This window comes from Paraburkholderia sp. Ac-20347 (assembly GCF_017104805.1).
In the GTDB taxonomy this organism is placed as follows: domain Bacteria; phylum Pseudomonadota; class Gammaproteobacteria; order Burkholderiales; family Burkholderiaceae; genus Paraburkholderia; species Paraburkholderia tropica.
On sequence record NZ_JAAGPN010000005.1, the window covers coordinates 1 to 57,671 of the forward strand.

Here is a 57,671-nt window from a genome sequence, read left to right on the forward strand (position 1 = left end):
CAGATCGGGCCGCGTCCGGGCGCAACGGCGGCCAGGCGCTGCTTGGCTGGTCCTGCGACATGGGACCGCTCGAACACTCGCTCGGCGTCGAACGCGCGCGCGAACTGTGGGACAGCATGCGCTGGGCCGCGCGCGAAGTGCGCGAGTTGCCCGCGCGTCATGGTTTTGACATCGACTATCGGCCGGGCAGTTTGTGGACCGCCGTGAAGCGCAGCCGCGTTGCGCTGCTCGAAGCAGCGCGCGACGAAGCGCAGCAGAAGTGGGGCTACGACGCGCTGCGCGTGATTTCCGAAGCGGAGATGCCCGAGTGGGTGGGCAGCCGTCGCTATCGCGCGGCGCTCTACGATCCCGAGGCGGGGCATCTGAATCCGCTCAAGCTTGCGCTCGGTCTCGCGGCGGCGATCGAGCGCGCGGGCGGGCGCATTTTCGAGCTGACGCGCGTGCGCGAGTGGCGCGAAACGCCCGCCGGTTTCGTCGTCACGACGCCGCACGGTACGTTGCACGCCGGTACGCTCGTGCTCGCCTGCAATGCCTATATCGATCGCCTTGACCGCGATCTCGCGCGCCGCGTGCTGCCCGTCGGCACGTATCAGGTCGCCACCGCGCCGCTCGATCCGTCGCTGGCGCTGTCACTGCTGCCGCGCAATAGCTGCGTGATCGACAATCAGTTCGTGCCCGACTACTTCCGCCTGAGTCCCGATCATCGTCTGCTGTTCGGGGGCGCGTGCACCTATCTCGGCGGCATCCCGAAAGACATTCGCGCGGCGATCCGCCCGAGCCTCGAACGCGCGTTTCCGCAGCTGCGCGGCGTGGCGCTCGACTATGCGTGGGGCGGCCATATCGATATCAGCATCCGGCGCACGCCCGATGTCGGGCACGCGCGCGGGCGCTACTGGCTGCAAGGCTTTTCCGGTCACGGCGTATTGCCGACGCTGGCCGCCGCGCGCGCGGTGACCGACGCGATCCTCGGCGACACGCGCTTGCTCTCGCATTACGAGGCCATCCATAATCCGCGTTTCCCTGGCGGCGACGCGCTCGCCGCGCCGCTCGAGGCGCTCGGCAAGCTCTGGTACCGGCTGCGCGATGTCGTCTAGCGACGCGGCCCGCGCTTCAATTCCGCCCGATCCGATGGAATGCACATGGACAAGCAGGAAGAAATCGAAGGTCTCGCGATCCTGATTCGCGATCTGCGCAAGCACAAGAAGGTGACGCTGGCCGACCTCGCGCAGAAGATCGGGCGCTCGGTGGGCTTTCTCTCGCAGGTCGAGCGCGGTCTCTCGCGGCCCACGGTGGCGGATCTCACGGCGATCGGCGAAGCGCTGCAGACGCCCACCACGTACTTTTACAGCGTGAGCAAGCCGCGCGCGCTGCCGTGGGTGACCCGGCCCGGCGAGCGTCGCACGCTTTATTACGGCGGCGGCATCACCGACGTGCTGGTGTCGCCGACCATGTCGTCGGGCGGATTTTCGATGCTGGAGAGTCTGCTCGAGCCGGGCGCGACGAGCGGCGAGCGTCCCGTCGATGACAGCGACGAGCAGGGCGGTTTCGTGCTCGAAGGCGAACTGACGATCTGGGTCGATGGCGAAAACGAGGAAGTGACGCTGCGCGCCGGCGACAGCTTCCAGTTGCCGTCACGCTGTCGTTTCAGCTACGCGAACCGCTCGGAACAGAACTCACGCGTGCTCTGGGTGTTTGCATAATTACGCCTGTTTCTGGCGGCACTAGCTGCCGTGCGTCGCGTGGCGGCGTATTCATGGTTATTTGTACTCCGAACTAAATGTCGAAATAAGACCCGAAAAATATTGTCATTCTCGCGACACGAACAAGAGGAAATCGAAGTGACTGTCCATGAAACTGCCCACGAAACTGCGCATGAACCCGCCAACGCCGCCGATCTGCTGCGCGAAGTCCGCGCGTTTCGCGCCGCGCATCCCGACGTGCGTTACGTCGATCTGATCTGCCTCGATCTTCCAGGGCATTTCTACGGCAAGCGCTATCCGATCGACATGCTCGAAAAGGTCGCCGCGGGCGCGCTCCTCAAACTGCCGCAAAACTGCATCCTGCTAGGCACGCAGGGCGGCGTGTACCCGATCGGCGATTATTGCTTTCGCGACGGCGACCCCGACGCGCCGCGCCGTCTCGTGCCCGGCACGCTCAAGCGTGTACGCTGGGAATCGCAGCCGCTCGCGCAGATGCTCATCACCTCGGACGGCACGGCGGCGCCCATCGGCTTCGAGCCGCGCGAAGTGCTCGCGCGCGTGCTCGAACGTTTCCGGAGGCGCGGGCTCAAGCCGGTCGTCGCGTTCGAGCTGGAGTTCTATCTGTTCGATGCGAAGCTCAGCGAGGGCATGCCGCGTCACGCGCGCGATCCGCGCGTCGGCGACGAGGACGATCAACCGAACATGCATATCGAGCGCCTGTCGCGTTTCGCGCCGGTGCTGCACGAGATGGTCGACGCGGCGCGCGAGCAGGGCGTGGACGCGACCGTCATCACGGCGGAGCTCGGGCCGGGCCAGTTCGAGATCAACTTCGGCCATTGCGACGACGCCTTGCGTGCCGCCGACTGGTCGGCGCTCTTTTGCCGCAGCATGCGCGGCGTGGCCACGCAGCACGGTTATCGCGCGAGCTTCATGTCGAAGCCGTGGCTCGACGCGCCGGGCAGCGGCATGCACGTGCACGTGAGTCTCTACGACGAAGCCGGCCGCAACGCGCTCGCGGCGAACGGCCGGCGCGGGCTGCGTCACGCGGTGGCCGGTTGCCTCGCGCTGCTGCCGAATTGCATGCCGGTTTTTGCGCCGAATCACAACGCGTTTCGCCGCTACGGCGCGATGGTCAACGCGGCGAGCCGGGCGAGTTGGGGCTTCGAGGATCGCGACGCGTGCATTCGCATTCCGGAGTCGGACGAGGCGAATCTGCGGATCGAACACCGTCTCGCGGGCGCCGACGCGAACCCGTATCTGGTGCTCGCCGCGATCCTCGCGGGTATCGAATATGGCCTCGACGCGCAGCAGGAACCCATCGCGCCGCTCAACGAAAACCGTGCCAGCGGCGTCGATTTTCCCGGCGACATGCTCTCGGCGGTAGCCGCGATGCGCACGCATTCGGGCGTGCGGGAAGGGCTCGGCGAGGACTTCACGATGGTTTTTTGTGAAAATAAACGGCAAGACCATCTCGATTTCATGAACGCCCTCCAGGCGCGCGAATATCGGTGGTTTTTGTGAAATTACGCGAAATAGCCACAAAATAAGTGAGAAAATCGCTCTGCACGAATCGTTCCAGCTTGCGGAAAGACGGTGTAAGCCCCGTGTGCCGGAGGTTTCGATATGCAACGCGATTTGCCTGTTTCGCCCTTGTGCGGTAGGGTATGCAGGTTTTCTCAACTCAACACAGGAAGCAGATGAACAAACAGGAACTCATTGACGCAGTCGCCGCAAGCACGGGCGAGACCAAGGCAGCCACGGGAGCCGCAATCGACGCGATCCTCGAAGTGGTCACCAAGGCGGTCACGTCGGGCGATTCCGTGCAGCTCGTCGGCTTCGGTTCGTTCTCGACCGGCCAACGTGCCGCTCGCGTCGGCCGTAACCCGGCCACGGGCGCGGAAATCCAGATCGCTGCGGCGAAGACGGTGAAGTTCACGGCTGGCAAGGCCTTCAAGGACGCCGTCAACGCGTCGTGATGTCGTCTGCCGCCGGCTGACCGCCGCTGATTGGCTCGCTGATTAGTCCGGTTAGCCGCGTCGTCGAACCAGGCGGGCGCGGACGGCAACTTGCCGTCTGCCTCCGCCGCGTGGCACGCCTTCGGGCGGCAACGCATCTCAAGCCGGGAGCAGGGCGCGTCGCGTCTTGCTCCCGGTGTGCATTTCTGGCGTGGTTTTTTACGTCGCGCCGTTTGCGTTCCGGTTTTTTACGCCGGGTTCTTTACGCGCCGTTACGCGCCCGGTTACGCATCGTCCTTGCCCGCCGAGGCGCGCAAGTCGTCGTTCACCGCGCCGTTTCGGTACAGCTCGTAGCGCTGCCGTTTGGCCTCGTACATCGCGGCGTCGGCTTCGCGCAGCATGCCCTCCACGCTTTCGCCTTCCCCGCAGCTCGCCCAGCCGAGCGAAAAACTCAGACGCGGCCCGCCGTAGAACTGGTTATTCAGCTCGACGAGTTTCGTGATGCTGTCGGCGACGATTTCCGCATCGCGCGCGTCGGCGCCAGGCATCAGCACGGCAAATTCGTCGCCGCCGATCCGCGCCGCGTGATACGGCTTCTGGATCGCCTTCGCAAGCACTTCGCCCGCGCGACGCAGCAGCGCGTCGCCGGCGGCATGACCGAGCTGATCGTTGACGGTCTTCAGATTGTCCATGTCGACCACGATCGCGCTGACCGGGAACGGCCCCTTGCGCTGCAGCCGGTTCAGTTCATCGACGTAGAACGAGCGATTTTTGAGCTTCGTGAGCACGTCGTGTTTGCCGAGGAATTCGAGGTATGCCTCGGCTTTCTTGCGCGCGGTGATGTCGGTGAGCGCGAGCAGTACGAGATCCCACTTTTCTTCGTGGCCGGGAAACACCGAGAACTGCAGGTGCACATTCAGCTCGCTGCCGTCTAGCGCGTAATTGACAACTTCGCGCTGCTGAAACAGGCGGCCTTCCCAGAGATCGAGCAACTGCTCGCGAAAATGCGGCCGCATCTCGTCGCGGAACACGTCGGGCAGACGCGCGAGCAGCGTGGCCTTGTCGGGCGAGCGATACATGCCGAGCGTGTAGTGATTCACGTCGACCACCTGAATCTCGCTCATGCAACGCTCGACGAACTCGGGATGCACGTCGGTGAACGTGCGGAAATCGACGATGCCCTGCATGCGCGCTTCTTCCAGCAGTTCGCGGATCGCCGAGAAGTTTTCGACCCACAGCGAAACCGGCGCGTGCTCGAAAATGCCCTGCGCGTAGAGCTGGCTCGCGGCCGCGCGCTGACGCGCGTCCTCCAGCGCGGAGACGTCCTCGATCGCCACCAGCACGCGGCTCCAGTCCGCTTCATGGCCGGGCAGGATCACGCCGTTCAGCAGAATGTCCATGCGCCGGCCGCCGAGCGTGTAGTTCACGCTCTTGCTCTGGAAGCGCGGCTCGCCGGCCCACATCTGTTCGAGTTCGCCGACGTGGGCCTGAAACATGTCGTCGCGCAGCACGTCGGCGAGGCGCGCGGTGAGTTCCTCGTGACTGCTCGCGCCATAAAGCTTGAGCGTGTGCTGGTTCACCTTGAGCACGCGGATGCACGCCGAGCATTCGGCGACGCGGCGCGGATCTTCTTCGAGAAAGGCGCGAATATCGACGACACCCGCCGCCCGCCAGCGCTCGAACAGCGCACGCAGCTGGCTATAGTCCTCGAGCCACAACGAGGTGGGCGTGACGTCGAAGAAGTCGAGCAGGTCGACGCCCATATTGGCAAAGCTGGCGGCGGTGGCCGGAGTGCCTTGTTGCATAGCGGTGCAGTGTGGTGGCGAGGTTGGGGGCGCGCCCGGTCCCGCGCGCGGCGGCTGGGTGCGAGGGTTGTTGTAGTGCGAGGCGCGCGATATCCGGAATCCTACCCGAATACCGGCCGCATGAAACTGCGTTCATAACTCACGATGCAGCGGTTTTCACTGGCGTAGGCGAAGGCCGCCTGGCAGTCGGGATCGGCCGCCGAACGCTCGCGGTAGGTTTCGTAAGCCGCGAGACTCGGGAAGGAAAACAGCGCGAGCGCGATATTGTTCGCGCCTTCGGATGGCAGAAAGTAGCCGTGATGCTGGCCGCCGAAGCGCTCGACGAGCGGAATCCACATTCTGGCGTAAGTCTCGAATTCGGCCAGACGGTAAGGGTCGATGACGTAACGCAGGGTGCAGGTGATCACGGCGGTGGTCCTTGTTCGAATGCGGAGGGCTGGCCGCGAGACCCATCGGCGCGTGCCTCCTGTGACGGATCCGCACGATTGTAGCGATCCGGAGCGCGCGCCGGATATCCGGTTGATACCTGTCAACGCACGCTTTTCCTCGGCCTCTAAAGTCAAAAAGTGTAAAGGCAACGACTGCGGCACGAGAGGAGGGAACGCGATGTATGAAAGGATTCTGGTCGCCTACGACGGCAGCGCGATGTCGCGCGCCGCGCTCGCCCATGCGATCCGGCTCGCCGATATCTGCGGGGCGGAGTTGCGCGTGGTGCACGTGCTCGACGCCGTGTCGCCGTTCGGGCTGGGCGCGGGTTATGTGCCCGCCGATCTGCTGGACGCCATGCGCGGCGACGCGCGGCGCCTGCTGAGGGAGGCGTACGAACAGGCGCGCGTGGCGGGCGTGGCCTGCGAGACGGAGCTGGTGCAGCTCGCGAACCTGCGCGACGATATTGCTGGCGGCGTCGCGCGCGAGGCGGCGGCGTGCGGCGCGCGGCTCGTCGTCATCGGCACGCATGGACGGCGGGGTATGCGCCGTGCATTGCTCGGCAGTGTGGCCGAGCGTGTCGCGCGCCAGGCGCCGTGTCCGGTGCTATTGGTGCGTGCCGACGATGCCGACGCCGCCGCGCAAACCGGCAGCGCCGCCGAGGAATCGACGGAAGCCGGCGGCTAGGCTTGTTCGAGGTCGAAGCCTTCGTCGAGCCAACCGGTGATGCCGCCGATCATCAGCTTCACCGGGCGGCCGAGTTTTGCGAGCCGGATGGCGCCGCGTGTCGCGCCGTTGCAGTGCGGCCCCGCGCAATACGTCACGAACAGCGTGTCGAGCGCATACGCTTCAAGCTTCGATGCGACGATCTTGCCGTGCGGCAGGTTGATCGCGCCCGGTACGTGACCCTGCGCGTAGAGCGCGGGGCTGCGTACGTCGAGCAGTACGAAATCGGGCTGGCGGCTGCGATCGGCGAGGGCCGCATGCACGTCCCAGCAATCGGTTTCAAACGCCAGCGAGGCGCTGAAATGTGCCAGCGCATCCGCGCTCGCGGCGGCGGGAATCTCGCTGACGAAAGAAGTGCGCTGCGAGGAAATCTGCGTCTGAACGGTCATGGTTGCGCTCCATATTCGAGTGTCGATGCGAGGCATTGTCGCGTGCGCAGCCACTTTGCCGACAGTGGCGCGATCGTCATTTTCCGGTAACATCGCGCCATGTCCGATACCGCTCCTCATCTCGTCGTCGCGCTGGCTTATGACCGTCTCTGCACCTTTGAATTTGGCTGCGTGACGGAGCTGTTTGCGCTCGATCGTCCCGAACTCGACGTCGCGTGGTATCGCTTCGCCGTGTGCGCGGCGGAGCGCGGGCCGCTGCGTGCGGCGGGCGGCGTGACCGTGTCGGCGCCTTATACGCTGGCCATGCTCGATCGCGCGCAGACCATCGTGATTCCGGGCTGGCGCGACACCGACGAGCGTCCGCCCGAGGCGCTGCTGCGCAAATTGCGCGCCGCCCACGCACGCGGCGCGCGTTTGTGTTCGATCTGCTCGGGCGTGTTCGTGCTCGCGGCGGCGGGCGTGCTCGACGGCAAGCGCGTCACCACGCACTGGCGCTATGCGGAGGCGTTGCAGCAGCGCTATCCGCAGCTTCAGGTGGAAGCCGACGCGCTCTATATCGACGAAGGCCAGGTGCTGACCTCGGCCGGATCGGCGGCGGGCATCGACATGCTGCTGCATCTCGTGCGCCGCGATCATGGCGGCGAAGTGGCCAATCGCGTGGCGCAGCGGCTCGTCGTGCCGCCGCATCGCGAAGGCGGCCAGGCGCAGTTCGTCCCGCGTCCGATGCCGCGCGACGAAGGCAGTCCGCTCGCGCGGCTGATGGATTGGGTGCGCGCGAATCCGCGTCTCGAACATAGCGTAGCGTCGCTGGCCGCGCGCGCGGCGATGAGCCCGCGCACGCTGCAACGGCAATTTCTCGACGCCACCGGCATGGGCCCGTACGAATGGGTCGTGCGCGAGCGGGTGAGCGTCGCGCGCGATCTGCTGGAAGCGCGCCCGACGCTGAGCATGGAGCGCGTCGCGGAACTCGCGGGTTTCGGCTCGGAAGAGTCGTTGCGGCGGCATTTCCGGCGCATCGCGCTGACGAGTCCGGCGGCGTATCGCGAGCAATTCGCGCGTGGCGCGCGCCGCACGGGTTTGTCGGGTCGTCAGACTCGGTAATCGGCGTTTCGCTGCGATGCGTCGGATGCCGCGCACACGCGGATAACGCCCGAATCGACTTTCTCTTTTGCCCAGACGGGCCATTTCATTCACGTCGCTCAGACGCGTGCCTGCATGCCTCTGCGCATCGCATGGTCGTGGCGTTCGGCTGCGGATCGCGGCCCGCGCATCGTTCCTGCGCTTTCCGTCACCCATACCGCTCAAACCTTTCGCGTACTTGAGCGCCTACGCGTGAATCTGCTGCGAGTGCTTACGCCCTCGGAAAAGGAGCGCCGGGAGCTCACGCCGGATTCACCCTGACACGTCTCGGCGCAAAGCTGGTTGGCCGTGCTGAATCAAGCGCTCGAGCCATCCGCGACCAGACGCGCGGCGCTGGATTCCCGAGCATCGCCAGCGAGCCCCGGCGGCGCCCTGAATAGCTGGGGTGGCCGAGCGCATTTTTAGCCCTATACGCACGCTACATAAACGAACTGGTATTTGATGCAAATCAAATCTTTACATTTTTTGAAAGAATATTTCTCTTCCTTACGGGAGTATGGCCGCCATAGTTAATTCGTCATACAAAAATGAATCGGAATAAATACCGTCTCGTATTTAACAAGCTCCGGGGAATGTTAATCGCTGTGCAAGAGTCGGCGATGGGGCGCGGGACAGGATCGACGCGCAGTGATAGCCGCACGCCTGGAACCTTGCGTAGTTTTACCCTGTTTTCGATGGTCGCCTCGGCTTTCGCCGCGATTATCCTGTTTGGCGCAGCCTCTCCCGTATTCGCACAGCTTGTTCCGTCCGGTGCGCATCCGGCCAACGTGATTAATACGGCCAACGGGATTCAGCAGGCCAATATCACCAAACCGTCCGGTGCGGGCGTATCGGTGAATACCTGGTCGCAGTTTGATGTGCCGAAAGCGGGCGTCATCCTGAATAACTCGCCTGTGGTCGTGCAGACGCAGCAGGCCGGATATATCAACGGCAATCCGAATTTCGGCGCGAATGACGCCGCAAAAATCATTCTGAACCAGGTCAACAGTAACAGCCCCTCCCAATTGCGCGGTTACGTTGAAGTCGCTGGCCAGAAAGCGGACGTGGTCGTGGCGAATCCCTCGGGGATCGTCGTGGATGGCGGCGGCTTCATCAACACCGCGCGCGGCATCCTCACGACCGGCAATCCGCTGTTCGACGCGAGCGGCAACCTTACCGGCTTCAATGTCACGCAGGGCAGCATCACGGTTCAGGGCGACGGTTTCAATGCGTCGAACATTGATGAAGTCGATCTGATATCGCGTGCGGTGCAGGTCAATGCGGCGCTGCACGCCAACGCGCTGAACGTCGTGGCGGGCGCGAACAACGTCGATTACGCGAGCCTGAGCGCGACGCCGACGACCGGGACCGGCAGCGTGCCGACCGTCTCGATTGACGTTTCGCAGTTGGGCGGTATGTGGAGTAATCGCATCGTTCTCGTGGGCAACGAATACGGCGTCGGGGTCAATAACGCGGGCGTCATCGAGGCGCAGGCGGGCGACCTGACGCTAACCACGGCAGGCCAGCTTGTGCAGTCCGGCACGATGGGTGCGAGCGGCAACGTCGCCATCAACGCGGCCAGCGTTGTCAATTCCGGCAGCATCTACGCGCAGGGCGCGACGAGCGTGAGCACGGCGGGCGCGCTCTCGAATACGGGCACGCTTGCGGCGCAGTCGGATCTGAACGTGGATGCGGGCAGCGTGGCGTCATCCGGCGTACTCGGCGCGGGCCTGGACGACAACAGCAACCTCACCGGCAGCGGCAACCTGAGCGTGGTATCTGCCGGGGCGCTCGCCGCGACGGGTACGAATGTAGCGACGGGGCAGGTCACGCTTTATGGGGTATCGCTCGACCTGGCCGGTTCGCAGATTTCCGCCGGTACGGCCCTTGCGCTGACCGCTACGGGCGGCAATCTCGCGCTCACGGGCGCGACCGTAGGCGCGGGCACAGCCTTCACCGCCAGCGCGACGGGCGCGCTCGATACGAGCGGCGCGCAGATTGGCAGCGCTGGCAATGCGCAGCTCACAGGCGCGCAGGTCACGAATGATGGTGGTCAGGTCGCAGCCGGCAGCGCGCTCAATGTGCAGGCCTCGGGCGCACTCTCGAATGTGGGCGGCACGTTTGAGACGACCGCCGCGAGCGGTACGACCACGCTTTCCGGCGCATCCATCGACAATACGTCCGGACAGGTGGCGGGCGCGCAGGTCAGTGTGTCGACACCGGGCAACCTGACCAACCGTAACGGCGCCATTACGCAGACGGGGACCGCTGACCAGACGGTAAGCGCGGGCGGCACGCTCGACAACACGGGTGGCACGATTGCCACCAACGCACAGGACCTGACGATTACGGCGCAGACCGTGACGAATGACCGCGGTCATATTCAGCACGCAGGCACGGGTACGCTTGCCGTACAGACGAAGGGCGCGCTGTCGAATGCGGGCGGTAGCATTGCCACCAATGGCGCACTCACCGTAGCGGCGGTGTCGCTGGACAATACGGCCGGCGCGCTGAACGCACAGAAGGCGGCGAGCATTACCGCGAGCAGCGGCATCGTTAACGCCAATGGCGGTCAGATATACGGTGCCAGCGGCCTCGCGATATCCACGCAGGGCAATTTCGATAACACGGCAGGCTCGGCGCAGAGCGGCGGCGATGTTTCCCTGAGTGCGGAGGGCGCGCTGCTCAATGCCGGAGGGACGGTCGCGGCGAACGGCGCGACCAGTACGCTTGACGTGAGCGCCGCCAGCATCGACAGCACGGCAGGCTCCATCGTCAACGCCGGGAGCGGCCAGACGACGATCAGCGCCACCGGCACATTCAACAATACCGGTGGCGTGGCAGGTGGTAACGGCGACGTGAGCGTCGCCGCACAGACGCTCACAAACGATAACGGCGGCGAGATCGTTGGCAGCGGCGTGACCGGCCTGAACGTAACGCAGGCGATCAGCAATCGGGATGGCCTGCTTTACGGCGGCACGGCCCTGAGCCTGAACGCCCCCGGCGCGACGCTGGACAACACGGGCGGCACCATCGAGAGCGGGCAGGATGTGTCGCTGACGGTCGCGAGCATGGAAAACGCGGGCGGCGCGGTGCGCGCGAACCAGGATATCAGCGTGAGCAGCACGCTGTCCGACGCGGGCGAAATGACGGCAGGCCACGACCTGACGCTCGCGCTTCAGGGGGATTTCGCCAACGATGCAGCGAGCGCCCTGCACGCGGACAACAACCTGAACCTGAGCACCACGGGCACGTTCACGAGCACGGGCGACCTGCAGGCCGGAAATGCGCTGACGGTGACCGCCGCCAACGTCATCAATGCAGCCGGGGCGGACATGAATTCCGCCGCGACGACGGTCAGCGCGTCGAACGATATCGCCAACGCGGGCATCATTGAAGGCGATAGCGTCACGACGAGCAGCGCCACGCTGGAGAATACCGGTGCGGTGATGGGTAATAACGTCAACCTGCACGCGAACGCTGTGACCAACGACGGCGCACAGGCCGTCATCGCAGGGGCAACCTTCCTCGGTATCTATGCGGTCGATTCGCTGGTCAATGCAGACGGCGCGCTGATCTATAGCGGCGGGAACATGGAACTCGCGCGCGACAGTGCGCGTGATTCGAGCGGCCTGCTGGCGGACCAGACCACCAGCATCCTCAACAGCGGTTCGAGCATTGAGGCGGTTGGCAACATCGACGTGGCCGCGACGACGCTGACGAACGAGCGCACGGGCGTCGTCACGGGAGGCGGCGGCGCGTCCACAACCACAACCGGGCAGACCCTCACACTCTGGACCGGTGGTCTTACGCAGGATGAGCTTGGCAATTACATAAGCGAAACCTATCGGCAGTGGATGTTCACCGCTGGCGCTATCGGTGCCGCCGCTATCCAGGCGCTTGCCATTCCGCTTACCGTTACGCTGCCCGCTTCGCAGGTGACGAACATCAACACGGCCAGCCAGTCGTTTTCGCTGACGACCCCGCTGACTGACACTTACATCATCAACCAGTCCTGCTACGGGTGTGCACAGCCGACTCCGCAGACACGCACGATCACGAACAACGCCACGCAGTATTACCAGAGCCTGACGCAGAACGCAGACGGCACGGTGACGATCAGCTTTTATCCGGATTTCGATCCTGCGATCAATATCCTGCCTTCCTCTGTGCAGGTGCGTACCGATCTCGGCTCGGATAACCACGACTACGTCGAAATGAGCCGGACGGTTACGACCACGACGACGGCGGACCAGCTTGTGAGCGCGGGTACGCAGGCAACGATTCAGGCGCAGGGTTCGATTTCCGTCAATGCGGATGGCGGCGCGATCAACAACGAATCTTCCACGATGGCGGCAGGCGGCAATCTGGTGCGCCGCGCGGACGGCGGGACCGTCAACGACACCGGCACGTTGTTGCAGCAGACCACGACGGAAACCGATACGTCGGTATTCTACTGGCACCAGAAAACGGGCAGCAGTACCGATACGCAGACGGTCGAGGATGCAACCGTTCCTCTGGCGACAACCACGGTTGCGTCGCTGCCAGCGATCGCAACGGCAAATCAGGCGGTCGTGACGGACGCGCAGAACATCAACATCGCGAGCGTCAGCCGCGTGGGCGATACGGTCACAGGCGCGGGCGTTTCCGGCGGCGATGCGACCGGCCAGAAGATTGGTAGCGCCAGCGCGCAGACGCTGGCTGGTGGCGGTATTCCGGGCCTCACGTTGCCGACGAATGCGCTCTACAGCTACAACACAGCGCCGGGTGCGAGCTATCTGGTCGCAACCGATTCGCGCTTTACCAGCTACTCGAAATTCATCTCCAGCGATTACATGCTCGATCAGCTCGGGCTGAACCCGCAGGAGACGGAAAAGCGCCTCGGTGACGGGCTGTACGAGGAACAGCTTGTGATGAACCAGGTCACGCAGTTGACCGGTCGCACGTTCCTTGGCGCGTACACGGACAACCTGGACGAGTACACGGCGCTGATGAATAACGGCGTGCAATACGCGCAGGCGTTCAACCTGACCGTGGGCGTCGCGCTGACCGATGCGCAGATGGCTGAGCTGACCACCGACATGGTGTGGCTCGTCAACCAGACGGTCACGTTGCCGGATGGCACGACGGAAACGGTGCTGGTGCCAAAGCTCTATCTCGCGCAGTCGGATGCGGTAGACCTTCAGGACAGCGGCGCGCTTGTCGCGGGTAACAGCGTAACGCTGGCCGCCTCGGGCGATGTGACGAACAGCGCCCATGTTTCGGGCGACGTGGCGACGACGATCATCGGCAACAACGTGGTCAATCGGGGGGGGGCGTCGGCAGCGGTGGCGTCACGACGGTAGCGGCTGCTCAGGACGTAACGAACATCGGCGGGCGCGTCGGTGGCGTGGAAACGGTCGTAAGCGCGGGCCGCGATATCGTCAACGAGAGCGCGACCGCGCAGACGAGCGCGACGGTGCGCAATGGCGACTTCACGTCCAGCGCGTCGGGCATGGCCGTGCAGTCAGTCGGCACGATTTCCGCCTCGGATAGCGCGACGCTGACCGCGGGGCACGACGTGGATATCAACGGCGCTGCGGTGCAGAGCGGTGGCGACACGACGATTGCGGCAGGCCGCGATATTAACGTGGGTACGACCACGCTGACTGCGACGCAGGATGTCGGCACCAGCGACGGACTGAACGGTGGCCATGCTGTGCAGACCACGAACGCGGGCAGCACGCTCACCACGGGCGGCAACCTGACGACTGTGTCCGGTGGGAATACAACACTCGCCGATGCGAAAGTACAGACCACAGGCGACGCAACGATGATCGCTGGGGGTGATCTGACCGTCACGGCAGCGAAGGACACCGCGACATATACCGGCCAGTCGATGGGCGGCAGCATCGCGCATCACAAGACCACCACTTACGATGAGACAGCCCAGGGCAGCAACATCAACGCGGGCGGCGATGTCACGCTCGCGGCGGGGCAAGCTGTCACGGGCGTATCGGGGCAGTCCTCGGGGAGCACGCTCGCGATTACCGGCTCATCGGTGACGACGGGCGGCGTCAACGGCGCAACGGGCGGTGCGGTCAACCTCGCGTCTACGGGCGATATCAATATCGGCGCGGTGTCGGAAGAGCACGATGCGAGCAACTGGAGCGAGAAAAATACCGGCGGTTTTATCTCCAGCGACCGGATCACGGATAGCTCGACCTCGACGGCGACAAACGCGGTCGGCTCGACCGTTTCGGGTAATACCGTCAGCGCGAATGCGGCGCACGATCTGACCATCGCGGGTTCGACGGTCGCATCCACGGGCGACATGAGCCTGGCGGCGGGCCATGACCTGACGATTACGACGACGCAGGACACCAGCCAGAGCAGCACGTTCCACGAAGAACAGACGACGGGCCTGTTTGCGATGAACAATGCGGGCGCGATGGGTAGCTTCGGCAAGGAAGATCAGAAGGAGTGGACGAACAGCAGCAGTGTCACGAATAACGGCAGTCTGGTCGGGAGCACGAACGGCAGCGTGAGCCTGTCGGCGGGCAACAATTTGCATGTCACCGGCAGCGACGTCATCGCCGCGAAGAACATTACGGGCACGGGGGCGAACGTCACGATTGATTCAGCCACGGACACCGCGCATTACGACGACCGGCAGGAGACGCGCGACACGGGGCTGACGTTCGGGCTGGGCGGCAGCGTGGGCGACGCCATCAATAGCGCTGCCAGTCAAGCGATTGCGGCGCACGACGACGCGGGTACCGACTCGCGCGCGACGGCGCTGCATTCGATGGCGGGGGTGGGGGATCTTGGGATTGCCGGGGCGAGCGTTGCAGGCGTTGGACAGTCCAAGGGTTCGACTCCCGACATCGGCGTACAGGTGAATTTCGGCTCGTCCAAGTCAACGAGTACCTATACGGAGGACTCCACGACGAGCGTCGGTTCGACTGCCACGGCGGGCGGTACTGCCGCGTTTGTTGCCAAGGGTGATGGTACGGCGGGTTCTGGCAATGTGAACATTGCGGGTTCGGGTGTGAGCGCGAACGATGTTGTGCTTGCCGCTGCGAATCAGGTGAACCTCACGAACACGGCCGACACGTTCTCCAGCGCGAGCACGAATTCATCCAGCGGGTACAGCGTCGGCGGCTCGTATGGGACGAGTGGATGGGGCGGTCAGGCGTCGATATCGAATTCGCACGGCGACGCGAACGACGCGGAAACGACCGTCAACAACACGCATGTGACCGGCACGAACAGCGTGTCGATCGTGAGCGGCGGCGATACGAATATCATCGGATCGGATGTGAGCGGCGGTACGGTGTCGGCGGTCGTCGGCGGCAACCTCAACATTGAGAGCGTGCAGGATGCGGCATCGAGCGCTGCGCACCAGTCCAACTTCAGCGCGGGATTCTCCGCGAGCCAGCGCAGTTTCAGCGCGAGCGTCTCGGCGCAGAACGGCCACGCGGATTCGAACTATGCGCAGGTGAACGAGCAGGCAGGCATTCAGGCTGGAAACGGCGGCTTCGATATCAACGTCAACGGCAATACGAACCTGACCGGAGGCGTGATATCCAGCACTGCCGACGCGTCGCAGAACAGCCTGACCACGGGCACGCTCACGTTCAGCAACATCGACAATTCGTCGCATTACAGCGCCGCAACCAATGGTATTTCGGTCGGCGTAGGGACGAGCAGCACATCAGGAGGCAGTACGGGCAAGTCAGTCGGACCCGGCTCAGTGTCGGGTAGTCCCGGCGTGCTGCCGATGATTTCGCAGGATTCAAATGGCGACGACAGTGCGACCACGCGCAGCGCGATCAGCGCAGGCACGATCAACATCACGGACCAGTCCGCCCAGACGCAGGACATTTCTACACTCAGCCGCGATACCACGGATACGAACGGCACCGTGTCGAAAACGCCGGACGTGAACGCGATGTTGTCGGATCAGGCAGACCTCATGCAAGCCGCTCAGGCGGCTGGACAGGTCGTCGCGCAGGGCGTCGGCCTGTATGCCGATATGAAGGAGGCAGAAGCCCAAAAGAACGCCATTGATGCGGCTAAAGCGGGTGATGCGGACCTTGCCGCACAATACAACGCGGAGGCGAAAGCCTGGGGCGAGGGCGGTGCGTATCGCATTGGCCTGCACATCGCGGGCGGCGCACTGATAGGTGGACTCGGAGCCAGTTCAGCGTTAGACGGTGCAATCGGCGGCGCGGCGGGCGCGGGTCTTTCGGCAGCGATGGCTGAAGAGCTTGACGATATTTCGAAGGGCGTAACATCCGGCACCGGTTCTGAGGTGCTCGGAAACCTTGCATCGAATATCGTCGCAGACCTCGGCGGGGCATTGGTTGGCGGTGCCGCAGGCGCAAGCGTCGCCGGGAACGTAGAGTTGTACAACCAGCAGAAGCGAAAAAACATGCTTTCGCAGGTCTGCGACGGTTCTGCTCCGTGCGATCCAAAATTGGTTATGGCGGCCGTCAATGCAGACGGTGCTAACGCGGCTGCATCGCCAATTAATGCGATTGGTCCCGATTATGTGACCTTTAACCTCGGAGCAGCGAATCTCAATCTGGGGGCAGCTCTGAATATCCACGATGGAACGACATACGGATCGTTCGGTGTCAGTCAGTCGTTTAGGCCTTCGTCGTTTGCGCCAGGTGCATCCAGTACGATAGGGTGGGTGTTCGGTGGGTCAGTTGCCGATTTTGTGAACAACTATATGGACGGAGACGGGAATCAAATTGCAGTATCAATCCCAACTCCTGGGGGGATGAATGCGGTGGTTGCGATTTCTCATGGATATGGTGGCGCTACGGCGGTGGAGATTGGTGTAACCGGAGAGGGGCCTGCATCGGTGTCTATTACGCCGTGGAGTCACTCCGTTCCTCTCAATAAAAAATAAGGTTAATTATGTTTCCAGGTCCGAGTGATGAAGAGTGGAAGAAAAAAACGGCGGAACAAAAGAAAAGCTATAAATTTTTCGTCGTCGCTATATTTTTTGTAATCGTACTTATTTATTCTACATCTTTCTTGTCTAAGATTTTTTGAGGGATTTGAAGCGATAATGTGTTTGATTTTGATGGTGGGGTAGTTTCTACTTCGAATAAATCGGAGGTGTAGGTGTGCGAGCCTGGCTCTCAGTTCGGCGCTGATGCTGATGCTTGCCGAGTCGATTGAGCAAGGCCGGGTGTCGTAATTAATTATGAAAAATAAGAACAGACTTTTCGCCGTGTCTCTCGGGGTTCTCGTTCCTCTCGCCGTTCACGCACAGACGCCGCCCGATGTTGCGGCGGCGCGCGCGAACGCGCAGCAGGATCAACAGGTTCAGCAGCAGCGCGACGCGACCGTCGCCGCGCCTACGGTGCGTTCAGAGGTTCCGGCTAAAGGTGAATGGCCGGACCTGCCTGTCGAGACGCCATGCTTTCGTATCGACACGTTCGCGCTCGATGTGCCTGCAACGTTGCCGGACGACATCCGCGCAAAAGGAGCATCCGCGCTGCCGCAGGACCGCTTCGCGTTCGCGCGCGAATGGCTGGAGCACTACCGTGGTCAGTGCGTCGGAAAGCGTGGCCTCGATACGCTGGTCAAGGGGCTTCAGCAGGCCATCCTGAGTCGGGGCTATGTCACCACGCGGGTGATGCTTCCCGCACAGGACCTGTCGAGCGGCACGCTCAAACTCGCGCTCATTCCCGGCGTCATCCGCAATCTGCGCTTCAAGGATGCGGCGATGCGCGGCACATGGAAAACTGCGTTTCCCGCGAGCGACGGTGACGTGCTGAACCTGCGCGATCTGGAGCAGGGCATCGAACAGATGAAACGCGTAAGCAGTCAGGACGCAACGATGGAACTTGTGCCCGCGAGCGTACCCGGCGAAAGCGATGTAGAAATCGCAGTCAAACGCGCAAAACCCTGGTCGGTCGTCGCATCCGTGGATGACTCTGGTACGCGCGAGACGGGCAGCATCATCGGCACGGTCACGCTTGGCATCGACAACCTGCTTGGCCTGAACGATATCCTGACCGCCGGATTCAATCAGGATTTGCAGTTTGGTGACCACGGCGTCGGCACGCACGGCTGGAATGGTTCGTACTCTGTACCGTGGGGGTACTGGACCGCGACGCTGTTCGGCTATACGAACACGTATTACGAGAACGTCGCAGGAGTGAACCAGACGTATGTGGTCAGCGGCAATTCGCAGACGGCGGGCGTCAAGCTGCAACGTGTTTTGCGGCGCAGCCAGAGTGACGTATTCGGTGCGGAGTTCCAGCTACTCAAGCGCTTCGGCGCGAGCTTCATCGAAGATACGGAAATCGCAGCACAGCATCGCGACAACACGTTCGTGGAACTCGGCCTGACCGACCGGCATTATTTCGGCACGTCGCAGTTCGACGGCACGCTCGCCTATCGCCAGGGTATCGGCTGGCTCGGCGCGTCGCCTGACACGGCGGATGGTCCGACGTACCGCTTCCACATGGCGACGCTCGACGCAAACCTGTCGGTGCCGTTCGCGGTCGCGGGCCAGCGCTTTGCGTATGTCGGCACTGTTCACGGCCAGTACACCGCGAACGAACTGAACTACATTGACGACTTGACGATTGGCAGCCGTTACACCGTGCGCGGTTTCGATGGGGAAACGATGCTGGCGGCGGAGCGCGGATTCTATTGGCGCAACGAACTGCAATACCCGATTGGCAGCACAGGTCAGGCGTTCTATGCGGGGCTGGACTACGGCCACGTATGGGGACCGTCCGCGCAGTATCTCGCCGGTACGCAACTGGCGGGCGCGGTCATCGGCCTTAAAGGCGCGATCCCCTCGCGCTTCGTGACGGTGAGTTATGACGTGTTCGCGGGGACGCCGGTTTATAAACCGTCCGGTTTTCCTGCGTCGCGTGTGACGCTCGGGTTTCAGCTAACCGGGCAGTTCTAGTACCGGCAAGACCTTGCAACTGAAACCCAAGCGTATGAACTCAGGCGAAGCTTTCGCGTAGTTAACCCGCCTGCGTTCTGATATTTATGAAGGGGTCGGAACGAAAGGTCTGCGAGCGTGCCTCAGGGTTACTCGTCGAGCTGCTTGATCGCGTCCACGCGATCCGGATAAAACGCGAGATGGTTCTGGATCGCCGCGACGGCCGTGTGCGGACGCTCGTAGGTCCAGACCGCGTTGGCCGCATGCTCGCCGCCCGGCACGATCGAGTAGTACGCGCATTCGCCCTTGTACGGGCAGTAGGTGGTGTGGTCGGTGCGCGTGAGCAGCGACATGTCCGCGTCTTCGCGCGGCACGTAGATCACGGGCGGGTAGTTCGCCTCGCGCAGTTCGAGCGCGCGGCGCGTGTCGGCGACAACATGGCCCGCGACCTTCACGACCACGTGCTTCGCCAGTGGCTCGATCGTGATCGGATGGTCCGGGCCGGGAATCTTGACGGATCTGGTTTGCATGACGCGGCTCCTCGCAGTCGGCAGTGGGCATGTGGCGCACGGCCGTGGCGGTTGCCGCGTGTGGCGCTCGCTCCAGTGTAGGGCGAAGTCGAAATGGCCGCTTGCGGCACGCCGCGCTGCGAGTTCAGGCGGCAGGGCGCCGCCTGGTCATGACAAACGGATGACGGCCGTGCGTCTTACTGCTGCGGCGCGCCGTTCCACGCGGGCAGCGTCACGCCGTGATAGACGGCGAGAATCTTCGCCGCCACGTTCGGCTGCTGGTAGCTGGCCACGAGCGTCTTCACCCACGGCGCGTTCGCATCTTTCTCGTTGACGGCGATGAAGTTGCGATACGGGCTGCCATCGACCTTTTCCTGCGCGATGCGCTCTTGCGGAATGCGGATGCCGGCCTTGATCGCCCAGTCGGTATTGACCACGGCGGCGTCGAGGTCGCCGATCGCGCGCCCGACGATGCCCGCGTCGAGCTCCTTGATCTTGATTTGCTTCGGATTGCTGGCGATATCGCGCGCCGTCGGCAGCAGGCCGACATCGCTACGCAGCTTGATGAGACCCTGGCCCTGCAACAGCAGCAGCGCGCGGCCTTCGTTGCTCGGATCGTTCGGCACGCCGATGGTCGCGCCCTGCGGCAGCGCCGCGACCGACGGATATTTGCGCGAGTAGAGCCCGATCGGTTGCACGTAGGTGAAGCCCACCGGCACGATGGTGTAGTGACGCGCGGCCACCTGCGCATCGAGATAGGGCTTGTGCTGAAACGAATTCGCGTCGAGATCGTGCTCGGACAGCGCTTCGTTGGGCTGCGTGTAATCGGAGAACGTCGTCACCTTGATGTCGAGGCCGTGCTGGGCGGCGTTCGCGGCCACCACGCGCCATACGTCCTCGTCCTCGCCGGACATGATGCCCACGCGCAGCGTCTGCGCCGCCTGCGCCGCCGAGGCGAGCGGCCCGAACAGACCGGCGACGAGCGTCAGCGAGGCGAGTCCCGCGGCGATCAGGGTTCGTTTGTTCTTGTTCATATGCTTGGCGCCCGTGGCGGAGTGAAAGATGGGGCGATGCTAGGGCGCGCGCGGGCCGCGTCCAACCAATTTCGCGCACGTTCGTTATCGCATGCTCGCTGATAAGCACATCGCGGCGCGTGCTTAGCGATTGATTCAAGGGCCGGGGTCAGGGCGCGATGGCGCAATGCACGTCTTGCGCGAAGCATATGCGTATACGTCGTTTTGCCGCGGACCGGGCGATGACTACGATGCATCGATCGTCACTTTGTCCGGATTTCGCTCATGTCGACCGTCGCCGTTCCCGCTCATGCCGACCACGCCGGTCGCGCCGATCCTCACGGTCACGCCGATACTCGCAGCGACGCCGCCGCGCTGCCCGCGCGGCCGGTCATCCGCTCGGCGCAGGACGTCGCGCGCATCGTCAACGAAGGGGCGCAGACGGGCAGCAAGGCGCGCGTGGTGATCGCCATCGCGCTCGGCGGCGTGTTTCTCGACGCCTACGATCTCACCTCGCTCGCCTATGGCGTGAAGGACATCGCGCGCGAATTCGCGCTGTCGCCGGTGCAGGTGGGTTTCGTCTCGGCCGCGATCACGTTCGGCGCGATTCTGGGCGCGCTGTTCGGCGGCTACCTGACCGACCGCATCGGGCGCTATCGCGTCTTCATGGCCGACATGCTGTTCTTCGTGGTCGCCGCCATCGCGGCCGGGCTCGCGCCCAATGCGTGGGTGCTCGGCGGCGCGCGCTTCCTGATGGGCTTTGGCGTGGGGCTCGATCTGCCCGTGGCGATGGCCTTTCTCGCCGAGTTCTCGCGCGTGGCGGGCCGCGGCAACAAGGCGGCGAGCGTGGCCGCCTGGTGCCCCGCGTGGTACGCGGCCACGAGCACCTGCTATCTGCTGATTCTCGCGCTCTACGCGATTCTGCCCGCGCATCACGCTGGCTGGCTCTGGCGTTTGACGCTCGCGTTCGGCGCGGTGCCGGCGTTGCTGATCATCGCGGTGCGTAGCCGCTACATCAGCGAGTCGCCGGTCTGGGCCGCGAATCAGGGCGATCTGGAAGGCGCGGCGCGCATTCTCAAACGTTCGTGGGGCGTCGACGCGGTAGTCGAGCGCGACGAGGCCAACATCGCGCAGCACACGCCGCGCGCCGCCTCGTGGCGCAATTACGGCGTGCTGTTCAACGCCACTTACCGGCGTCGCACGATCCTCGCGGCGACCATCGGCGCGGCCTCGTCGTTCGGCTATAACGCGATCATCTTCGGCTTGCCGGTCATCATCGCGAGCTTTTTCAAACAGGGTCCGCTTACCACTATCGTCGCTTCGCTGCTGCTCAATCTGTTGTTCGCCTTCGTCGGCGGGTTGATTGGCGTGCGCACCGCGCCCACTATCGGGGCGTGGAAGATGACCGTGGCGGGACACGCGTTGCAGGTGAGCGCGCTGGTCGGGCTCGCGCTGATCGGCCATCCGTCGAGCGGGGCGTTCGTCGCGCTCGCGATTCTGCTGCTGGGCGCGTATCTGTTCGGGCAAGGTTTCGGCCCCGGCTCGCATTCGATGACGTATGCGTCGCTCAGCTATCCGACTTCGCTGCGCGGCATCGGCGTGGGGTTCAACCAGACGCTCGTGCGCTCGTCGTCGACCATTTCGCTGTTTCTCTTTCCGGTGCTGGCGGCGGCGCTCGGCACGAAGGTGTTCTGGGTGATCGCGGTCGCGCCGCTGACGTCGCTGCTCGTGCTGCTGGCGATTCGCTGGGAGCCGTCGGGCTACGACATCGACGGCGAGGATTACACGCCGCAAGCGGCCGCCGCCGCGCGCCGCGCCGACGATTGCCCGGCCTGCATGCGCGGCTGAGCATCACGACATCGGCGCCCATCGCGCATAGCCGAAAAGCTCATATGCAATCGCGGATTTTCTAGTAGGGGATTGCGGCACAGGCTGTTCAAATGACCGCTGGACTCGCCCGGCGCGACGCGCGGGCGAGGCGCATTCCGGTCCATTCGAAGCCCTCCTGTCATGCCGAAGACGAAACAGCCGATCCTGCTCAACGCGTTCAACATGAATTGCGTGGGCCATATCAATCACGGTCTGTGGACGCATCCGCGCGATCGCTCGGCCGATTACCGCCAGCTCGCGTACTGGACCGATCTCGCGCGCACGCTCGAACGCGGCCTGTTCGACGGGCTGTTTCTCGCCGATATCGTCGGCGTATACGACGTCTATCAGCGCAATGTCGACGTGACGCTGCGCGAGTCGATTCAACTGCCCGTCAACGATCCCACGCTGCTCGTACCCGCGATGGCGGCGGCCACGCAGCATCTGGGCTTCGGCGTGACGGTCAATCTCACTTACGAGGCGCCGTATCTGCTCGCGCGGCGCTTTTCCACGCTCGATCATCTGACGCAGGGGCGCATCGGCTGGAATATCGTCACGGGCTATCTGGACAGCGCCGCACGCGCGATGGGCGTGCGCGAACAGTTGCCGCACGACGAGCGCTACGAACGCGCCGATGAATACCTGGACGTCCTCTATCAATTGTGGGAAGGCAGTTGGGAAGCGGGCGCGGTGTTGCGCGACAAGGCCGGGCGCGTGTATGCCGATCCGGCGAAAGTGCATCGCGTGCAGCACAAGGGGCGTTATTACGACGTGGACGGCTACCATCTCGCGGAGCCGTCGCCGCAGCGCACGCCGGTGCTGTTTCAGGCCGGCAGTTCGGGGCGCGGCCAGCGCTTTGCCGCGCGCCACGCCGAATGCGTGTTCATTTCGCCGCCCAATCGCGCGGTGGGGCGCGAAACGGTGCGGGCGCTGCGCGAGCAGCTCGTGCGCGCGGGGCGCCGTCCCGACGACGTGAAGGTGTTCGTCGGCGCGGCGGTGGTGCCGGGCGCGACCGAACGCGAAGCGCGCGAGAAGTACGCGGATTACCGCCAGTACGCGAGCCGCGAGGCCGGCCTCGCGCACTTCGCGGCGAGCACGGGCATCGACTACGCGCAATACGATCTCGATGCGCCGGTCGATTACACGCCAGGCAACGCCATCGAGTCGGCCACGCGCACGGCGCAGCAGCACGGCTGGACGCGCCGCTCGCTGCTGGAGATGTTCGAGCTGGGCGGACGCTATCCGGCTATCGTCGGCAGCGCGTCGCAGGTGGCCGACGAGTTGCAGGCGTGGGTCGAGGAGGCGGGCGTGGACGGCTTCAATCTGAGCCGCACGGTGGTGCCCGAGAGCTACGAGGATTTCGTCGATCTGATCGTGCCCGAGTTGCAGAATCGCGGGCTCTATAAAACCGCCTACGAGCCGGGCTCGCTGCGCCACAAGCTGTTCGGCGCGGGCGATACGCTGCCCGATCGTCACACCGGCGCGGGCTTCCGGCGCAAGGAAACCGAGACGGTTTGAGGCGGGCCGGCAGACGCGATATCGCGCCCTTATTATCGGTGTCAGTGATATTTCCTGTTTATGCGTATCAGCGATATTTGTAGTTTATGCCTCACAGGCATATAATCGCTTTATGCTTCACAGGAATATCCCATGAAGATCATCGTCAATACGCCGGCGGCGCTCGCCGAAATCCTGCTGTCGGCCAGAAAAGAGTACGGCCTGACCCAGGCGCAGGCCGCGAGTGCGCTCGGCATCGGCCAGCCGCGCCTGTCGGCGCTCGAAACCACCGGCACGGCCAGCATCTCGCTGGCCCAGATGCTCACGCTGCTTTCGCTCTACGGACTCGAACTCTGCGTGCAGTCGCGCAATACCAGCGGGGTGCTGGAGGCGCGCGAAGACCGGCTGGAGTGGTAGCGCATGGGCCGCAAATCGCATTCGAGCAGCCTGTCGATCTGGGCGAACGGCGAGCGCGTCGGCACCTGGACGCTCGGCGTGACGGGCGAAGCCGAGCTGCGTTACGACACCGCGTGGAAGGTCTCGGAAGCCGGGCGGCCGCTGTCGCTCTCGCTGCCGTTCGGCGTCGGCGAGCGGCCGTTGCGCGGCGAGCGCGTCCATCATTACTTCGACAATCTGCTGCCGGACAGCATGCCGATTCGCCGCCGCATCGCCGCGCGCTTTCGCACCGGGTCGATCGACGCGTTCGATCTGCTCAAGGCGATCGGGCGCGACTGCGTGGGCGCGGTGCAACTGCTCGACGAGGACGAAACGCCCGAGCCGCAGGGCCGTATCGACGGCACGCCGCTCGACGAAGCTGACATCGAACGGTTGCTGCTCGAAACGGCGGGCGCGCTGCCCGCAGGCAGCGACGATGACGACGAGCCGCTGCGCATTTCGCTGGCGGGCGCGCAGGAAAAAACCGCGCTGCTCCATCACGAAGGCCGCTGGCTGCTGCCGCACGGCGCCACGCCCACCACGCACATTCTCAAGCTGCCGCTCGGCCTGATCGGCCATCGCAAGGTCGATTTCAACACCTCGGTGGAGAACGAGTGGCTGTGTCTCGCGCTGCTCGCGGCGTACGGGCTGCCGGTGTCGTCGGCGCGCATTGCCACGTTCGGCGCGCAGAAGGTGCTCGCGGTCGAGCGCTTCGACCGCGCCGTCTCGCGCACCGGTGCGTTGCTGCGCCTGCCGCAGGAGGATTTTTGCCAGGCGCTCGGCGTTGCGCCGCATTTCAAGTACGAAACCGACGGCGGCCCCGGCGTGCGCGAGATCGCCGATCTGCTGCGTCACTCGCAACAGGCGCGCGCGGATATCGACACGTTTCTCGCCGCGCAGATCGTCTACTGGATGATGGCCGCGCCCGACGGCCACGCGAAGAACTTCAGCCTGCGTCTGCTGCCGGGCGGGCGCTTTCAGCTCGCGCCGCTCTATGACGTGATGTCGATCTGGCCCGTGGCCGGTGACGGCGGCAATCAGTGGTCGTGGCACAAGGCGTCGCTGGCGATGGCGGTGTGGGGCAAGAGCCGGCACTACCGCATGCGCGACGTGAAGCGCGCGCATTTCAACGCCACGGCGCAGCTTTGTCATTATGGTTCGGATGCCGAAATAATTATCGATCGACTGATCGAACGCACGTCCGCCGCGATTGAAACCGTGAGCGCGGCGTTGCCTGCGGGATTTCCGGAACGCGTCGCCGCAAAACTGTTCGACGGCTTGCGTTTTTCCGCGCAACGGCTCGCGGAATAAACCGCGCGAGCGACTGGCAACGCGCAATTCAGCGCGCCGCCGGCGCCACGTGCTCCATTTTCGCTTCGCCGTAGAGCACGTAGATCAGTTCGAGCATGCGGCGAATATCCGCCGATTCGTCGAGCATGCGCATGCTCATGATGACGGGCGAAACGAGCTGTTTGTCGTCGAGATCCTTGTAGGAAACGTCATCGCGCTTGAGGCCGTAGACGCTGCTCGGCACGATCGAAATCCCTTCACCCGCCGCCACGAGTCCCAGCGCGATCTGCAGTTCGCGCGCTTCGTAAATCCGCATCGGTTCGAGTCCGCGGTCGTGAAAACCCGCGAGCACCTGGTCGGCGTAACTCGGGCGCGGATGCTTGGGAAAGATGATGATGGTTTCGTTGAGCAGGTCGTGCAGCGAAAGCTCCGGCTTTGCGTCGATCAGCGGATGCCCGAGCGGCAGCGCCACGATCATGCGCTCCTCGCGCAGCACCACGCGGCGAATGCTCGGATCTTCGAGCCTGATGCGCCCGAACCCGACGTCGATCCGACCTTCCTTGAGCGCCTTGATCTGATCCATCGTGGACATTTCCACGAGACTCAGCTCGACCGCGCCATTCTCCTGGCGAAAGCGCCGGATGATCTTCGGCAGCATGCCGTACAGCGTCGAGCCGACGAAACCCACGGTGAGACCGCGCTCGATCTTGCCGACGCGCCGCGTCATCGATTCGAGTTCGTGGGTCTGCGCGAGCAGTTGCACCGCGTGCTGATAGAAGAAACGCCCCGTGTCGGTGAGCTTGAGCGGACGCGCGTCGCGCTCGAACAACTGCACGCCGAGTATTTCCTCGAGCTGCTGGATCTGCCGCGACAGCGGCGGCTGCGCGATGTGCAAGCGCTGCGCGGCGCGCGTGAAATTGCGCTCTTCGGCCACGGCCACGAAGTAGCGCAGATGTCTCAGTTCCATAAATCCCGCCTGCCGATTTGCCCGGCGACAATACCTCGCGAGCATGAATTTATCCGGTAAATACGGGTTTTCCCTCGTATTTGACCTCATCACTATACCTCAAAGGTATGAAGCCGCAGCCCCAAAAGTATTGGACGGTCCCTTTGGGCGGCGCGTATAAATCCATTCCATGAACTCCACTCCTGCCGTTGCCGCCATGAAATCCGCGACGATCGAACGTATCGAAACCTGTCTCGTCGATTTGCCGACGATCCGCCCGCACAAGCTCTCGGTCGCCACCATGCACGGCCAGACGCTGATGCTCGTGAAGGTGTTGTGCAGCGACGGCGTGATCGGCGTGGGCGAGGGCACGACGATCGCAGGCATGGCCTACGGGCCGGAAAGCCCGGAAGCGATGAAGCTCGCGATCGACGCGTACTTCGCGCCCGCCATGATCGGCAAGGACGCCACGCGCATTCAGGATCTGATGGCGCATCTCGGCAAGCTCGTGAAGGTCACGCACTTCGCGAAGAGCGCGCTCGAAACCGCCTTGCTCGACGCGCAGGGCAAGCGCCTTGGCGTGCCCGTGAGCGAACTGCTCGGCGGTCGCCGCCGTGATCGGCTGCCGGTGGCGTGGACGCTCGCCTCGGGCGACACGGCCAAAGATATCGCCGAAGCCGAAGCGATGCTCGACGCGCGCCGTCATCGCGTGTTCAAGCTGAAGATCGGCGCGAAGGCGGTCAAGACCGATATCGAGCACGTCGCGCAGATCAAGCGCGCGCTTGGCGATCGCGCGGCGGTGCGTGTGGACGTGAATATGGCGTGGAGCGAAACCCAGGCCGCCTGGGCGATTCCGGCGCTTGCCGACGCGGGTTGCGAACTGGTCGAGCAGCCGGTGGCGTCGGCGGCGGCGCTTGGACGTTTGATGCGCCGCTTCCCGGTCGCGCTGATGGCCGACGAAGTTCTGCAAGGCCCCGAAAGCGCCTTCGACATCGCGAAACAGCACGGCGCGGACGTCTTCGCGATCAAGATCGAACAAAGCGGCGGCCTCTTTGCAGCACAGCGCGTGGCGACGATCGCCGACGCGGCCGGCATCGAACTGTACGGCGGCACCATGCTCGAAGGCGCATTCAGCACCGCGGCCTCGGCGCATCTGTTCGCCAGTTTCGCCAATCTGCAGTGGGGCACCGAATTGTTTGGCCCGCTGCTCATCACCGAGGAAATTCTGACCCAGCCGCTCGATTACAGCGATTTCGAATTGACCGTGCCGACCGGCCCGGGACTCGGCATCGAACTCGACGAAGCGAAGGTCAAGCGATTCACGCGCGACGGACTTATCAAGGTCACGCGCTAGATCGCGCGCTCAATCACGCAATTTCCGCTTCAGATAAAGGAAGTCAACGATGCTTTTCCAGGTACGCATGGACGTGAAGATTCCGGCCGATATGCCCGCCGACGTCGCCAACGAAATCAAGGCGCGCGAAAAGGCGTATTCGCAGGATCTGCAACGCAGCGGCAAGTGGCGCCACATCTGGCGTCTCGTGGGCGAATACGCGAATTTCAGCATTTTCGATGTCGAAAGCAATGCGGAATTGCACGACATTCTGACTGCCTTGCCGCTGTTTCCGTATATGGAGATTTCGGTGACGCCGCTGTGCCGTCATCCGTCGTCGATTCGCGAAAACGATATTTGAATGTGAGTCGGTGAGTCGAAGTTGAAAACCGGTTGGAACCTGAGTAACGCAATTCATTAGAGGGCGTGCACGCCCCTTAAAAATTTCCCCCGCTAAAAGATTCAGTGGAGACAGTGATCATGAACGTGAAAGTGTTCGACACGAAAGAAGTCCAGGACCTGCTCAAGGCCGCCACCAACGCAGAAGGCGCAGGCGGCAACGCGCGTTTCAAGCAGGTGCTCGGCCGCCTGCTCGGCGATCTCTTCAAAGCCATCGACGATCTCGACATCACGCCGGACGAAGTCTGGGCCGGCATCCATTATCTGAACAAACTCGGCCAGGACGGCGAGGCGGCGCTGTTGGCCGCCGGTCTCGGTCTGGAAAAATATCTCGACATCCGCATGGATGCCGCCGATAAAGCGGTCGGTCTCGACGGCGGCACGCCGCGCACGATCGAAGGCCCGCTGTATGTGGCCGGCGCGCCGGTGCGCGAGGGTGTTTCGAAGATCGACATCAATCCGGATGCGGACGCCGGCCCGCTCGTCATTCACGGCACTGTGAACGGTCCGGACGGCAAGCCGGTGGCGGGCGCCGTGGTCGAATGCTGGCACGCCAATTCGAAGGGCTTTTACTCGCACTTCGACCCGACCGGCGCACAGGACGACTTCAATCTGCGCGGCGCGGTGCGCACCGGCGCGGACGGCAAGTACGAAATCCGCACGCTCATGCCGGTCGGCTACGGCTGCCCGCCGCAAGGCGCGACGCAGCAACTGCTCGACGCCATCGCGCGCCACGGCAACCGTCCGGCGCACGTGCACTTCTTCGTTACCAGCGAAGGCCACCGCAAGCTCACGACGCAGTTCAACATCGAAGGCGATCCGCTGATCTGGGACGACTTCGCCTACGCCACGCGCGAGGAACTGATTCCTCACGTCGTCGACAAGACCGGCGGCGCGGCGCTGGGCCTGAAGGCCGATGCCTACAAGGAAATTGCGTTCGACTTTTCCCTGACCACGCTGGTGCAGGGCAAGGACAACCAGATCGTCAATCGCCCGCGCGCAGCCGCGACGGCGTAATCGCCCGCCAGCGCGACGGTGCCACGCCACCGTCGCCGTTCGGGGTTCCGCGAGAATCAATGCACACCGATGCGCGAAAGCCGTGCAGGAGCTTGCTCGCGCCTACGGAGAGAAAACATGTCCGCCACCATCGACAAAGCCAACGAACTGGAACACCTGTTAGCCACTGCGGTGCAGGACGACAAGCAAGCCGGTGTGTACCGTTGCCGTCGCGATATCTTTACGAATCCCGCGTTGTTCGATCTGGAGATGAAACACATCTTCGAGAGCAACTGGGTGTATCTGGCGCATGAAAGCCAGGTGCCGAACAACAACGATTACTACACCACGTGGATCGGCCGCCAGCCAGTGGTCGTCACGCGTGATAAAACCGGCGAGCTGAACGCCATCATCAATGCCTGCGCGCACAAGGGCGCGATGCTTTGCCGACGCAAGCATGGCAATAAAGGCAGCTTCACGTGTCCGTTTCACGGCTGGACGTTTGCCAATACCGGCAAACTGCTGAAAGTCAAAGATGAAAAGACCACCGAATATCCGGTGCAATTCAACAAGAACGGTTCGCACGACCTGAAGAAAGTCGCGCGATTCCAGAACTATCGCGGCTTTCTGTTCGGCAGTCTCAACGCGGATGTAATGCCGCTCGAAGATTATCTCGGCGAAGCGCGCGTGATCATCGACCAGATCGTCGATCAGGCGGCGCAAGGTCTCGAAGTGCTGCGCGGCAATTCCTCGTATGTCTACGAAGGCAACTGGAAAATGCAGATGGAAAACGGTTGCGACGGTTATCACGTCAGCACCGTGCACTGGAATTACGCCGCCACCATGGGCCGCCGCAAGGAAGACGGCACGCAGGCCGTCGATGCGAACAGCTGGAGCAAATCGGTGGCGGGTGTTTATGGTTTCGATCACGGCCATATTCTGCTGTGGACCAAGACGATGAATCCCGAGGTGCGCCCGGTTTATCGTCAGCGCGACGAAATCACGGCGCGCGTGGGCGAAACGAAAGCCGATTTCATCGTCAATCAAACGCGCAATCTGTGCCTGTATCCGAATGTGTTTCTGATGGATCAGTTCAGCACGCAGATTCGCGTGGTGCGTCCGATCAGTGTCGATAAAACCGAAGTGTCGATTTTCTGCTTTGCGCCGAAAGGCGAAAGCGCCGAGGACCGCGCCACGCGCATTCGTCAATACGAAGACTTCTTTAACGTGTCCGGCATGGGCACGGCCGACGACCTTGAAGAATTCCGCGCGTGCCAGAACGGTTATGCAGGAACGACCGCACTCTGGAACGATCTCTCGCGCGGCGCGCCGCTGTGGGTCGAAGGCGCCGACGACAACGCGAAAAAGATGGGCCTGAATCCGCTCATTTCCGGCGAGCGCAGCGAAGACGAAGGCTTGTTCGTGGTGCAGCACGAATACTGGGTGAACGTTATGCGCGACGCGCTCAAGAAGGAAAGCGAGGAGACGCCGGCATGAGCTTCGAATATCAAACGATTTGCGCGGCGCTCTATCGCGAAGCACGTTTTCTGGACGACCGTCAGTGGGATGAATGGCTCGCCTGCTACACGGACGACGTCAGTTACTGGATGCCCGCCTGGGACGACGACGACCAGTTGACCGACGACCACGAAAGCCAGGTCTCGCTGATGTACTACCCGGACAAGGGCGGCCTCGAAGATCGCGTATTCCGCATCAAGACCGAGCGCAGCGGCGCGTCGACACCGGAGCCGCGCACGAGCCACAACGTCACGAACGTGGAAGTGCTGGCCGATCGCGGCGACGAAGTGGACGTGCGCTACAACTTTCACACGCTCAATCATCGCTACAAGGTCACCGATCACTTCTTCGGCACGATGTTCGTCACCTTGCGCCGCTCGGGCGATCAATTACTGATTGCCTATAAGAAGATCGTTTTGAAAAACGACTATATCCGGCAGGTGCTCGACGTTTATCACGTGTGATGTCGGGCGCAACGTATCAGAGGCAGTAGAGGAGGTTCCCATGTCCAGTTTCAATATCGCACTGAATTTCGAAGACGGCGTTACGCGTTTCATCGACTGCAAGGCCGGAGAAAAAGTGCTCGACGCCGCATTTCGCGCGAAGATCAATTTGCCGATGGATTGTTCCGATGGCGTCTGTGGAACCTGTAAATGCCGCGCGGAAAGCGGCAGCTACGATCTCGGCGACGACTATATCGAAGACGCGCTCAGCGACAACGAAAAAGACGGCGGTCTCGTGCTGACCTGCCAGATGGTGCCGCAAAGCGATTGCGTGATTGCGATTCCCTCGTCATCCACCGCGTGCAAAACGGGGCAGAGCCAGTTTGCCGCCACGGTTTCGAAAGTCGAGCAGCACAACGACGCAGCCGTGGTGCTCGAAATGAACGTGGACGCCAATGCTCCCGTTTTCCTGCCCGGTCAATACGTGAATATCGATGTGCCGGGCAGCGGCCAGCATCGCTCGTATTCGTTTTCGTCGGCGCCGGGCGAATCGACAATCAGCTTTCTGATCAAGAAAATTCCCGGTGGCGTGATGAGCACGTGGCTCGAAACCGCGCAAGCGGGCGATAAATTGAATCTGCACGGACCGCTCGGCAGTTTCTATCTGCGCGACGTGCAGCGCCCGCTGCTGTTTCTCGCGGGCGGCACGGGACTCGCGCCGTTCCTCTCGATGCTCGAAGTGCTGGCGCGCACGCACGCGCAACAGCAGGTGCATCTGATTTACGGCGTCACGCGCGATCTCGATCTCGTGCAGGTCGAGGCCATTGAGGCGTTCCGCGCGAAACTGCCGAACCTGACTTACGCGACCGTCGTGGCCGAAGCGGCGTCGACGCATCCGCGCAAAGGCTGGGTTACGCAGCATATTCCGGCGAATGCGCTCAATGATGGCGACGTCGACGTCTATCTGTGCGGGCCACCGCCGATGGTCGACGCCGTGCGCAAGTTTTTCGACGACGAAGGCGTGAAGCCCCACAGCTTCCACTACGAGAAGTTCACGCCGAACGCAAGCGCAGCGACGACGGCGACGACGGCGAAGGCGGCATGATGCAGCAACGATTCGCAGGCAAGGTTGTGGTCGTCACGGGCGCGGCGCAGGGCATCGGCAGCGGTGTGGCGCTGCGCGCCGCGGCGGAAGGCGGCAAGGTGGTGTTCGTCGATCGCGCGGATTTCGTCGCCGAGGTGGCGGCGCAGGCGCAGGTCGCGCAGCCCGGCGCACAAACCGCCGGTTTCGTCGCCGATCTGGAAACTTATGAGGGCGCGCACGCGGCGATGGCGTTCGCCGCGCAACGGTTCGGCGGCATCGATATTCTGATCAACGGCGTGGGCGGTGCGATCCGCATGCGTCCGTTCGCGGAATTCGAGCCCGCGCAGATCGACGCGGAAATCCGCCGCTCGCTGATGCCCACGCTCTATACGTGCCACGCCGTGCTGCCGCATCTGCTCGCGCGGGGCGGCGGCACGATCGTGAACGTCTCTTCGAACGCGACGCGCGGCATCCGGCGCGTGCCGTATTCGGCGGCCAAGGGCGGCGTCAATGCGCTCACGCAATCGCTGGCGATGGAATACGCGCCGTACAACATCCGCGTGGTCGCCAGCGCGCCGGGCGGCACCAGTGCGCCGCCGCGCCGCGTGCCGCGCAACGCGGCGGGCGACACCGAGCAGGAAAAGACGTGGATGAACGAGGCCGTGCAGCAAGTGACGGAATCGACCTTCTTCAAGCGCTACGGCACGCTCGACGAACAGATCGCGCCGATCCTGTTTCTCGCGTCCGACGAAGCCAGCTATATCACCGGCGCGGTGCTCGCGGTGGCGGGCGGCGACAACGGTTGATCGCGATTGGTTGCGATTGATCGCGGTTGATCGTTACAACTTCGGGCACGACAGCACGTTCAAAGGCGGCGTATCGACGCCTGGTTTGCCGTCGTTCGCGGGCGTGCCTTGCGGCGGCGTGGAGATCAGGCGCACGCCGTTCGGCGCGGCGTTCGCAAGCGCATATGACTCGGCGCTCGCGGCCGGTTGCCAATACGCGTGATAGAGCGCGCCTTCGTGAAAGAGCCGCAGTTTGCCGTGCGCAGTCTGGCCGCCGCTGCTGAAATCGACCGGCTCGCCGTCGCGCAGCACGAAGTGCGCGTCGGGGCCGCTCGGGCCTGAAAGCTTCCCGCATGGCGTGGCGGTATCGGAAGAGTCGGCGGCAAAAGCGGGCTCAAATGCCAACCCAAGGCCCAACCCAACCGCACTCGCGCACCAGCATGCGCTCAGCGCCAGCTTGAAAGCCTTCTTCATGGCGACCTCGCATCGAAACACGTCATCCATCGGATCACTGCGAGCAGCAAGCCGCATGCCGCGCCTTCATCCGGCACTCAAATTCCCGCGCCCGAATAGTTGAAATTTTCAACTATTTGACTATACTCCGATGCGTTGCCGGTTCGCCGGCCAGGCTGCGGGAGCGCGCGTGTCATCCGGTCAGTATTCCGATTTCCTGACGTTCAGGCTCGACCTTACGAGCGCGTTGCTCAGCGAGCGCGCCAATGCCGTGTATCGCGAGCGCTGGGGGCTCGACGTGCGTGCGCTGCGCGTGCTGCGCATCGTCTGCGCGGAGCCGGGCGTCACGCCCAAAGCCGTCTCGCAGCGCGCGCTGATCGAAAAGACCTTGCTGTCGAAAACGCTCGCCGAACTGGAGTCGCGCGGGCTGATCGGCCGCGATACCCACGCCGACGACCGCCGCAGCGTCGCGCTGCACGGCACGCCCGAAGGGCAGAAGGTCGCGAAGGCGTCGGCGAAGGCCGGGGCCGCGCTCGAAGCCGAACTCGCCGTCGCCTTGACCGATGCCGAGCGCAAGACGCTCGACCGTCTGCTCGGCAAGCTCTCGGACAGCCTGCTCGATGGCGCATCCGCATGAAGCCCGCATGAAGCCCGCGCCGCATCCTCACCCGCTATTCCGTATCCGAAGCCGTCATTGAAGGAGTCGCCCATGTCCATTCCGGTCGCCAATCCAGTTTCCACGCCGGTTTCCAGGCCGCTCGTCGAAACCGTCGCGCCTGCCGTCGACGCCTTGTTGCCCGAGCTCGAAGCCGTCTACAAGGACTTGCACCAGCATCCCGAACTCTCGATGCAGGAGTTCCGCACCGCGAAGATCGCCGCCGATTACGTGCAAGCGCTCGGCTATGAAGTCACGCGCGAAGTGGGCGTGACGGGCGTCGTGGCGATCCTGCGCAACGGCGAAGGCCCGACCGTGATGTTGCGCGCCGACATGGACGCGTTGCCCGTGACCGAAGCGACCGGCCTGCCGTACGCGAGCAGCGTCACGGCGAAGGACGACGAAGGCGTGCAGGTGGGCGTTGCGCACGCCTGCGGCCACGATCTGCACGTCACCTGGCTGATGGGCGCGGCGCGCCTGTTCGCGCAGCATCGCAACGCATGGCGCGGCACGCTGATGTGCGTGTTTCAGCCCGGCGAGGAAGTCGGGCGCGGCGCGCGCAGCATGATCGACGACGGCATGATCGCGCGCTTTCCGAAGCCCGACGTGATCCTCGGCCAGCACGTGATGGTCGGCGCGGCGGGCACGGTCGGCTATCGCAGCGGCACGATTCTCTCGGCCGGCGACAGCCTCAAGGTCAAGCTGTTCGGGCGCGGCTCGCACGGCTCGCAGCCGCAGACTTCGATCGATCCCGTCATCATGGCGGCCTCGACGACGCTGCGTCTGCAGACCATCGTCTCGCGCGAGATCTCGCCGCGCGACAGCGCCGTGCTCACGGTGGGCGCGCTGCAGGCGGGCACGAAGGAAAACATCATCCCCGACGACGCCACGCTCAAGCTCAACATGCGCACTTACGACGAGGACGTGCGCGAGTACATGCTGGGCGCGATCCGCCGCATCTGCTGCGCCGAGTGCATGGCCTCGAACGCGCCGCGCGAGCCGGAATTCACCACGCTGTCGAGTTATCCGCTGACCGTCAACGACGACGCCACCACGGCGCGTCTGCGCAGCGCCTTCGAAGCGCGTTTCGGCGCGCGCGCCTATGAAACGCAGCCCGCGGCGGCGAGCGAGGACTTCAGCGTGTTCGGCCGCGAATGGGGCGTGCCGTACGCGTTCTGGTTCATCGGGGGCACCGATCCCGAAACCTTCGAGAAGGCGAAGGCCGCGAAGAAGATCAACGAGATTCCGAGCAACCACTCGCCGAAGTTCGCGCCGGTGCTCGACGGCACCTTGCGCACCGGCCTCGAAGCGATGCTGTGCGCGGCCGCCGCGTGGCTCGGCCACGAAAGCGAGGCCGCATGAGCCTGGCGCTGGGCGCGCACGTGGGCGCGCATATGAACGCCCACACGGCCTATACCGTGCTCGATCTGATCGGCACGTTCGCGTTCGCGATCTCGGGCGCCGTGGCCGCGCGGCAACGGCGGCTCGATCTGTTCGGCATCGTCGTGGTGACGTTCATGGTGGCGTGCGGCGGCGGTATCGTGCGCGATGTCTGCATCGGCGCGATTCCGCCTGCGGGGCTGTCGAACTGGGCGTATCTCGCGGTCTCGCTGCTCGCGGCGGCGCTGACCATCGCCGCCTATCCTCAGGTGCGGCGGCTGCGCCATCCGGTGCTGTTCTTCGACGCGATCGGGCTCGGCCTGTTCGCGGTCGCGGGCGCGCAGAAAACGTGGATCTGGACCAACAGCGCGGAGACCGCCATCGTGCTCGGCATGGTGAGCGCCGTGGGCGGCGGCGTGCTGCGCGACATCCTGCTCTCGCGCGTGCCCGCGATTCTCGAACGCGAGATCTACGCGTCGGCGGCGCTGCTGGGCGCATCGGTGCAGATGGGGCTCACGTACTTCGACTGGTCGTCGTTCTGGACGCCGTGGGTGGCCACCGCCGCCTGCGTCGCGCTGCGGCTCGCGTCGCTTTACTACGGCTGGCGTCTGCCGGTGTTTCAGACGCGCGATCTCATGAAAAAGCCGCCGCGCAAAGCGGCGGCCGACGAGGCTTCGCAGGACGCGCACTGAGGCACATCGTGCATGCTCAGTGCGGCATGCTCAGTGCACGGCTGCCGGTTTTTCCTCGAACAGCACCAGACCCACGAGGCTGATGATTCCGCAGCCGAACACGTACCACGCGGGCGCGTAGAAGCTGCCCGTCGCGCGCCACAACGCGCCGACGGCGAGCTGTGCGAAGCCGCCGAACAGCGTCACGCCCACGGCGTAGATGATGCCGAGCGAGGTCGCCCGCACCTCGGGCCGCAGCGCTTCGAGCATCATCAGAAAACCGGCCGGGCTCGTGAGCGTCATCAGGCCGACCAGCACCAGCACGACCGCCAGCACCGTGCCCACCGAAGGCCACGCGGCAATCGCGGCGAAGGCCGGAAACAGCAGCGCGAGCGAGACGAGCGAACCGGCGGCGAGCATCGGCTTGCGGCGCTTGACGCGATCCGCGAGCCGCCCGGCCAGCGGCGAACCGACCAGCAGCACCACGCCCGCGATGCCGCCACTGGCCGAGGCGGCCGCCGTCGGCATATGCAGCGTCAGCGCGAGAAACGCGGGCAGGAAGAACACGATGGTGTACATCGTGCCGGTCGCGCCGATCACAAGCATGGTGCCCGCCACGATCTGGCGCAGCGGCAGCTTGCGGCGCACCGGAGCGGCCGCGCGGTTTGCGCTGCCGTTCGTCTGCGAAGCGGATACGGCATGCGCCGGCAAGGTATCGTCCAGACGCGAGCGCATCCAGAAGCCGATGGGCCCGATCGCGAGCCCGATCAGAAACGGCACGCGCCAGCCCCACGCGACCAGTTGCTCGTGCGTCAGCGACTTCGAGAGCAGCACCGCGATCAACGCGCCCGCGAGCGCCGCGCCGCCCTGGCTCGCCATCTGCCAGCTCACCAGCCTGCCGCGCTGGCCTTCGCGGCCCGCTTCCATCAGCAGCGTGGTCGCCGCGCCGACTTCGCCGCCCGCCGAAAAGCCTTGCAGCAGACGCCCGAGCACGATCAGCACGGGCGCGGCGAGGCCGATCTGCGCGTAAGTCGGCGCGAGGCCGATCAGCCCGGTGCCGAGCGCCATCAGCAGCACGGTGAGGATCAGCGCGGGCTTGCGTCCCGCGCGGTCCGCGTACGCGCCGATCAGCACGCCGCCGAGCGGTCGCACGACGAAGCCGACGCCGAAGGTCGCGAGCGACATCATCAGCGAGGTGAGGGCGTCGTGCGCCGGGAAGAACAACTGGCCGATCAGCGCCGAAAAGAAGCTGTAGACGGTGAAGTCGAAGAACTCCAGGCCGTTGCCGAGCGCGGCGGCGAGCACCATCGAGCGCTTCGTGCGCTTGGCCGAAGCGTCCGGGACTTCCGGTGCGCCCGAGGCGGCGCGTTCGTGTGCGACGTTCATGATGAAACCTTGTTCGGATGACAAGACCGGCGATGGCGCCGGATTAAAACCAGGTTAAAGCCGGAGCCACGCGCGTGGCTCCGTTCAAGCGCGGGCGTTACTGACTGCCCTTGATGCCTTCGCCGTCGCGGATGGTGATCTTCGTCGTGACCGAGCGCACGCCGCTCACGCCTTGCGCGATCGACGTCGCGAAGTCGATCTGCTTCTGGTCCGCGACCACGCCCGTGAGCGTCACGTCGCCGTCGTGCGCGCGCACGCGGATAAATGTCGCCTTGAGCCCCTGCTTGCGCGCCGCGCGCAGTGCGTGACGCACGTCGTTGGCGAGTGCGCGGTCGGCGACTTTGCTCGTGGTGTTCGTCGCCGGATGCATCGAGGCCGCGCCGGCCTGCGACGCGTTATCGCCCTGCGCGTGGGCGCTCAGGCTCGCGGTCACGCAGAGCGCGGCGGCGGCGAGGCGCAAAAAGATTCGCTGTTTCATGTCAGGTCTCCACGTTGATATTCGATCGTCCAATTCGCTGAAGCGCTGCTCAGAACTTGTGATACATGCCCACCAGCACGAGATGCGGCGACTGATACGCCGTCGTGCCTTCCGAGCCCGTATAGCTCGTCGCGATGTTATCGACGGTCGGCTGCATCGTCGGATATTTGCCGTACGTCGGCGTCGTGCCGGTGTTGTGGATCAGCGAGCCGCGCACGTAAAGCGCCGTGCGCTTCGAGAGGTTGTAGTCGTAGCCGAGCGTCACGCCGTACGAATGGCTGCCCGCGCCCGCCACGTCGCGATACGCGAGTTCCATGCGGAAATCGTTGCGCTGCAGGTAGCGATAGAGCGCGCCCAGCGTGTAGAGCGAGGCCACGCGGTCGCCTTCGAGACGCGGCGCGAGGAAGCTGTAGCCCGCCGACAGCACGTAGTTGCCGCGATCGTAGAGCAGGCCCGCCGCGAAGTTGTCGGTGCGCACGTACTGCGAGGTCGTCAGCGCGTTCAGGCCGTAATTGCCGATATAACTGAGCGTGCCGAACAGATGACCGTCGAAGTAGTTGAGCGCGATGGATTTGGTCTGGATGGTCGGCGCCGTCGAGCCCGAGTCGTGCAGCGCGAGCGCCACCTGCGCGTTCAGCGGCCCGAACCACGGCGACGAGTAGCTGACCGCATTGGTCAGGCGCGCCGCTTCGAAGCTCGCGCCGGGACCGAGATCGTAGGTCCACGCGGTGAGATACGCGACCGTCGAAACGGTGCCGACCTGGCCGAACACGTCGACGAACAGCGGCACGCCCACGTCGTCCTGCAAGCCGAACTTCAGCTCGCCGGTTTTCGCCGAGCCGATGCCTACCCACGCCTCGCGGTTGAACATCGTGTTCGTGCTGCCCAGCTTGCCGGTCGCCGCGTCGAAGCCGTTTTCGAGCGCGAAGCGCACGCGATAGCCGCCGCCCAGATCTTCCACGCCATACAGGCCGATCTTCGAGGTCCATTCGCCGCCGCTTTGCTGCACGAAGGCGGTCTGCGCGCCCTTGGTGAAACCGATCGACTGGTCGACGGCGCCATAGAGGCGCACGCCGGGCGTGTAGGCGCCGGTCGTCGCGTAAGGGATGCCCTGGAAGTAGTCGAGGAGAAACAGATCCGAGGTCTGTGCGAGCGCCGCGTGCGAGGCGCCGCCGAGCGCCGTGGCGCAGACGAGCAAACGTGCGGCACGCGTGGTCCGCGCGCGCCGGGGTTCGTGGGAAGACGACGTGTTGCTGCTTGCTGACATTGTTATTAGCTCTTCAGGTTGGTCAGAAACTGCGGGGAAAGCGGTGCGCGCGGGCGAGAAGCAGGGGGCGGCGCCGCCGTCGGTCCATCGATCAGGAATCCGTATCAAGTCGTGGTGATCCGGGGCGAGCCGCGCGAACGCGGCATCGCTGGGTCATCGAACAGGGAATGAACCTCAGCTCGCGCGCAGATACCGTTGCGTGAGCGCCACGAACCACGCCGCGCCGTAGGCGAGCGCGTCGTCGTTGAAGTCGTAGCCGGGGTTGTGCACCGAGCAGCCGCCCACGCTGCCCACGCCGTTGCCGATCAGCACGTAGCAGCCGGGCAGCACCTCGGTCATCCACGAGAAGTCTTCGCTGCCCATCACGGCGTCGGGCATCATCATCAGGCCGTGCGGGCCGACCAGCGATTCGATCGCGTCGATGGCGAGCAGCGTGGCGTTGCGCTCGTTGACGAGCGGGCGCGAGATCGCGTGATAGTCGACCGTGGCCGTCGCGCCGTACGACTGCGCCTGCAACTCGGCGATCGTGCGGATGCGCGCTTCGAGCAGGTTGCGCGTCTCGCTGTCGAGCGCGCGCACCGACAGCTGCAGCGTGGCCGTTTCGGGAATCACGTTGCCCGCCTTGCCCGCGTTGATCGCGCCCACCGTCACCACGGCGGCGCGCGTGGGCTCCACGTTGCGCGCGACGATGCTCTGCAAGGCCATCACGATGCTCGCCGCCGCCACCACCGGATCGCAGCCCAGTTGCGGCATCGCGCCGTGCGCGCCGCGTCCCGTCACGGTGATCGTGACCGAGTCCGACGACGCGAGCATGCAGCCGTGGCGCACCGCGAAGTGGCCCACGGGCACGCCGGGCGCGTTGTGCAGCGCGAACACCTGGTCGCACGGAAAGCGCTCGAACAGACCGTCGGCGATCATCTTCGAGGCGCCGCCCAAGCCTTCCTCTGCGGGCTGGAAAATCAGGTTGAGCGTGCCGTCGAAATCGGCGCTGGCGAGGTGATGCGCGGCGGCCAGCAGCGTGGCCGTATGGCCGTCGTGGCCGCAGGCGTGCATGGTCTGCGCGACGGTGCTCGCGTAGGGCAGGCCAGTGCTCTCCTGAATGGGCAGTGCGTCCATGTCGGCGCGCAGGCCGATCGCGCGCGTCGAGCTGCCGCGACGCAGACGCCCGACCACGCCCGTGCCGCCCACGCCCGTCGTCACCTCGTAACCCCATTGCGCGAGTTTTTCGGCGACGATCTGCGCCGTGCGCGTCTCCGCGAAGCCCAGTTCGGGATGGGCGTGAATATCGTGGCGAATCGCGATAAATGGCTGCTGTTGTTCGCGGATGGCGTCGATCAGGTCGGCGCGCTCGGGTGCGGCGGTGGCCTGGCTGTTGGCTTGCGGGATTTGCTGCGTCATGTCCTTGTCCTGAAGTCCGGGTGCGGTCGGCCGTGTTTGCCGTGTGGTGCAACGGCCGCGTTTGTTACAGACTAAGGACGATCGGTCGAAATAAAAAAGCAAAAATCGGCATGTCGATAACCGATGGTAATATCCACCGCATCATGAAAATCCACCAACTGAGAGCGCTGGTCGAAATCGCCGCCACGGGCACCATCAACGGCGCGGCGCGGCGGCTGCACGTGACGCAGCCCGCCATCACCAAGGCCGTGCGCGATCTGGAGGATGAGTGCGGCGTGCGCCTGTTCGAGCGCAATCCTTGGGGCGTGGTGCCGACCGCCGAAGGCGAGGCGCTGTTGCGGCGCTCGCGCACGGTGCTGCGCGAACTGGAGCGCGCCGAGGAAGATCTCGCGCATCTGAAGGGCCAGCGCGAAGGGCGGCTGGTGATCGGCGTGACGCCGATCGCGGGCACGGCGGGTCTCGCCGACGCCTTCGCCGATTTCCGGCGTCACTGGCCGCTCGTGACCGTCGAGTTTCGCGAGCTGGGCTTCAACCAGTTGCGCGAGCAACTGAGTAACCGCACGCTCGATCTCGCGTTCGCGGCGTTTCCGGCCAATCCCGCCGAGCACGATCCGGAAGCGGTCAAGACGCTGTTCGCGTTCGATTCCGTGTTCGTGACGCGCGCGCAGGGTGCGTTTGCGCGCGCCACGTCGCTCGCGCAATTGCAGGACGCCGAGTGGATACACACCGACGCCACCGACCATTACCCCGAGCGCATCCGCGCGATGTTCGAGCGCGAAGGGCTCGCGCCGCCGCGCCGCGTCACGCGCTGCACCTCGTACGGGCTGCTCTACGGTCTCGCGCTGAGCAACGACGCCGTGTTCGCCTGGACCCGCCATACGCTCGAAACGGCCGAGCTGGGCCGCGCCTTCGTCGAACTCGCGCTGCCGCAGCGTCCGCCTCCGCTGCAGCTATATCTCTACTCGCCGCCCGAGGCGCAGCTCACGAAACCGGCGGAATATTTCGTCGATTGCATCCTCGCCGTGGCCGCCGAACGCGGGCGCACGGGCCACGGCGGCACGGTGCTGAGCGGTGGCTGACGCACCGCCCATCGCTCTCTTTTCCGCACGATTGAAATGAAAAAGTAAGGTACGCGGCGCGCTGTCGGTGCACGCTCGCGTGGTCGCGCACGTCCGCTGCGTGCGGGTTTTGCCCAATTGCGCAATTTTCAATGCACATTTTGCCGCAGGCTGTTATAGTCGCGCCCCGCTGCAACCAGCCAGAAAGCACCTTTCCGGATGACGCGCTATATTTTTTAGACGCCATGTGCCTGGCCGGTTCGCATTGCACCCCTGCGTTGCCGCCGGGCGCCGCGTAAAACAACCCTGCGGTGCGGATGGATCGGCCCGTTTGCGTCTCCCGCTCTTGCCTGGTCAGGCACGGCGGACAGCGCCCGGACGGCACGGACAAACGAAAGAAGAATCCACCTGGGAGCTGACGTGAAATATCAACTGGGCGCACTCGTGCTGCTCGCAGCCAGTTCGGCTGCATCGGCGCAATCGAGCGTGACGCTGTATGGCCGCGTGGACGGCGGCATCGAATATCTGAATCACATTGCAAACGGCAACGGCGGCACCTCGAGCCGCTGGAGCGCGGAAGGCGGCGACTGGGGCACCAGCATGCTCGGCATGAAGGGCACCGAGGACCTCGGCGGCGGCACCAGCGCGCTGTTCGACCTCGAAACCGCGCTGCAGATCATGAACGGCACGTCGGGCGGCGGCAAACTGTTTTCGCGCCGCGCGTATGTCGGTTTGAAGAACGACACCTGGGGGCAAATCCAGGCCGGTCGCAATCTCTTCATCGACAGCGACGGCGTCTGGGAATTCGACCCGTTCGTGCAGCAGGCCGTGTCGTCGGCGTCGCTCGTGCGCGGGCGCAACTGGCAGCAGACCAGCAATAACGTCGAGTACCACAGCCCGGTGTGGAACGGCTTCGACGTGCAAGGCCAGTACGCCTTCGGCAACCAGACGAGCGGCTTCAACAATGGCGCGGACGGCGACTTCGGCCGCTCGGACGGCGTCATGCTGACGTACCACTCGCCGCTGTTCGACGTGCGCGGCATCTACGACGAGCTGCGCGACTCCAACGGCCGCTTCTCCAACATCTTCACCGCCTCGCGCGAATACTTCGTGGGCGGCAACCTGCGCATGGAGAAGTGGAAGATCCAGGCGGCCTACACGCATTACAGCGCGCCGGATTCGCCGGTGGGCGTGGCCGACTCGGCCGATCACTACTGGCTCGGCGCGACCTATCAGGCCACGCCGAAGTGGGCCGTCACGGCGGCCGGCTTCTATATTCATGTAGGCGAGGGCAGCGGCGACATTTCGCACGACCCGGGCAGCCACGCGATGCTCTACGCGCTCGGCACCACCTACAACCTGAGCAAGCGCACGTTCCTGTACGGCACCGTCGCGTACGTGGACAACAGCAAGAACGGCAACTTCTCGGTGTTCGCCACGCCGCGCGATTCGAGTTCGCCGACCAGCCCGAACGTGGGCGAGTCGCAGACCGGCGCGTACGTCGGGATGATGCACGTCTTCTAAAGGCTTTTTTCGCGGAGTGTTTTTCCGCATTGCCGGCCACTCCGGGCGTAGCGGAGTGGCTGGACGACTCGCCGGCGTTCGCGCCGGCGCGCCTCGCCGCCGGCTTTGTGTGAAAGACGAGGCAAGCGGCGTCCTCAAAAGAAGGTTGAGATCATCATGTCCAGATCCAGAGAATCATCATCGCCGGGGTTCATCGGCGTCATCACCCTAATCTTTATTGCGCTCACGTCGCTCTATCTGCTGATAGGCGGCGCGTACCTGCTTTCGCTCGGCGGCTCGGCGTACTACGTCATCACCGGCGTCCTGCTGCTCGGCGTGACGTGGCTGCTGTACCGCCGTCGCGCGTCCGCGCTGGTGCTCTACGCGCTCGTGCTCGTGGGCACCGCGATCTGGGCGCTGTGGGAGTCGGGGCCCGACTTCTGGGCGCTCGCACCGCGTTCGGGCGTCCTCGTCGTGTTCGGCGTGTGGCTGCTGCTGCTCGTGAGCTGGCGTCTCGAAGCGCCGCGCAAGCTCGGCGTGCAGACGCTCGTCGGCTCGCTCGTGATCTGGGCGGGCGTGCTCGTGTACGCCTGCTTCAACGATCCGCAGACGGTCAACGGCACGCTGAACGCGTCGACCGGCACGCCGGCCGCGCATGTCGACGGCATCGCGCCGTCCGACTGGCCCGCCTATGGCCGCGACCAGCAAGGCACGCGCTACTCGCCGTTGCAGACCATCACGCCGGATAACGTGAAGAACCTGCAGGTGGCCTGGACCTTCCGCACGGGCGACCTGAAAGGCCCGAACGATCCGGTCGAGATCACCAACGAGGTCACGCCGATCAAGATCGGCAATCTGCTCTACCTGTGCTCGCCGCACCAGATCCTGTTCGCGCTCGACGCGCAAAGCGGCCAGCTCAAGTGGAAGTTCGATCCGAAGCTGCAGCCGGACCCGTCGTTCCAGCACGTGACCTGCCGTGGCGTGTCGTACGTCGACCTGTCGGCGAGCGCGCAATCGGACGACGCTGCCGCACCGGCGCAAGCCGCTGCATCGGACGCCGCCGCTTCGAGCGCGACCGCTGCCGCCTCGGGCGCTTCGGCCACCGACGCCGCCGCACAAGCTGCCGCACCGGCCAGCGACGCACCGGCCACGCTCGCCGCCGCTCCGGCCGCGAACGCAGCCTGCACGCGCCGCATCTATCTGCCGGTCAACGACGGCCATCTCTACGCACTCGACGCCGAAACCGGCGCACCGTGCTCGGAGTTCGGCGATAACGGCAAGCTCGATCTGCAGCATGCGATGCCGGTCACGACGCCGGGCATGTACGAGCCGACGTCGCCGCCGATCATCACCAGCAAGGTGATCGTGGTCGCGGGCGCGGTCGAGGACAACTTCTCGAACCGCGAACCGTCGGGCGTGATCCGCGGCTTCGACGTGCGCACGGGCAAGCTCCTGTGGGCCTTCGATCCGGGCGCAGCCGATCCGAACAAGATCCCGGGTCCGGGCGAGCACTACACGTGGAACTCGCCGAACTCGTGGGCGCCGGCCGCCTATGACGCGAAGCTCGACATCGTCTATCTGCCGATGGGCGTGCGCACCCCGGACATCTGGGGCGGCGACCGCACGCCGGAGATGGAGCGCTACGCCAGCGGCCTGCTCGCGCTGCACGCATCGACCGGCAAGCTCGCCTGGTTCTACCAGACCGCGCACCATGACCTCTGGGACATGGACATGCCGTCGCAGCCGACGCTCGCGAACATCACCGACAAGGACGGCAAGACCGTGCCGGTCGTGTACGCGCCGGCCAAGACCGGCAACCTGTTCGTGCTCGACCGCCGCACCGGCGAGACCGTCGTGCCGGCGCCCGAACTGCCGGTGCCGCAAGGCGCCGCGCCGGGTGACCACACGTCGCCGACGCAGCCGTTCTCCGAACTCACGTTCCGTCCGAAGAATCTCCTCACGGACAAGGACATGTGGGGCGCGACGATGTACGACCAGCTGGTCTGCCGCGTGATGTTCCACAAGCTGCGCTATGAAGGCACGTTCACGCCGCCTTCGCTGCAAGGCACGCTCGTGTTCCCGGGCAACCTGGGCATGTTCGAGTGGGGCGGCATTGCACTCGACACGGATCGTCAGATCGCCATCGCCAACCCGATCGCGCTGCCGTTCGTCTCGCGTCTGATCCCGCGTGGTCCGGGCAATCCGCAGGAACCGCAACCGGGCGCGAAGGGCAGCGGTACGGAATCGGGCATCCAGCCGCAGTACGGGATTCCGTTCGGCGTGACGCTCAACCCGTTCCTCTCGCCGTTCGGTCTGCCGTGCAAGCAGCCGGCATGGGGCTACATCTCGGCCGTCGACCTGAAGACCAACGAGATCGTGTGGAAGAAGCGTATCGGCACCGTGCGTGACAGCTCGCCGATCCCGCTGCCGTTCAAGATGGGCATGCCGATGCTCGGCGGCCCGATGGTCACGGCCGGCGGCGTTGCGTTCATCGGCGCGACGGCGGACAACTATCTGCGCGCGTTCGACGTGAACAACGGCAAGCAGCTCTGGGAAGCCCGCCTGCCGGCAGGCGGTCAGGCTACGCCGATGACCTACTCGGTCAACGGTCGCCAGTTCGTGGTGATCGCCGCGGGCGGCCACGGTTCGTTCGGCACCAAGCTGGGCGACTACGTGATCGCTTACGCACTGCCGCAGTAAGGGCACAGCGGTGACAGGAGGCGCGGCGCGGCCGGCCGGAAACGCTCAGTTCGAGCGTGACCGTCCGGGCGCGCCGCGCCTTTTTTCATGCGCTTTTCGCAGGCATTTCATGGGCCTTTCGTGTATCCGAAGCGATTGTGGTATTTGTACCAAACAGTTAATTCGCGGATCGCGATGCGATTTCGCTGCGGTAAAATGCGGCGCTTTCGTGGCAGCGCTGGCAGGCTTGCGAGCACCGATGCCAGTATTCAGGAGTCGAAACGAGTCGTTTGATACGATGAGTCCGCCGGAACAGGCAGCATCTCCGGCCGCGTGAATCGCGTGGCCCGACATGCGGCTTCTCCCGCCATTCCCACCGCGCGCCGCGCAGCCGCGCACGCGCCGTTTTCCTGTTTTCCCGTATGCATTCAAGCTTCCGTGCGCCGTTCGGCCCGCACCGGTCTGTCTCACGCGCGCGCTCTTTCGGGCGTCGCCTGATGCCGTTCGCGCAGTTCGCACCGCGCGCGATTTCCGGGTTCCCGGCGCTCTCCGCGTTCATGCTGTGCGCCGCGCTGGCGTCGCATGCCGGCGACGCCCACGCGCAAAGCTCGGTCACGCTCTACGGCGCGATCGACACCAGCATCGAAATCACCAATCCGGGCGCGGGCTATGTCGCGCGCATGGATTCGGGCGCGTATCGCGGCTCGCGCATCGGCCTGCGCGGCGCGGAAGATATCGGCAATGGCGTGAAGATTCTCTTCGATCTGGAGAACGGCTTCGGTTCCGGCGACGGCACTTACGCGGTGGCCAACACGATCTTCAATCGTCAGGCGTGGATCGGCCTCGGCACGCCGTACGGCACGCTGCGCATGGGCCGCCAGTATTCGCCGATCTACATTCCGTTCAAGGGCGGACTCGACGCGTTCGGCGCGGGCACGATCGCCTCGGGCCTGAACAATCTCTCGAAGATCACGCCGTACGAGAGCAACGCGATCACGTATCTGTCGCCGGAGTACCACGGCTTCTCCACGACGATCATGGCCTCGCTGCGCAGCGCGAGCGACGGTGACGGCAACGGCCTCGCCGGACACATCGAAACCTTCGCCTATCACGACGGCCCGTTCCGCATTTCGTACGCGCATCAGCAGACGCACGGCTCGGGCGCGTTGCGCGCGAACCTCGGCGGCATGTCGTACGTCTACGGACCGGTCACGGGCTTTCTGTCGTTCTTCAACGGCGACGGCGGCACGCCGCGCTATCACGACGACGGCGTCTCGCTGTCCGCGCGCTATGCCGTCAGCGCGCGCTTCCGCGCCTCGCTCGGCTACACTTATATGCGCGACCGCTCGGGCGGCGACAACAACGCGGATCAATTCAGCGCCGCCTGCGAGTACGATCTCTCGAAGCGCGTGCTGCTCTACGCGAGCGCGGGCTGGCTGCGCAACCGCGGCGAAGGCGAGATGACGCTGCGCGGCGTGAACGTGACGGGCCTGACGCCATCGTGGCCCGGCGCGACGGTGCGTGGCGTGCAGTTCGGCATGATCGACCGCTTCTAGCCAGCTCAACCCGGTTCTTTTCAGCGCGGCGCCAGGAGAGGCGCGCAGGAGAAAACGTGACGCACACCATCGTCGGCGGGTCTCCGGTTTCTCCAAGCGGCGCGCGCGTCCATGACGGAGCGCGCCAGTGAGATTGCGCGCGCTGCCCGACTTCTCGCCGACGCGCGTGTTCCTGTTCACGGTTGCGCTGGGCGGCGCGGCGGGCGTGGACTTCGTCGCCTCGTCGATGATGGGCATCGCCGGCACGCACATCCGCGGCGGCGTGCACGCCTCACCCGAAGATTTCCTCTGGAGCATGACGTCCTACGCCGCGATGGCGAGCGTGGCGAATCTCATGCTCGCGCGCATCGCGCGACACACCAGTTATCGCTCGTACACCGTGGTGGGGCTGCTCGTCGCGGCCCTCGGCTCGCTGCTGTGCATGCTCTGCGATACGCCGCTCGAACTGACGATCGCCCGCGGCGTGCAGGGTTTCGGCGCGGGCGGTCTGTTCGCGGCTTCGCGCATCCTCATCCAGCTCGTGGCCGCGCGCGACGAACGCGGACCGCTGTTCATCGGCTTCAATATCGGCTCGCTGGGGCTCTCGGCGATCACGCCCTGGCTCGCCGCCGAACTCGTGGAAGGCGCCGCGTGGCAGATGGTATTCGCGATCCAGGTCGTGCTTGCGCTCGCGGTGCTGGTGCTCGTACTGCTCACGTATCCGCATCGCGTGACGCCCGCTGGCGGCCTCTGGGAACTCAACATCGATCCGATGGACTGGCCCGTGGTGATCCTCTTCGGCCTCGGCGCGATGGTGCTCATGCACGGACTCGGCGACCTGCGTTTCTATGAATTCGCGAGTTCGCCCTCGGTCGCGCTCACGCCGCTCGCGGGCGTCGCGCTGATCGGCGCGGCCTTCGTGCGGCTGCATCGCGAACCTCAACTCTGGCTCGATCCGCATGCGCTGCTTGGCCGCCGCTATCTCGTCGGCATTCTGTTTTACGCGATCTACTACTTCCTCAACGGCCTCTGGAATTATCTGATTCCGACGCTGCTGCAAAGCGGTTTCGGCTTCGGTTTTCAGGTGACGGGCGAAGTGCTCACATGGGCGTCCACCTTGAGTCTCGGCGCGATGCTGTGCTTCTCGCTGGTCGCGCCCAAGCTGTTCGGTCAACGCCGCTATATCGCGTTCGGTTACGTGCTGTTTTCCGTCGCGCTCCTGATGCTTTCGCTGCGCACGATGACCGGCGCGTCGATGGATGTGATCCTGCCCGCGCTGTTCCTGCAGGGCTTGACCGTGCCGTTCGTGATGGCGCAGGTCGCGGGCATGACCTTCGTCGATTTCGCCGAGGACGATTTCCAGCACGCCTACGCGTTCAAGAACATCGTGCGCCAGATCGCGACCGCGAGCGGCACGGGCGCGGCGAGTCTGTGGCTGCAATATGGCGAGGCGATTGCGCGCACGCGGCTCGTCGAGCGCATCACGCCGTTCGATCTCGGCGGCATGCCGCCCATGCCCGAGCTGATGCGCATGGCGTCCGAACTCGAAACCCAGGCGACGCTCGTGGCCAGCGCGAATCTGCTCTCCTGGCTGGCGGTGTTCTGCGGCTGCGTGGCCGTCATTGCGCTATTGATTCGCTGGCGTACGACGCCCGCCGCCTAAGCGTCAACGCAGATAGTTCGGCATCCGTATTATTTCGAAGCCGCACGACGCGCGCGCTTTTTCACCGGTCCGGTGGAGTCGCGCACAACGAGTTGGGGCGGCGGCCCGATCGCCATCGACGGCGCCTGCACCGGCTCGCCGATCAGGCGGATCAGGCTGCTGATCGACAGTTCCGCCACGGCCTCGGTCTGGATCGCGACCGTCGTGAGGGCGGGGCGCACCTGATGCGCCAGCTGGATATCGGTAATGCCGATGACCGACACATCGCCCGGCACCGCCAGCCCCATGCCCACCAGCGCCTGGATCGCGCCGATCGCGAGCAGGTCGTTCGACGCGAAGATTGCGGTGAGTTCGGGGTGCGCCGCCATCAGCGTCAGGCAGGCCGCGTGGCCCGCGTCGATCGAGTCGCGCACCTGCAATTCGGCGGCCGCGCAGGCCACGCCGCCTTCGGCGAGCGCCGCGTGAAAACCGTCCGAACGCGCGTCCTGCAAGCCGCCGCAACCGTCGCCGATCAGCATGCCGATCTTGCGGTGCCCGAGTTCGAGCAGATGCTGCGCCGCAAGCCTGCCCGCGTGCGCGAAGTCGACGGCCACGCAGGGCAGCGCGGGCGGTTTTTCCGGGTGCTCCCACATCGCCAGCAGGATCGGGCCGTTGTGCATCGCCGAGATGCACAGCTCGTTCATGGCAATGTCCGTGTTCATCACGAGCACGCCGTCGGCGAAGGTGCCCGCGATCTGGTTGAGGTAGGCGCGGCCGATCTGCGCGTCGTCGTCGGTGTTGCAGACCATCAGGAAATGACCGGCCTTGCGCGCCGCGCGCTCGGCCGCCAGCACGAACTCCGGATAGAACGGGTTGGCGATGTTCGAGAGCATCAGCGCGAGCGTGGACGAGCGGCCCTGCGCGAGCGCGCGCGCGTTGAGGTTGGGCCGATAGCCGAGTTCGGCGATCGCTTTGAGCACGCGCTCCGCCGTCTCCGGGCGGACCTTCTCGCGATTGCGCAGCACGTTCGAAACGGTGGCCGCGGTAACGCGGGCGCGCCGCGCGACTTCTGTAAGGGTGACCATGTGCTGCCTTTGTTGTGTCGTTTCCCACATTCAGGGACTGCGACTCAAATGTTGCAAGTCGCCGGGGGAATTTGATAATTTTCACCCACACCACGCCGGGAAGGCGATGAGCGCCGGGTATCTCCGTACAGCAATTTAAGCGGTTAAATGCCCGATGCACAAGCCCCCGGCCATATTTATAGCGTAGAATTTAAGCGCTTAAATCCGGAGGAGACAAGATGGCGACGATCCAGTTATCGAACGTCGGCAAGCAATACGGCGACCACGCGCCCGTGATCCGGCGCGTCGATCTCGAGATTGGCCACCACGAATTCTGTGTGTTCCTCGGCCCGTCGGGCTGCGGAAAATCCACCTTGCTGCGCATGATCGCGGGCCTCGAAGAGGTGACCGAAGGCGAGCTGCGCATCGGCGGGCGCGTCGTCAACGACGTGCCGGCGGCCCAGCGCGGTGCGGCGATGGTGTTCCAGAGCTACGCGCTGTTCCCGCACATGACGGTGTTCGAGAACATGGCTTTCGGCCTGAAGATCGCCAAGGTGCCGAAGCCTGAAATCGAGCGCCGCGTGCTCGACGCCGCGCGCAGCCTGCAACTCGACACGCTGCTCGACCGCCATCCCAAGGCGCTCTCGGGCGGCCAGCGCCAGCGCGTCGCAATCGGCCGCGCGATCGTGCGCGAGCCCGGCGTGTTTCTGTTCGACGAACCGCTCTCCAATCTCGATGCCGCGCTGCGCAGCCACACCCGCGTGGAAATCGCGCGTCTGCATCAACGTTTCGACAACGCCAGCGTGGTCTATGTCACGCACGATCAGGTCGAGGCGATGACGCTCGCCGACCGCATCGTGCTGCTGCATGCAGGCGCGGATATGGAGAAGTACGGCAGCGTCGCGCAAAGCGGTGCGCCGCTCGAGTTGTATCACCATCCGAAGTCGCGCTTCGTGGCGGGTTTCATCGGTTCGCCGCGCATGAATTTCATCGACGGCACGGTCGACGCCGTGAGCGAGGAGGGCGTGCGCGTCGCCTGCGCGGGCGGCAACGAGACGCTGCTCGCGAGCGTCGACGGTCGCGGTCTGCAACGCGGCGAGCGCGTGACGCTGGGCGTGCGGCCCGAGCATCTGCGTCTCGATGGCGAAGGTCAATCGATCTCGGGCACGACCGTGCTTGCCGAGCGTCTGGGCGAGCACAGCTATCTGCACGCCGATCACGCGGCCGGCACGCTGGTGGCGAAGGCGCCGGGCGACACGCATATCGGCGTGGGCGAACGGCTGCGCATTCGCGTGCCCGCCGACGCCTGCCATCTGTTCGACGCAGCGGGCCTCGCGCGCAAGCGGCTGGCCGTTGCGCGCACACACGCCGATGCGGGTTCGGCGGCGGCCGCAGCGCTGATCTGATAAAAACGCGATCGCGCGTATTCAGCTTTACCCCGCCGTGAGAGCGGGGCGAGTTTCACAGGCAAGCAGGCAGCACGCAGCACGCAGGTAAACAAGCAGTGAGGCAGTCAACACGCACGCAGTAACCGCATGCAAGACGAGCAAACAACGCACATCTGGAGACAAAACATGTTCGCACAACGCTTCCGCAGCTTCGGCACGCTCGCGCGCGCCACGGCGGCCGTGACGCTGGTGGCCGCCACGCTCGCGAGCGCCGGCGCCGACGCGGCCACGCTCACCGTCAACGTATCGGCGCGCGGCAATCAGCGCTCGACCTGGCAAGACGCTTTCGACAAGTTCAAGAAGGCCAATCCCGACGTCGACCTCAAGGTGTCGTACGTGACCGAAGAGGCCTACAAGGTGCAGATGAGCGGCTGGCTCGCGACCGATCCGCCCGATGTGGTGTCTTGGCACGACGGCGAACGCATGGCGTATTACGCGCAGCGCGGCCTGCTCGAAGACCTCTCGTCTGACTGGGCGAAGAACGGCTGGAACGAGCAATACGCTTCGGTGAAGGAAGCGTCGACGTACAAGGGCAAGCAGTACGCCGCGCCGCTCGGCTATGACGCGTACGGTTTCTTCTATCGCAAGGACCTGTTCCAGAAGGCCGGCATCAAGGAAGAACCGAAAACGTGGGACGAGTTCCTCGACGCCTGCAAGAAGCTCAAGGCCGTCGGCGTGCAGCCGATCGCCGTCGCCGCGCGCGACAGCTGGACGCTCGCCGCGTGGTTCGACTATCTGGATCTGCGCATCAACGGCAACGCGTTCCATCAGCAATTGATGGCCGGTGAAATTCCCTACACCGACCCGCGCGTGAAGAAGGTCTTCACCGCGTGGAAGACGCTGATCGACAACCACTACTTCATGGACAACGCGCTGTCCTACGACGTCGACTCGATCGCGCCGGTGCTCGTGAACGGCAAGGCCGCGATGATGCTGATGGGCACGTTCTTCTCGGCCAGCTTCCCGGCCAACATGAAGCAGGACGTGGGCTTCTTCCGCTTCCCGATCATCGACGCCAATGTGCCGACCGCCGAAGACGGTCCCGTGAACGTGCTGCTGGTGCCCGCGAAGGCGAAGAACAAGGCCGACGCGCGCCGTCTGCTCGCCTTCATGGAATCGCCGCAGATCAACGCCGATCTCGCGCGCGGCTGGGGCCAGCTGCCGTCGAACAACAAGGCGGCCGAGCCTGAAGATGCGATCTCGAAGGTCGGCTTCCAGACGCTCGCGAACACGAAGGGCGGCATCGCGCAGTTCTACGACCGCGACATGCAGAAGGAAATGGCCGACGAAGGCATGAAGGCCATGCAGCAGTTCTATTCCGATCCGACGCAGATCGACGCGCTGCTCGCGCGACTCGAAACCACGCGTCAGCGCATTTACCACAAGTAAATCGCACGTCATTGCACGACGGCCGGTGGCGCGCAGCCGCCGGTCCATCGTGCAAGCCTTCATTCGCTTGATTCGCAATCCGTAATAAATAGCGAGGCCTGAACATGTCCGATACCGTAGCGCGCCCCATGGGGGCGGCGCGGCCGCGTCGCGCTTCCACGTCGCGCCGCCAGCAGAATCGCGCCGCGTTGTATTTCCTGTTGCCGGGCGGCGTGCTGTTCACGCTTTGCGTGATCTACCCGATTTTCAGCAGCATCGCGCTCAGTTTTTATAACTGGGATGGCATGACCGAAAAGACGTTCGTGGGCCTCGCGAACTACATCGAGTTATTCCAGACCGACACGTTCTATACGGCGCTCAAGAACAATCTGCTCTGGCTCGTGCTGTTTCAGCTCGCACCGCCCGTCGGCCTGATGTTCGCGCTCTATCTGAATCAGACGGTGCGCGGGATTCGCATCGTGAAGTCGCTGTTTTTCGCGCCGTTCGTGCTCTCGGGCGTGGTGGTGGGTCTCGTGTTTTCGTGGTTCTACGACCCTACGTTCGGCCTGCTGCGCCTGATTTTGGGCCACGGCGTGCCGGTGATCGGCGATCCGAAGCTCGTGACCTACGGCATCATCTTCGCCGCGCTGTGGCCGCAAACGCCGTTCTGCATGGTGCTCTATCTCACGGGCCTTACGTCGATCAATCCGGAAATCGTCGAAGCCGCGCGCATGGAAGGCGCGAAGGGTCTCAAGCTTTTCTGGCACGTGATTCTGCCGCAATTGCGCCCCGTGACGTTCATGGCGATCGTGCTGACCGTGATCGGCGCGCTGCGCAGCTTCGACCTGATCGCGGTGATGAGCGGCGGCGGTCCGTTCGACAGCTCCACCGTGCTCGCCTATTACATGTACGACCAGGCCATCAAGTATTACCGCGAAGGCTATTCGGCTTCGATCGCCGTCGTGCTGTTCGCCATCATGCTGGTCTACATCGTGTTCCATCTGCGCCGCATGCTGCGCGAAGAACACTGAAATAAGGGAGTTGCCTTTATGTATCCGCTTCCCGTCGAACGCTGGAAACCCGCGAATCGCGCGCTCTATAAACTCTCGCTGCCCATCGCGCTCGTGATCTGGCTGCTGCCGATGCTGGCCGTTCTCGTCACTTCGATCCGCTCCACCGAAGAACTCCAGCAAGGCGATTACTGGGGCTGGCCAAAACATTTCGCCTTATTCGATAACTACGGCGCGGCGCTCACGCAAACGCCCATGCTGCATTACTTCGCCAATAGCGTGATCATTACCGTGCCTTCGGTGATCGGCGCGATTCTATTGGCGTCGATGGCAGGCTTCGCGCTTTCGACCTACAAATTTCGCGGCAATACCGCCGTGTTGTTTGCCTTCGTCGCGGGCAATTTCGTGCCGATCCAGATTCTCATGATTCCGGTGCGCGACATGGCGCTGCGCGTGGGTCTCTACAACACCGTCTGGGCGCTGATTATTTTTCACGTCTCGTTTCAAACCGGTTTCTGCACGCTGTTTCTGCGCAATTTCATCAAGCAGCTGCCATTCGAATTGATCGAGGCGGCGCGCGTGGAAGGCGCGAGCGAATGGACCATTTACTGGCGCATCGTCATGCCGCTCGTGCGGCCCGCGCTCGCCGCGCTCGGCATTCTGGTGTTCACCTTCGTGTGGAACGACTACTTCTGGGCGCTCTGTCTCACCCAGGGTGACGACGCCGCGCCGATTACCGTGGGCGTCGCCGCGCTGAAAGGGCAGTGGACCACGGCGTGGAATCTCGTGGCGGCGGGCTCGGTGCTCGCGGCGCTGCCTTCCGTGCTGATGTTCTTCGCCATGCAAAAGCATTTTGTCGCGGGTCTCACCTTCGGCGCCAGCAAGGGCTAAACGAATCCTCGCGGGTGTCGAAGGTGCTTTTTCCGCTGTTCAACGTTTAACCGTACCGGGTTTTTCACTCATGCAAATCGGAGTCTGCTACTACCCCGAACAATGGCCGCGCACGATGTGGGCCGACGACGCGCGGCGCATGGCCGAACTCGGCATTTCGCACGTGCGTATCGCCGAATTCGCGTGGAGCCGCATGGAGCCGCGCAAGGGCGTGTTCGACTGGGCGTGGCTCGATGAAGCGATCGAAACGCTCGCGGCGCGCGGCCTGAAACTCGTGCTCGGCACGCCCACGGCGTCGCCGCCGAAATGGCTCGTCGATTCGATTCCCGACATGCTGCCGGTGCGCGCGGACGGCACGCGCTGGAATTACGGTTCGCGACGCCATTACGACATCGCCAGCGCCGCGTATCGCAAGGAATGCGAGCGCATTACGGAAGCGATGGCGCAGCGCTATGGCCGGCATCCCGCCGTGGTCGCGTGGCAGACCGATAACGAACTCGGTTGCCACGACACGGTGCCGAGCTATTCGCCCGCCGCGCAGCAGCGTTTTCAGGCGTGGCTCGCACAACGCTACGGCAGCATCGAAGCGCTCAACGAAGCGTGGGGCAATGTGTTCTGGAGCATGGAGTACCCGTCGTTCGAGACGGTCGGTCTGCCCGTGCTCACGCCCACCGACGCCAATCCCTCGCATCTGCTGGACTTCCGCCGCTACATGTCCGACGAAGTGGCGAGCTTCCATCGCGAGCAGGCCGACGTGCTGCGCCGTTATGCGCCGGATGCGGACGTGCTGCACAACTTCATGGGCTTTTTCACGACCTTCGATCACTACGAATTCGCGGCGAACAACGCCATCGACGTGGCGACGTGGGACAGCTACCCGATCGCGCGCACCGAAGTGATCGGCGTGCCGGAAGCGGACAAGGCGCGTTATGCACGCACCGCGCATCCCGATGTGTCGGCGTTCGATCACGACCGTTATCGCGCGATTGGCGCGGGTCGTTTCTGGGTCATGGAGCAGCAGGCCGGTCCGGTGAACTGGGCGCCGTGGAATCCGGTGCCCGCGAAGGGCATGGTGCGCCTGTGGGCCTACGAGGCCTTCGCACACGGCGCGGAGCTCGTGTCGTATTTCCGCTGGCGTCAGTGCCCGTATGCGCAGGAGCAGATGCATTCGGGCCTCAATCTGCCGAATAACGAACTCTCGCCGGGCGGCGAGGAAGTGGCGCAGGCCGCGCGCGAGATCGCGCAAAGCGAGACTTTGCGCACGCTAGGCGCGCCCGCGCGCGCGGCCGTCGCGCTCGTGTTCGACTACGAAACGCAATGGATGTTCGAGATTCAACGCCACGGCGTGGGTTTCGATTATCAGACGCTCGCGTTCGACTATTACAGCGCGCTGCGCGAACAGGGCCTCGACGTCGATATCGTGTCGCGTCACGCGGATCTTTCTGCGTATCGCCTCGTCGTGGTGCCGTCGCTGGCCGTGCTCGACGGCGCGTTTATCGCCAAGGTCGAACAGAGCGACGCGCGCTGGGTGTTTGGCCCGCGTACGGGCTCGAAAACCACGCACTTCGCGATTCCCGGCAATCTGCCGCCGGGGCCGCTGCAACGCGTGCTGCCGCTGCAGGTGCTCGAAGCGGAATCGCTGCGGCCCACGCTCGCGCCCGCGTTGTCGCTCGGCAGCGTGAGCGGCGCGGCGCTGCACTGGCGCGAACACGTGCGTGCGAACGATGGCGCGCAGATCGACGCCACGTTCGAGGACGGCTGGCCCGCGCTGCTGTCGAGCGGCCGCGTGCAATACGCCACGGCGTGGCTCACACACGATCTGCATCGCACGCTGCTCGGCGAGGCGGCACGCGCGGCCGGGCTCGATACGCAGACGCTGCCCGAAGGCGTGCGTCTCGCGCATCGCGGCGGCTTGAGCTTCGCGTTCAACTTCGGCGAAGCGCGCGTGCGTGCGCCCGCGCCTGAAGGCGCGCAGTTCGTGCTCGGCGCGCCGGAACTCGCACGCGGCGATGTCTGTGCGTGGCGCGATCCGCGCTGAGTCGAGGCGATTAACCGAGCCGGGTTGAACTGACCCGGCACGCCGGACGTATCGAACGCATCGTGCACATCGTATGCATGAATGATGCCGTTACGTCCGGACCATCAGGCGGACCGTCGCAGCGTTCGCATGACCCGCCGCATACCAAGGAGGAGCACAGATGAATCGAAGAGACATGCTGTCCTGGCTGGCCTGCACGGCGCTCGCGTCGAGCGCCTCGCTTCCGGGCCTCGCGCGGGCAGGCGAAACGGAAAGCGCGGCGCGTGGAGCGCACGGCGAGCGCCTCGCGATGGGCGCCGACGTATCGACGCTGCTCGAACTCGAAGCGAACGGCGCTCGCTTCTACGATCACGGCAAAGCCGACGACTGCCTGCGTATCTTCAAGCGTCATGGCCTGGACGCCATCCGCATCAAAGTCTGGAATGATCCTGGGAATCCTGATTATTTTCCGGCGAATCAAAGTCCCGCGGCGGGCTATAACAACGCGAAGCACGTGCGCTTGCTCGCCCGCCGCGCCGCCGAACTCGGGCTACGCGTGCTGATCGACTTCCATTACAGCGACTGGTGGGCCGATCCGGGCAAGCAGTATCCGCCTCACGCGTGG

The 57,671-nt window shown here is 64.4% G+C and carries 46 protein-coding genes (1 of these 46 running past the window's edge); 34 read left to right on the forward strand and 12 right to left on the reverse strand.

Translation table 11 applies throughout. The features are described from left to right. The 4 genes from G3N97_RS01905 to G3N97_RS01920 form a co-directional block, all read left to right on the forward strand. A partial coding sequence (locus G3N97_RS01905) for an FAD-binding oxidoreductase (protein ID WP_205991650.1) occupies window positions 1-1,094 on the forward strand: 1,094 nt, incomplete at its 5' end. A 45-nt stretch (window positions 1,095-1,139) separates the two neighbouring features. Continuing rightward, window positions 1,140-1,700 (forward strand): XRE family transcriptional regulator, encoded by a 561-nt coding sequence (locus tag G3N97_RS01910; protein WP_205991651.1) that lies wholly within the window; start codon window positions 1,140-1,142, stop codon window positions 1,698-1,700. 138 nt (window positions 1,701-1,838) lie between these two features. Beyond that, window positions 1,839-3,221 (forward strand): glutamine synthetase family protein, encoded by a 1,383-nt coding sequence (locus G3N97_RS01915; protein ID WP_346778003.1) that lies wholly within the window; start codon window positions 1,839-1,841, stop codon window positions 3,219-3,221. Between the two features lie 176 nt (window positions 3,222-3,397). Beyond that, window positions 3,398-3,676, forward strand: coding sequence for an HU family DNA-binding protein (locus G3N97_RS01920; protein WP_027818693.1), 279 nt, complete (start codon window positions 3,398-3,400; stop codon window positions 3,674-3,676). Window positions 3,677-3,939: 263 nt separating this feature from the next. On the opposite strand, the gene G3N97_RS01925 is transcribed toward G3N97_RS01920, so the two are convergent. Both G3N97_RS01925 and G3N97_RS01930 read right to left on the reverse strand, forming a co-directional pair. After that, window positions 3,940-5,418, reverse strand: a complete 1,479-nt coding sequence (locus G3N97_RS01925) for a GGDEF domain-containing protein (protein WP_205991703.1) — start codon at window positions 5,416-5,418, stop codon at window positions 3,940-3,942. A gap of 143 nt (window positions 5,419-5,561) precedes the next feature. Continuing rightward, the gene (locus tag G3N97_RS01930) at window positions 5,562-5,867 is read right to left on the reverse strand and encodes an NIPSNAP family protein (protein ID WP_205991652.1); all 306 of its coding nucleotides are present in this window, start codon (window positions 5,865-5,867) and stop codon (window positions 5,562-5,564) included. 199 nt (window positions 5,868-6,066) lie between these two features. On the opposite strand from G3N97_RS01930, the gene G3N97_RS01935 reads away from it, so the two are divergent. Continuing rightward, entirely contained in the window at window positions 6,067-6,573 is a 507-nt protein-coding gene (locus G3N97_RS01935; protein ID WP_205991653.1) for a universal stress protein, read from the forward strand. Here the strand turns inward: G3N97_RS01935 and G3N97_RS01940 are convergent. Continuing rightward, window positions 6,570-7,001: a rhodanese-like domain-containing protein gene (locus tag G3N97_RS01940; protein ID WP_241030319.1), complete on the reverse strand. Its 432-nt coding sequence runs from the start codon at window positions 6,999-7,001 to the stop codon at window positions 6,570-6,572. The genes G3N97_RS01935 and G3N97_RS01940 overlap by 4 nt on opposite strands. Window positions 7,002-7,100: 99 nt before the next feature. Between G3N97_RS01940 and ftrA the strand changes: the two genes are divergently transcribed. The 4 genes from ftrA (at window position 7,101) to G3N97_RS01960 (ending at window position 19,047) form a co-directional block, all read left to right on the forward strand. Beyond that, a complete protein-coding gene (gene ftrA / locus G3N97_RS01945) occupies window positions 7,101-8,102 on the forward strand; it encodes a transcriptional regulator FtrA (protein ID WP_205991655.1) in 1,002 nt (333 codons plus the stop codon). 566 nt (window positions 8,103-8,668) lie between these two features. Continuing rightward, a complete protein-coding gene (locus G3N97_RS39255) occupies window positions 8,669-13,465 on the forward strand; it encodes a filamentous hemagglutinin N-terminal domain-containing protein (protein ID WP_346778004.1) in 4,797 nt (1,598 codons plus the stop codon). Between the two features lie 44 nt (window positions 13,466-13,509). Beyond that, a complete protein-coding gene (locus G3N97_RS40095; RefSeq protein ID WP_346778005.1) occupies window positions 13,510-17,022 on the forward strand; it encodes a hemagglutinin repeat-containing protein in 3,513 nt (1,170 codons plus the stop codon). A 300-nt stretch (window positions 17,023-17,322) separates the two neighbouring features. Continuing rightward, window positions 17,323-19,047 (forward strand): ShlB/FhaC/HecB family hemolysin secretion/activation protein, encoded by a 1,725-nt coding sequence (locus G3N97_RS01960; RefSeq protein WP_205991656.1) that lies wholly within the window; start codon window positions 17,323-17,325, stop codon window positions 19,045-19,047. Window positions 19,048-19,175: 128 nt separating this feature from the next. On the opposite strand, the gene G3N97_RS01965 is transcribed toward G3N97_RS01960, so the two are convergent. Both G3N97_RS01965 and G3N97_RS01970 read right to left on the reverse strand, forming a co-directional pair. Next, complete coding sequence (locus G3N97_RS01965; RefSeq protein ID WP_205991657.1) at window positions 19,176-19,556, reverse strand: DUF427 domain-containing protein; 381 nt, start codon at window positions 19,554-19,556, stop codon at window positions 19,176-19,178. A gap of 176 nt (window positions 19,557-19,732) precedes the next feature. Beyond that, on the reverse strand, window positions 19,733-20,569 hold the full coding sequence (locus tag G3N97_RS01970) for a MetQ/NlpA family lipoprotein (protein WP_205991658.1): 837 nt from the start codon (window positions 20,567-20,569) through the stop codon (window positions 19,733-19,735). Between the two features lie 264 nt (window positions 20,570-20,833). Between G3N97_RS01970 and G3N97_RS01975 the strand changes: the two genes are divergently transcribed. The 4 genes from G3N97_RS01975 (at window position 20,834) to G3N97_RS01990 (ending at window position 25,660) form a co-directional block, all read left to right on the forward strand. Continuing rightward, the gene (locus G3N97_RS01975) at window positions 20,834-22,396 is read left to right on the forward strand and encodes an MFS transporter (RefSeq protein WP_205991659.1); all 1,563 of its coding nucleotides are present in this window, start codon (window positions 20,834-20,836) and stop codon (window positions 22,394-22,396) included. A gap of 162 nt (window positions 22,397-22,558) precedes the next feature. Further along, on the forward strand, window positions 22,559-23,935 hold the full coding sequence (locus tag G3N97_RS01980) for an LLM class flavin-dependent oxidoreductase (RefSeq protein ID WP_065059196.1): 1,377 nt from the start codon (window positions 22,559-22,561) through the stop codon (window positions 23,933-23,935). Window positions 23,936-24,067: 132 nt separating this feature from the next. Next, window positions 24,068-24,331 (forward strand): helix-turn-helix domain-containing protein, encoded by a 264-nt coding sequence (locus G3N97_RS01985; RefSeq protein WP_205991660.1) that lies wholly within the window; start codon window positions 24,068-24,070, stop codon window positions 24,329-24,331. A 3-nt stretch (window positions 24,332-24,334) separates the two neighbouring features. Further along, entirely contained in the window at window positions 24,335-25,660 is a 1,326-nt protein-coding gene (locus tag G3N97_RS01990; protein ID WP_205991661.1) for a type II toxin-antitoxin system HipA family toxin, read from the forward strand. 28 nt (window positions 25,661-25,688) lie between these two features. On the opposite strand, the gene G3N97_RS01995 is transcribed toward G3N97_RS01990, so the two are convergent. Next, the gene (locus tag G3N97_RS01995; protein ID WP_205991662.1) at window positions 25,689-26,606 is read right to left on the reverse strand and encodes a LysR family transcriptional regulator; all 918 of its coding nucleotides are present in this window, start codon (window positions 26,604-26,606) and stop codon (window positions 25,689-25,691) included. A gap of 196 nt (window positions 26,607-26,802) precedes the next feature. Between G3N97_RS01995 and G3N97_RS02000 the strand changes: the two genes are divergently transcribed. From G3N97_RS02000 to benD, 7 genes are all read left to right on the forward strand, one after another. Next, entirely contained in the window at window positions 26,803-27,939 is a 1,137-nt protein-coding gene (locus tag G3N97_RS02000) for a muconate/chloromuconate family cycloisomerase (RefSeq protein ID WP_205991705.1), read from the forward strand. Between the two features lie 49 nt (window positions 27,940-27,988). Beyond that, a complete protein-coding gene (gene catC / locus G3N97_RS02005) occupies window positions 27,989-28,279 on the forward strand; it encodes a muconolactone Delta-isomerase (protein WP_183715603.1) in 291 nt (96 codons plus the stop codon). A 119-nt stretch (window positions 28,280-28,398) separates the two neighbouring features. After that, on the forward strand, window positions 28,399-29,334 hold the full coding sequence (catA, locus tag G3N97_RS02010) for a catechol 1,2-dioxygenase (RefSeq protein ID WP_205991663.1): 936 nt from the start codon (window positions 28,399-28,401) through the stop codon (window positions 29,332-29,334). A gap of 117 nt (window positions 29,335-29,451) precedes the next feature. Then, window positions 29,452-30,810 carry a Rieske 2Fe-2S domain-containing protein gene (locus G3N97_RS02015; RefSeq protein ID WP_205991664.1) on the forward strand — a complete coding sequence of 453 codons (1,359 nt, stop codon included), beginning with the start codon at window positions 29,452-29,454 and terminating at the stop codon, window positions 30,808-30,810. Next, window positions 30,807-31,295, forward strand: coding sequence for a benzoate 1,2-dioxygenase small subunit (gene benB / locus G3N97_RS02020; RefSeq protein ID WP_205991665.1), 489 nt, complete (start codon window positions 30,807-30,809; stop codon window positions 31,293-31,295). The genes G3N97_RS02015 and benB overlap by 4 nt, the downstream gene beginning before the upstream one ends. Window positions 31,296-31,335: 40 nt before the next feature. Further along, a complete protein-coding gene (gene benC / locus G3N97_RS02025) occupies window positions 31,336-32,379 on the forward strand; it encodes a benzoate 1,2-dioxygenase electron transfer component BenC (RefSeq protein ID WP_205991666.1) in 1,044 nt (347 codons plus the stop codon). After that, window positions 32,376-33,164, forward strand: coding sequence for a benzoate diol dehydrogenase BenD (benD, locus tag G3N97_RS02030; RefSeq protein ID WP_205991667.1), 789 nt, complete (start codon window positions 32,376-32,378; stop codon window positions 33,162-33,164). Before benC ends, benD begins: the two co-directional genes overlap by 4 nt. A gap of 33 nt (window positions 33,165-33,197) precedes the next feature. On the opposite strand, the gene G3N97_RS02035 is transcribed toward benD, so the two are convergent. Beyond that, window positions 33,198-33,617 carry a hypothetical protein gene (locus G3N97_RS02035; protein WP_241030320.1) on the reverse strand — a complete coding sequence of 140 codons (420 nt, stop codon included), beginning with the start codon at window positions 33,615-33,617 and terminating at the stop codon, window positions 33,198-33,200. 169 nt (window positions 33,618-33,786) lie between these two features. Here G3N97_RS02035 and G3N97_RS02040 point away from each other — a divergent pair, with 169 nt between their 5' ends. From G3N97_RS02040 to G3N97_RS02050, 3 genes are all read left to right on the forward strand, one after another. Further along, window positions 33,787-34,233 carry a MarR family transcriptional regulator gene (locus G3N97_RS02040; protein WP_231957502.1) on the forward strand — a complete coding sequence of 149 codons (447 nt, stop codon included), beginning with the start codon at window positions 33,787-33,789 and terminating at the stop codon, window positions 34,231-34,233. A 72-nt stretch (window positions 34,234-34,305) separates the two neighbouring features. Further along, window positions 34,306-35,613: a M20 family metallopeptidase gene (locus tag G3N97_RS02045; RefSeq protein ID WP_205991669.1), complete on the forward strand. Its 1,308-nt coding sequence runs from the start codon at window positions 34,306-34,308 to the stop codon at window positions 35,611-35,613. 32 nt (window positions 35,614-35,645) lie between these two features. After that, window positions 35,646-36,323, forward strand: a complete 678-nt coding sequence (locus G3N97_RS02050; RefSeq protein ID WP_205991707.1) for a trimeric intracellular cation channel family protein — start codon at window positions 35,646-35,648, stop codon at window positions 36,321-36,323. Between the two features lie 30 nt (window positions 36,324-36,353). Here the strand turns inward: G3N97_RS02050 and G3N97_RS02055 are convergent, their stop codons facing one another. The 4 genes from G3N97_RS02055 to G3N97_RS02070 form a co-directional block, all read right to left on the reverse strand. Then, entirely contained in the window at window positions 36,354-37,688 is a 1,335-nt protein-coding gene (locus G3N97_RS02055) for an MFS transporter (RefSeq protein WP_205991670.1), read from the reverse strand. A 97-nt stretch (window positions 37,689-37,785) separates the two neighbouring features. After that, a complete protein-coding gene (locus G3N97_RS02060) occupies window positions 37,786-38,166 on the reverse strand; it encodes a BON domain-containing protein (RefSeq protein ID WP_205991671.1) in 381 nt (126 codons plus the stop codon). A 49-nt stretch (window positions 38,167-38,215) separates the two neighbouring features. Then, the gene (locus G3N97_RS02065) at window positions 38,216-39,433 is read right to left on the reverse strand and encodes a porin (RefSeq protein ID WP_205991672.1); all 1,218 of its coding nucleotides are present in this window, start codon (window positions 39,431-39,433) and stop codon (window positions 38,216-38,218) included. 174 nt (window positions 39,434-39,607) lie between these two features. Continuing rightward, window positions 39,608-40,831 carry a M20 aminoacylase family protein gene (locus G3N97_RS02070; RefSeq protein ID WP_205991673.1) on the reverse strand — a complete coding sequence of 408 codons (1,224 nt, stop codon included), beginning with the start codon at window positions 40,829-40,831 and terminating at the stop codon, window positions 39,608-39,610. Between the two features lie 143 nt (window positions 40,832-40,974). Between G3N97_RS02070 and G3N97_RS02075 the strand changes: the two genes are divergently transcribed. From G3N97_RS02075 to G3N97_RS02095, 5 genes are all read left to right on the forward strand, one after another. Beyond that, window positions 40,975-41,910 (forward strand): LysR family transcriptional regulator, encoded by a 936-nt coding sequence (locus tag G3N97_RS02075; protein WP_205991674.1) that lies wholly within the window; start codon window positions 40,975-40,977, stop codon window positions 41,908-41,910. Between the two features lie 399 nt (window positions 41,911-42,309). After that, window positions 42,310-43,413, forward strand: a complete 1,104-nt coding sequence (locus G3N97_RS02080; RefSeq protein ID WP_346778006.1) for a porin — start codon at window positions 42,310-42,312, stop codon at window positions 43,411-43,413. 156 nt (window positions 43,414-43,569) lie between these two features. Beyond that, a complete protein-coding gene (locus tag G3N97_RS02085) occupies window positions 43,570-46,092 on the forward strand; it encodes a glucose/quinate/shikimate family membrane-bound PQQ-dependent dehydrogenase (RefSeq protein ID WP_205991675.1) in 2,523 nt (840 codons plus the stop codon). A 536-nt stretch (window positions 46,093-46,628) separates the two neighbouring features. Then, on the forward strand, window positions 46,629-47,627 hold the full coding sequence (locus G3N97_RS02090) for a porin (protein ID WP_241030330.1): 999 nt from the start codon (window positions 46,629-46,631) through the stop codon (window positions 47,625-47,627). Between the two features lie 127 nt (window positions 47,628-47,754). After that, complete coding sequence (locus G3N97_RS02095; RefSeq protein WP_346778007.1) at window positions 47,755-49,269, forward strand: MFS transporter; 1,515 nt, start codon at window positions 47,755-47,757, stop codon at window positions 49,267-49,269. A 29-nt stretch (window positions 49,270-49,298) separates the two neighbouring features. Here G3N97_RS02095 and G3N97_RS02100 read toward each other — a convergent pair whose 3' ends face one another. Beyond that, the gene (locus G3N97_RS02100) at window positions 49,299-50,333 is read right to left on the reverse strand and encodes a LacI family DNA-binding transcriptional regulator (RefSeq protein WP_205991677.1); all 1,035 of its coding nucleotides are present in this window, start codon (window positions 50,331-50,333) and stop codon (window positions 49,299-49,301) included. Window positions 50,334-50,551: 218 nt separating this feature from the next. Between G3N97_RS02100 and ugpC the strand changes: the two genes are divergently transcribed. The 6 genes from ugpC to G3N97_RS02130 all read left to right on the forward strand — a co-directional run. Then, window positions 50,552-51,718, forward strand: a complete 1,167-nt coding sequence (ugpC, locus tag G3N97_RS02105) for a sn-glycerol-3-phosphate ABC transporter ATP-binding protein UgpC (RefSeq protein ID WP_205991678.1) — start codon at window positions 50,552-50,554, stop codon at window positions 51,716-51,718. A 168-nt stretch (window positions 51,719-51,886) separates the two neighbouring features. Next, a complete protein-coding gene (locus G3N97_RS02110) occupies window positions 51,887-53,149 on the forward strand; it encodes an extracellular solute-binding protein (protein ID WP_065059220.1) in 1,263 nt (420 codons plus the stop codon). A gap of 104 nt (window positions 53,150-53,253) precedes the next feature. Continuing rightward, on the forward strand, window positions 53,254-54,159 hold the full coding sequence (locus G3N97_RS02115; protein ID WP_205991679.1) for a sugar ABC transporter permease: 906 nt from the start codon (window positions 53,254-53,256) through the stop codon (window positions 54,157-54,159). Between the two features lie 18 nt (window positions 54,160-54,177). After that, window positions 54,178-55,029 carry a carbohydrate ABC transporter permease gene (locus tag G3N97_RS02120; RefSeq protein ID WP_205991680.1) on the forward strand — a complete coding sequence of 284 codons (852 nt, stop codon included), beginning with the start codon at window positions 54,178-54,180 and terminating at the stop codon, window positions 55,027-55,029. A 70-nt stretch (window positions 55,030-55,099) separates the two neighbouring features. Further along, window positions 55,100-57,067: a beta-galactosidase gene (locus tag G3N97_RS02125; RefSeq protein ID WP_205991681.1), complete on the forward strand. Its 1,968-nt coding sequence runs from the start codon at window positions 55,100-55,102 to the stop codon at window positions 57,065-57,067. A 160-nt stretch (window positions 57,068-57,227) separates the two neighbouring features. After that, a protein-coding gene (locus G3N97_RS02130) for an arabinogalactan endo-1,4-beta-galactosidase (protein WP_205991682.1) crosses the window boundary here: on the forward strand, window positions 57,228-57,671 show its 5' end (the start). Its footprint extends 720 nt past the window's final position; 444 of the gene's 1,164 nt are visible here — the first part of the coding sequence; the start codon lies at window positions 57,228-57,230; the stop codon falls past the right edge of the window.

Excerpts from the sequence above, each read along its gene's own strand:
- G3N97_RS01995 (WP_205991662.1), bottom strand. The coding sequence starts at position 26,606 with ATGGAACTGAGACATCTGCGCTACTTCGTGGCCGTGGCCGAAGAGCGC.
- G3N97_RS02125 (WP_205991681.1), top strand. The coding sequence starts at position 55,100 with ATGCAAATCGGAGTCTGCTACTACCCCGAACAATGGCCGCGCACGATG.
- catC (WP_183715603.1), top strand. The coding sequence starts at position 27,989 with ATGCTTTTCCAGGTACGCATGGACGTGAAGATTCCGGCCGATATGCCC.
- G3N97_RS01920 (WP_027818693.1), top strand. The coding sequence starts at position 3,398 with ATGAACAAACAGGAACTCATTGACGCAGTCGCCGCAAGCACGGGCGAG.
- G3N97_RS01925 (WP_205991703.1), bottom strand. The coding sequence starts at position 5,418 with ATGGGCGTCGACCTGCTCGACTTCTTCGACGTCACGCCCACCTCGTTG.
- G3N97_RS01965 (WP_205991657.1), bottom strand. The coding sequence starts at position 19,556 with ATGCAAACCAGATCCGTCAAGATTCCCGGCCCGGACCATCCGATCACG.
- G3N97_RS02055 (WP_205991670.1), bottom strand. The coding sequence starts at position 37,688 with ATGAACGTCGCACACGAACGCGCCGCCTCGGGCGCACCGGAAGTCCCG.
- G3N97_RS02075 (WP_205991674.1), top strand. The coding sequence starts at position 40,975 with ATGAAAATCCACCAACTGAGAGCGCTGGTCGAAATCGCCGCCACGGGC.
- benD (WP_205991667.1), top strand. The coding sequence starts at position 32,376 with ATGATGCAGCAACGATTCGCAGGCAAGGTTGTGGTCGTCACGGGCGCG.
- G3N97_RS02050 (WP_205991707.1), top strand. The coding sequence starts at position 35,646 with ATGAACGCCCACACGGCCTATACCGTGCTCGATCTGATCGGCACGTTC.
- G3N97_RS02000 (WP_205991705.1), top strand. The coding sequence starts at position 26,803 with ATGAAATCCGCGACGATCGAACGTATCGAAACCTGTCTCGTCGATTTG.
- G3N97_RS39255 (WP_346778004.1), top strand. The coding sequence starts at position 8,669 with ATGAATCGGAATAAATACCGTCTCGTATTTAACAAGCTCCGGGGAATG.
- G3N97_RS01935 (WP_205991653.1), top strand. The coding sequence starts at position 6,067 with ATGTATGAAAGGATTCTGGTCGCCTACGACGGCAGCGCGATGTCGCGC.
- G3N97_RS01940 (WP_241030319.1), bottom strand. The coding sequence starts at position 7,001 with ATGACCGTTCAGACGCAGATTTCCTCGCAGCGCACTTCTTTCGTCAGC.
- G3N97_RS02060 (WP_205991671.1), bottom strand. The coding sequence starts at position 38,166 with ATGAAACAGCGAATCTTTTTGCGCCTCGCCGCCGCCGCGCTCTGCGTG.
- G3N97_RS02100 (WP_205991677.1), bottom strand. The coding sequence starts at position 50,333 with ATGGTCACCCTTACAGAAGTCGCGCGGCGCGCCCGCGTTACCGCGGCC.
- G3N97_RS02085 (WP_205991675.1), top strand. The coding sequence starts at position 43,570 with ATGTCCAGATCCAGAGAATCATCATCGCCGGGGTTCATCGGCGTCATC.
- ugpC (WP_205991678.1), top strand. The coding sequence starts at position 50,552 with ATGGCGACGATCCAGTTATCGAACGTCGGCAAGCAATACGGCGACCAC.
- G3N97_RS01975 (WP_205991659.1), top strand. The coding sequence starts at position 20,834 with ATGTCGACCGTCGCCGTTCCCGCTCATGCCGACCACGCCGGTCGCGCC.
- G3N97_RS02110 (WP_065059220.1), top strand. The coding sequence starts at position 51,887 with ATGTTCGCACAACGCTTCCGCAGCTTCGGCACGCTCGCGCGCGCCACG.
- G3N97_RS02070 (WP_205991673.1), bottom strand. The coding sequence starts at position 40,831 with ATGACGCAGCAAATCCCGCAAGCCAACAGCCAGGCCACCGCCGCACCC.
- benC (WP_205991666.1), top strand. The coding sequence starts at position 31,336 with ATGTCCAGTTTCAATATCGCACTGAATTTCGAAGACGGCGTTACGCGT.
- G3N97_RS02015 (WP_205991664.1), top strand. The coding sequence starts at position 29,452 with ATGTCCGCCACCATCGACAAAGCCAACGAACTGGAACACCTGTTAGCC.
- G3N97_RS02120 (WP_205991680.1), top strand. The coding sequence starts at position 54,178 with ATGTATCCGCTTCCCGTCGAACGCTGGAAACCCGCGAATCGCGCGCTC.
- G3N97_RS02115 (WP_205991679.1), top strand. The coding sequence starts at position 53,254 with ATGTCCGATACCGTAGCGCGCCCCATGGGGGCGGCGCGGCCGCGTCGC.
- G3N97_RS01960 (WP_205991656.1), top strand. The coding sequence starts at position 17,323 with ATGAAAAATAAGAACAGACTTTTCGCCGTGTCTCTCGGGGTTCTCGTT.
- G3N97_RS01980 (WP_065059196.1), top strand. The coding sequence starts at position 22,559 with ATGCCGAAGACGAAACAGCCGATCCTGCTCAACGCGTTCAACATGAAT.
- G3N97_RS02035 (WP_241030320.1), bottom strand. The coding sequence starts at position 33,617 with ATGAAGAAGGCTTTCAAGCTGGCGCTGAGCGCATGCTGGTGCGCGAGT.
- benB (WP_205991665.1), top strand. The coding sequence starts at position 30,807 with ATGAGCTTCGAATATCAAACGATTTGCGCGGCGCTCTATCGCGAAGCA.
- G3N97_RS01985 (WP_205991660.1), top strand. The coding sequence starts at position 24,068 with ATGAAGATCATCGTCAATACGCCGGCGGCGCTCGCCGAAATCCTGCTG.
- G3N97_RS01970 (WP_205991658.1), bottom strand. The coding sequence starts at position 20,569 with ATGAACAAGAACAAACGAACCCTGATCGCCGCGGGACTCGCCTCGCTG.
- ftrA (WP_205991655.1), top strand. The coding sequence starts at position 7,101 with ATGTCCGATACCGCTCCTCATCTCGTCGTCGCGCTGGCTTATGACCGT.
- G3N97_RS01990 (WP_205991661.1), top strand. The coding sequence starts at position 24,335 with ATGGGCCGCAAATCGCATTCGAGCAGCCTGTCGATCTGGGCGAACGGC.
- catA (WP_205991663.1), top strand. The coding sequence starts at position 28,399 with ATGAACGTGAAAGTGTTCGACACGAAAGAAGTCCAGGACCTGCTCAAG.
- G3N97_RS02065 (WP_205991672.1), bottom strand. The coding sequence starts at position 39,433 with ATGTCAGCAAGCAGCAACACGTCGTCTTCCCACGAACCCCGGCGCGCG.
- G3N97_RS02045 (WP_205991669.1), top strand. The coding sequence starts at position 34,306 with ATGTCCATTCCGGTCGCCAATCCAGTTTCCACGCCGGTTTCCAGGCCG.
- G3N97_RS02090 (WP_241030330.1), top strand. The coding sequence starts at position 46,629 with ATGCTGTGCGCCGCGCTGGCGTCGCATGCCGGCGACGCCCACGCGCAA.
- G3N97_RS01910 (WP_205991651.1), top strand. The coding sequence starts at position 1,140 with ATGGACAAGCAGGAAGAAATCGAAGGTCTCGCGATCCTGATTCGCGAT.